This is a genomic window from Endozoicomonas sp. 4G, assembly GCF_023822025.1.
Lineage (GTDB): Bacteria > Pseudomonadota > Gammaproteobacteria > Pseudomonadales > Endozoicomonadaceae > Endozoicomonas_A.
Genome location: NZ_CP082909.1, coordinates 4,461,728 through 4,517,805, shown reverse-complemented (window position 1 = coordinate 4,517,805; position 56,078 = coordinate 4,461,728). Strand labels below are relative to the sequence as shown.

Annotated in this window: 63 protein-coding genes and 1 tRNA gene (2 of these 64 running past the window's edge); 47 read left to right on the top strand and 17 right to left on the bottom strand. The window is 49.4% G+C overall.

Going from position 1 to position 56,078, the window contains the following annotated elements; all coding sequences use genetic code 11:
* Positions 1-346, bottom strand: partial view of a DUF2924 domain-containing protein gene (locus tag K7B67_RS17825; RefSeq protein WP_252177225.1) — the 5' portion only. The gene continues 134 nt to the left of window position 1, outside the view; only the first 346 of its 480 coding nucleotides appear in the window; the start codon lies at positions 344-346; the stop codon falls past the left edge of the window.
* The gene (locus K7B67_RS17820) at positions 336-539 is read right to left on the bottom strand and encodes a hypothetical protein (RefSeq protein WP_252177224.1); all 204 of its coding nucleotides are present in this window, start codon (positions 537-539) and stop codon (positions 336-338) included. Before K7B67_RS17820 ends, K7B67_RS17825 begins: the two co-directional genes overlap by 11 nt.
* Positions 540-752: 213 nt before the next feature.
* Here K7B67_RS17820 and K7B67_RS17815 point away from each other — a divergent pair, with 213 nt between their 5' ends.
* The 15 genes from K7B67_RS17815 to K7B67_RS17745 all read left to right on the top strand — a co-directional run bounded on the left by K7B67_RS17815 (position 753) and on the right by K7B67_RS17745 (position 12,917).
* Positions 753-1,919, top strand: a complete 1,167-nt coding sequence (locus tag K7B67_RS17815; protein ID WP_252177223.1) for a hypothetical protein — start codon at positions 753-755, stop codon at positions 1,917-1,919.
* The gene (locus K7B67_RS17810) at positions 1,912-2,436 is read left to right on the top strand and encodes a hypothetical protein (RefSeq protein WP_252177222.1); all 525 of its coding nucleotides are present in this window, start codon (positions 1,912-1,914) and stop codon (positions 2,434-2,436) included. Before K7B67_RS17815 ends, K7B67_RS17810 begins: the two co-directional genes overlap by 8 nt.
* Positions 2,437-2,667: 231 nt before the next feature.
* The gene (locus K7B67_RS17805; protein WP_252177221.1) at positions 2,668-3,921 is read left to right on the top strand and encodes an ISL3 family transposase; all 1,254 of its coding nucleotides are present in this window, start codon (positions 2,668-2,670) and stop codon (positions 3,919-3,921) included.
* A gap of 216 nt (positions 3,922-4,137) precedes the next feature.
* The gene (locus tag K7B67_RS17800; RefSeq protein ID WP_252177220.1) at positions 4,138-4,437 is read left to right on the top strand and encodes a hypothetical protein; all 300 of its coding nucleotides are present in this window, start codon (positions 4,138-4,140) and stop codon (positions 4,435-4,437) included.
* A gap of 246 nt (positions 4,438-4,683) precedes the next feature.
* Positions 4,684-5,178 carry a hypothetical protein gene (locus tag K7B67_RS17795; RefSeq protein WP_252177219.1) on the top strand — a complete coding sequence of 165 codons (495 nt, stop codon included), beginning with the start codon at positions 4,684-4,686 and terminating at the stop codon, positions 5,176-5,178.
* A gap of 193 nt (positions 5,179-5,371) precedes the next feature.
* Positions 5,372-5,587 (top strand): helix-turn-helix domain-containing protein, encoded by a 216-nt coding sequence (locus K7B67_RS17790; RefSeq protein ID WP_252177218.1) that lies wholly within the window; start codon positions 5,372-5,374, stop codon positions 5,585-5,587.
* On the top strand, positions 5,584-6,051 hold the full coding sequence (locus K7B67_RS17785; protein ID WP_252177217.1) for a hypothetical protein: 468 nt from the start codon (positions 5,584-5,586) through the stop codon (positions 6,049-6,051). Before K7B67_RS17790 ends, K7B67_RS17785 begins: the two co-directional genes overlap by 4 nt.
* The gene (locus K7B67_RS17780; RefSeq protein WP_252177216.1) at positions 6,048-6,890 is read left to right on the top strand and encodes an ATP-binding protein; all 843 of its coding nucleotides are present in this window, start codon (positions 6,048-6,050) and stop codon (positions 6,888-6,890) included. The genes K7B67_RS17785 and K7B67_RS17780 overlap by 4 nt, the downstream gene beginning before the upstream one ends.
* Positions 6,891-6,892: 2 nt before the next feature.
* Positions 6,893-7,546: a hypothetical protein gene (locus K7B67_RS17775; protein ID WP_252177215.1), complete on the top strand. Its 654-nt coding sequence runs from the start codon at positions 6,893-6,895 to the stop codon at positions 7,544-7,546.
* Between the two features lie 50 nt (positions 7,547-7,596).
* Positions 7,597-9,705 carry an AAA family ATPase gene (locus K7B67_RS17770; protein WP_252177214.1) on the top strand — a complete coding sequence of 703 codons (2,109 nt, stop codon included), beginning with the start codon at positions 7,597-7,599 and terminating at the stop codon, positions 9,703-9,705.
* 302 nt (positions 9,706-10,007) lie between these two features.
* On the top strand, positions 10,008-10,388 hold the full coding sequence (locus tag K7B67_RS17765; RefSeq protein WP_252177213.1) for a DUF6362 family protein: 381 nt from the start codon (positions 10,008-10,010) through the stop codon (positions 10,386-10,388).
* A gap of 185 nt (positions 10,389-10,573) precedes the next feature.
* Positions 10,574-11,851, top strand: a complete 1,278-nt coding sequence (locus tag K7B67_RS17760) for a site-specific DNA-methyltransferase (RefSeq protein ID WP_252177212.1) — start codon at positions 10,574-10,576, stop codon at positions 11,849-11,851.
* Positions 11,817-12,092, top strand: coding sequence for a flagellin (locus K7B67_RS17755; protein ID WP_252177211.1), 276 nt, complete (start codon positions 11,817-11,819; stop codon positions 12,090-12,092). Before K7B67_RS17760 ends, K7B67_RS17755 begins: the two co-directional genes overlap by 35 nt.
* Positions 12,093-12,108: 16 nt before the next feature.
* Positions 12,109-12,552 (top strand): N-acetylmuramoyl-L-alanine amidase, encoded by a 444-nt coding sequence (locus K7B67_RS17750; protein ID WP_252177210.1) that lies wholly within the window; start codon positions 12,109-12,111, stop codon positions 12,550-12,552.
* Complete coding sequence (locus tag K7B67_RS17745) at positions 12,549-12,917, top strand: 3TM-type holin (protein WP_252177209.1); 369 nt, start codon at positions 12,549-12,551, stop codon at positions 12,915-12,917. The genes K7B67_RS17750 and K7B67_RS17745 overlap by 4 nt, the downstream gene beginning before the upstream one ends.
* 263 nt (positions 12,918-13,180) lie before the next feature.
* Here K7B67_RS17745 and K7B67_RS17740 read toward each other — a convergent pair whose 3' ends face one another.
* Genes K7B67_RS17740 through K7B67_RS17730 form a run of 3 tightly spaced genes read right to left on the bottom strand, consistent with a single transcriptional unit; the run spans position 13,181 to position 14,273 of the window.
* Positions 13,181-13,549, bottom strand: coding sequence for a hypothetical protein (locus tag K7B67_RS17740; protein ID WP_252177208.1), 369 nt, complete (start codon positions 13,547-13,549; stop codon positions 13,181-13,183).
* A 49-nt stretch (positions 13,550-13,598) separates the two neighbouring features.
* The gene (locus K7B67_RS17735; protein ID WP_252177207.1) at positions 13,599-14,078 is read right to left on the bottom strand and encodes a DUF3489 domain-containing protein; all 480 of its coding nucleotides are present in this window, start codon (positions 14,076-14,078) and stop codon (positions 13,599-13,601) included.
* Positions 14,079-14,099: 21 nt separating this feature from the next.
* Positions 14,100-14,273: a hypothetical protein gene (locus tag K7B67_RS17730; protein WP_252177206.1), complete on the bottom strand. Its 174-nt coding sequence runs from the start codon at positions 14,271-14,273 to the stop codon at positions 14,100-14,102.
* Between the two features lie 154 nt (positions 14,274-14,427).
* Here K7B67_RS17730 and K7B67_RS17725 point away from each other — a divergent pair, with 154 nt between their 5' ends.
* Positions 14,428-14,922 (top strand): hypothetical protein, encoded by a 495-nt coding sequence (locus tag K7B67_RS17725; RefSeq protein ID WP_252177205.1) that lies wholly within the window; start codon positions 14,428-14,430, stop codon positions 14,920-14,922.
* A 72-nt stretch (positions 14,923-14,994) separates the two neighbouring features.
* Positions 14,995-16,041 (top strand): PD-(D/E)XK nuclease family protein, encoded by a 1,047-nt coding sequence (locus K7B67_RS17720; RefSeq protein ID WP_252177204.1) that lies wholly within the window; start codon positions 14,995-14,997, stop codon positions 16,039-16,041.
* 88 nt (positions 16,042-16,129) lie between these two features.
* Here K7B67_RS17720 and K7B67_RS17715 read toward each other — a convergent pair whose 3' ends face one another.
* Complete coding sequence (locus K7B67_RS17715; protein WP_252177203.1) at positions 16,130-16,393, bottom strand: HNH endonuclease; 264 nt, start codon at positions 16,391-16,393, stop codon at positions 16,130-16,132.
* Between the two features lie 20 nt (positions 16,394-16,413).
* On the opposite strand from K7B67_RS17715, the gene K7B67_RS17710 reads away from it, so the two are divergent.
* From K7B67_RS17710 to K7B67_RS17625, 18 genes are all read left to right on the top strand, one after another.
* Entirely contained in the window at positions 16,414-18,261 is a 1,848-nt protein-coding gene (locus K7B67_RS17710) for a phage terminase large subunit family protein (protein WP_252177202.1), read from the top strand.
* A gap of 3 nt (positions 18,262-18,264) precedes the next feature.
* Positions 18,265-18,465, top strand: coding sequence for a hypothetical protein (locus tag K7B67_RS17705; RefSeq protein WP_252177201.1), 201 nt, complete (start codon positions 18,265-18,267; stop codon positions 18,463-18,465).
* Positions 18,466-19,959 carry a phage portal protein gene (locus K7B67_RS17700; protein WP_252177200.1) on the top strand — a complete coding sequence of 498 codons (1,494 nt, stop codon included), beginning with the start codon at positions 18,466-18,468 and terminating at the stop codon, positions 19,957-19,959.
* Positions 19,937-20,923 (top strand): head maturation protease, ClpP-related, encoded by a 987-nt coding sequence (locus tag K7B67_RS17695; protein ID WP_252177199.1) that lies wholly within the window; start codon positions 19,937-19,939, stop codon positions 20,921-20,923. Before K7B67_RS17700 ends, K7B67_RS17695 begins: the two co-directional genes overlap by 23 nt.
* 52 nt (positions 20,924-20,975) lie before the next feature.
* Positions 20,976-21,356, top strand: a complete 381-nt coding sequence (locus K7B67_RS17690) for a head decoration protein (protein ID WP_252177198.1) — start codon at positions 20,976-20,978, stop codon at positions 21,354-21,356.
* Positions 21,353-22,348 (top strand): major capsid protein, encoded by a 996-nt coding sequence (locus K7B67_RS17685; RefSeq protein ID WP_252177197.1) that lies wholly within the window; start codon positions 21,353-21,355, stop codon positions 22,346-22,348. The genes K7B67_RS17690 and K7B67_RS17685 overlap by 4 nt, the downstream gene beginning before the upstream one ends.
* Entirely contained in the window at positions 22,333-22,632 is a 300-nt protein-coding gene (locus K7B67_RS17680; protein WP_252177196.1) for a hypothetical protein, read from the top strand. Before K7B67_RS17685 ends, K7B67_RS17680 begins: the two co-directional genes overlap by 16 nt.
* On the top strand, positions 22,616-23,218 hold the full coding sequence (locus tag K7B67_RS17675; protein WP_252177195.1) for a hypothetical protein: 603 nt from the start codon (positions 22,616-22,618) through the stop codon (positions 23,216-23,218). Before K7B67_RS17680 ends, K7B67_RS17675 begins: the two co-directional genes overlap by 17 nt.
* Positions 23,211-23,612, top strand: coding sequence for a hypothetical protein (locus tag K7B67_RS17670; protein ID WP_252177194.1), 402 nt, complete (start codon positions 23,211-23,213; stop codon positions 23,610-23,612). Before K7B67_RS17675 ends, K7B67_RS17670 begins: the two co-directional genes overlap by 8 nt.
* Before the next feature lie 25 nt (positions 23,613-23,637).
* Complete coding sequence (locus tag K7B67_RS17665) at positions 23,638-24,381, top strand: hypothetical protein (protein WP_252177193.1); 744 nt, start codon at positions 23,638-23,640, stop codon at positions 24,379-24,381.
* A gap of 89 nt (positions 24,382-24,470) precedes the next feature.
* Positions 24,471-24,722, top strand: coding sequence for a type II toxin-antitoxin system ParD family antitoxin (locus K7B67_RS17660; RefSeq protein WP_252177192.1), 252 nt, complete (start codon positions 24,471-24,473; stop codon positions 24,720-24,722).
* Positions 24,709-25,002, top strand: coding sequence for a type II toxin-antitoxin system RelE/ParE family toxin (locus tag K7B67_RS17655; protein ID WP_252177191.1), 294 nt, complete (start codon positions 24,709-24,711; stop codon positions 25,000-25,002). The genes K7B67_RS17660 and K7B67_RS17655 overlap by 14 nt, the downstream gene beginning before the upstream one ends.
* Positions 25,003-25,095: 93 nt before the next feature.
* Entirely contained in the window at positions 25,096-28,083 is a 2,988-nt protein-coding gene (locus K7B67_RS17650) for a tape measure protein (protein WP_252177190.1), read from the top strand.
* A complete protein-coding gene (locus K7B67_RS17645; RefSeq protein ID WP_252177189.1) occupies positions 28,083-28,472 on the top strand; it encodes a hypothetical protein in 390 nt (129 codons plus the stop codon). The genes K7B67_RS17650 and K7B67_RS17645 overlap by 1 nt, the downstream gene beginning before the upstream one ends.
* Before the next feature lie 55 nt (positions 28,473-28,527).
* Positions 28,528-29,007, top strand: a complete 480-nt coding sequence (locus K7B67_RS17640; RefSeq protein WP_252177188.1) for a hypothetical protein — start codon at positions 28,528-28,530, stop codon at positions 29,005-29,007.
* 82 nt (positions 29,008-29,089) lie between these two features.
* Positions 29,090-32,641: a hypothetical protein gene (locus K7B67_RS17635; RefSeq protein ID WP_252177187.1), complete on the top strand. Its 3,552-nt coding sequence runs from the start codon at positions 29,090-29,092 to the stop codon at positions 32,639-32,641.
* The gene (locus K7B67_RS17630) at positions 32,641-33,855 is read left to right on the top strand and encodes a hypothetical protein (RefSeq protein ID WP_252177186.1); all 1,215 of its coding nucleotides are present in this window, start codon (positions 32,641-32,643) and stop codon (positions 33,853-33,855) included. Before K7B67_RS17635 ends, K7B67_RS17630 begins: the two co-directional genes overlap by 1 nt.
* The gene (locus tag K7B67_RS17625; protein ID WP_252177185.1) at positions 33,856-35,700 is read left to right on the top strand and encodes a hypothetical protein; all 1,845 of its coding nucleotides are present in this window, start codon (positions 33,856-33,858) and stop codon (positions 35,698-35,700) included.
* Between the two features lie 66 nt (positions 35,701-35,766).
* On the opposite strand, the gene K7B67_RS17620 is transcribed toward K7B67_RS17625, so the two are convergent.
* Positions 35,767-36,048 carry a hypothetical protein gene (locus K7B67_RS17620; protein WP_252177184.1) on the bottom strand — a complete coding sequence of 94 codons (282 nt, stop codon included), beginning with the start codon at positions 36,046-36,048 and terminating at the stop codon, positions 35,767-35,769.
* Between the two features lie 114 nt (positions 36,049-36,162).
* Here K7B67_RS17620 and K7B67_RS17615 point away from each other — a divergent pair, with 114 nt between their 5' ends.
* Entirely contained in the window at positions 36,163-36,396 is a 234-nt protein-coding gene (locus K7B67_RS17615) for a hypothetical protein (RefSeq protein ID WP_252177183.1), read from the top strand.
* Between the two features lie 46 nt (positions 36,397-36,442).
* Here the strand turns inward: K7B67_RS17615 and K7B67_RS17610 are convergent, their stop codons facing one another.
* The 5 genes from K7B67_RS17610 to K7B67_RS17590 all read right to left on the bottom strand — a co-directional run bounded on the left by K7B67_RS17610 (position 36,443) and on the right by K7B67_RS17590 (position 41,150).
* Positions 36,443-36,955, bottom strand: a complete 513-nt coding sequence (locus K7B67_RS17610; RefSeq protein ID WP_252177182.1) for a hypothetical protein — start codon at positions 36,953-36,955, stop codon at positions 36,443-36,445.
* Positions 36,956-36,968: 13 nt separating this feature from the next.
* Positions 36,969-37,871, bottom strand: a complete 903-nt coding sequence (locus K7B67_RS17605) for a nuclease-related domain-containing protein (protein WP_252177181.1) — start codon at positions 37,869-37,871, stop codon at positions 36,969-36,971.
* A 229-nt stretch (positions 37,872-38,100) separates the two neighbouring features.
* Entirely contained in the window at positions 38,101-39,000 is a 900-nt protein-coding gene (locus K7B67_RS17600; RefSeq protein WP_252177180.1) for a GIY-YIG nuclease family protein, read from the bottom strand.
* A 240-nt stretch (positions 39,001-39,240) separates the two neighbouring features.
* Complete coding sequence (locus K7B67_RS17595) at positions 39,241-40,563, bottom strand: adenylate/guanylate cyclase domain-containing protein (protein WP_252177179.1); 1,323 nt, start codon at positions 40,561-40,563, stop codon at positions 39,241-39,243.
* Between the two features lie 5 nt (positions 40,564-40,568).
* Entirely contained in the window at positions 40,569-41,150 is a 582-nt protein-coding gene (locus tag K7B67_RS17590) for a Pycsar system effector family protein (RefSeq protein WP_252177178.1), read from the bottom strand.
* Positions 41,151-41,338: 188 nt separating this feature from the next.
* Here K7B67_RS17590 and K7B67_RS17585 point away from each other — a divergent pair, with 188 nt between their 5' ends.
* The 11 genes from K7B67_RS17585 to K7B67_RS17535 all read left to right on the top strand — a co-directional run bounded on the left by K7B67_RS17585 (position 41,339) and on the right by K7B67_RS17535 (position 52,417).
* A complete protein-coding gene (locus tag K7B67_RS17585; RefSeq protein WP_252177177.1) occupies positions 41,339-41,866 on the top strand; it encodes a restriction endonuclease subunit S in 528 nt (175 codons plus the stop codon).
* Positions 41,859-43,424 carry a type I restriction-modification system subunit M gene (locus K7B67_RS17580; RefSeq protein WP_252177176.1) on the top strand — a complete coding sequence of 522 codons (1,566 nt, stop codon included), beginning with the start codon at positions 41,859-41,861 and terminating at the stop codon, positions 43,422-43,424. The genes K7B67_RS17585 and K7B67_RS17580 overlap by 8 nt, the downstream gene beginning before the upstream one ends.
* The gene (locus K7B67_RS17575) at positions 43,414-44,658 is read left to right on the top strand and encodes a restriction endonuclease subunit S (protein ID WP_252177175.1); all 1,245 of its coding nucleotides are present in this window, start codon (positions 43,414-43,416) and stop codon (positions 44,656-44,658) included. The genes K7B67_RS17580 and K7B67_RS17575 overlap by 11 nt, the downstream gene beginning before the upstream one ends.
* Before the next feature lie 114 nt (positions 44,659-44,772).
* Complete coding sequence (locus tag K7B67_RS17570) at positions 44,773-48,072, top strand: HsdR family type I site-specific deoxyribonuclease (RefSeq protein WP_252177174.1); 3,300 nt, start codon at positions 44,773-44,775, stop codon at positions 48,070-48,072.
* A complete protein-coding gene (locus tag K7B67_RS17565; RefSeq protein WP_252177173.1) occupies positions 48,062-48,790 on the top strand; it encodes a SprT family zinc-dependent metalloprotease in 729 nt (242 codons plus the stop codon). The genes K7B67_RS17570 and K7B67_RS17565 overlap by 11 nt, the downstream gene beginning before the upstream one ends.
* 363 nt (positions 48,791-49,153) lie before the next feature.
* Positions 49,154-50,518, top strand: coding sequence for an ATP/GTP-binding protein (locus K7B67_RS17560; RefSeq protein WP_256484545.1), 1,365 nt, complete (start codon positions 49,154-49,156; stop codon positions 50,516-50,518).
* Entirely contained in the window at positions 50,511-51,170 is a 660-nt protein-coding gene (locus tag K7B67_RS17555; RefSeq protein WP_252177172.1) for an RloB family protein, read from the top strand. Before K7B67_RS17560 ends, K7B67_RS17555 begins: the two co-directional genes overlap by 8 nt.
* Positions 51,171-51,270: 100 nt before the next feature.
* A tRNA-Arg gene (locus tag K7B67_RS17550) sits at positions 51,271-51,347 on the top strand.
* Positions 51,348-51,401: 54 nt separating this feature from the next.
* Positions 51,402-51,626 (top strand): hypothetical protein, encoded by a 225-nt coding sequence (locus K7B67_RS17545; RefSeq protein ID WP_252177171.1) that lies wholly within the window; start codon positions 51,402-51,404, stop codon positions 51,624-51,626.
* Positions 51,627-51,743: 117 nt separating this feature from the next.
* Positions 51,744-52,097: a type II toxin-antitoxin system RelE/ParE family toxin gene (locus K7B67_RS17540; RefSeq protein ID WP_252177170.1), complete on the top strand. Its 354-nt coding sequence runs from the start codon at positions 51,744-51,746 to the stop codon at positions 52,095-52,097.
* Positions 52,094-52,417, top strand: coding sequence for a helix-turn-helix transcriptional regulator (locus tag K7B67_RS17535; RefSeq protein ID WP_252177169.1), 324 nt, complete (start codon positions 52,094-52,096; stop codon positions 52,415-52,417). Before K7B67_RS17540 ends, K7B67_RS17535 begins: the two co-directional genes overlap by 4 nt.
* Before the next feature lie 271 nt (positions 52,418-52,688).
* Here the strand turns inward: K7B67_RS17535 and K7B67_RS17530 are convergent, their stop codons facing one another.
* The 5 genes from K7B67_RS17530 to K7B67_RS17510 form a co-directional block, all read right to left on the bottom strand.
* The gene (locus K7B67_RS17530) at positions 52,689-52,940 is read right to left on the bottom strand and encodes a type II toxin-antitoxin system Phd/YefM family antitoxin (RefSeq protein ID WP_252177168.1); all 252 of its coding nucleotides are present in this window, start codon (positions 52,938-52,940) and stop codon (positions 52,689-52,691) included.
* Between the two features lie 312 nt (positions 52,941-53,252).
* On the bottom strand, positions 53,253-53,822 hold the full coding sequence (locus K7B67_RS17525; protein ID WP_252177167.1) for a hypothetical protein: 570 nt from the start codon (positions 53,820-53,822) through the stop codon (positions 53,253-53,255).
* Positions 53,823-54,157: 335 nt separating this feature from the next.
* Entirely contained in the window at positions 54,158-54,652 is a 495-nt protein-coding gene (locus K7B67_RS17520) for a hypothetical protein (RefSeq protein WP_252177166.1), read from the bottom strand.
* A gap of 100 nt (positions 54,653-54,752) precedes the next feature.
* On the bottom strand, positions 54,753-55,208 hold the full coding sequence (locus K7B67_RS17515) for a DUF29 domain-containing protein (RefSeq protein WP_252177165.1): 456 nt from the start codon (positions 55,206-55,208) through the stop codon (positions 54,753-54,755).
* A gap of 300 nt (positions 55,209-55,508) precedes the next feature.
* A protein-coding gene (locus tag K7B67_RS17510) for a DUF4276 family protein (RefSeq protein ID WP_252177164.1) crosses the window boundary here: on the bottom strand, positions 55,509-56,078 show its 3' portion. Its footprint extends 45 nt past the window's final position; the window shows 570 of its 615 coding nt (coding positions 46-615); its start codon lies beyond the right edge, outside the window — the gene reads right to left on this strand; the stop codon is at positions 55,509-55,511.

Genomic DNA, 56,078 nt, shown 5'->3' with positions numbered 1-56,078 from the left:
CAAAGCCCTCCTTGGTGACAATTACCTCATGGGTCTCGCCTTCATATTCTTTAACAATCCGGGTGCCTGCGGGTGGCTTGTTGACTCTGGCCTTGGGCACAGCTTTGTCTTTAGCCGATGGCTTTTGCAGTCGCTGTAATTGTTTCTTGTGCTTCTCGGAAAGGCTCCCCAGTTCCAGCTCCTGAACCCGGAAGGCTAATCTCTGCCTAAGCAGTCGTTTGTTCAGCTTGGGCGCATCGGTGCCATAAAGCTTTGGCCAGAGTGCGAGTAGTGCTTTTGTGGACATCTTCTGAATGGCAGCCACTTTGGCCGCCAGACTTGACTGATCGGATAATTCATTCTTCATTGTTGGACTCCTGTCGTTGAACCCTATGAGACATACAGGCTCTGGTTCCGGCATTAGTCCAGTTATCTTTCTCTCTTTCGGTGTTTTCCTGTTCTTGCTGCTTTATATACCGACGTTCAATACCGGCAGCCAGGATCTGGCAGATAGCCAGGGTATTGGGGTGTGGCTGGTGGCTTGATGGGGGTTTGTTCATGGTGGGTCTCCCATCCCTGGGGGGTGCGGATTTATTTAAAAGTGTTGCTGTAAAAACGTCAGGAATCCATACCGAGGTAACCGGCTTAATCCGGTGTTTTCCAAGGGATTGACAGGCCATGCAATTGGGTACAATATGATGCTGTACAAAAAAACAGTAGTATAAAAAGACCGGGATGTAGCCATAGAAAAAATATAAAAACCGGAGGACCGGATGCCCTACTTAAAGCGAGCCTTGAAGCATGTTCGAGATGATTATTGTCGTGAGCTGTTAAAGCGTACCGGAGTGACGAAAGCACAAAGAGTGATTGCTTATGAACCGGAACTCAGTACCACCTTCGATCTGATGGATGCTATCGGTGCCTTGGATAAAAGACAACGACAGGCGTATAGAGACCTGCTTCGACGGATCGACCAGATGGCGGACGAAGTGGGTCAGGAGTTCCTGGCCAGGCTGGTCATGAATAAAAGTGAGTATCTCGCTCAGAATAATCCGCACACTCGAGCCGCCTGGGTTCTTCTCCATGAACAGTCGATCTTTGAACAGGCCGAAAGTGAGCGCTTTGCTGATGAAGCCAGGCTCACAGCCAAGTGGGACAGCTTCAAAGTATTGTCCACTGTGAGTCAGCTCCCTGATCTAGAGGAATTAAAAGAGTATCTCTCGCAGCACTTTGGCGGTGATGATGAAGTACTGGTGGACTTGTTTGAACGGGAGCGTCCGAGTATTGATGGCAAGATAGAAACTTTGCAGCAAGTTATGGTTTACTGGGAGGGTCTTCCCAGCCTGCTTAAGGAAGTTTCCAAAAAGAAGAAAGCACTTCGGGAAACTATGATCAGGCCAGCGAGGGAATATGCTTTCCTCTGGAACCCGAAGAAGTGCGAGCTGGAAGTGGTCACTCGGAAGAAGCAGGAGCGCGAGCAGCTGGCTCAGCTTTTCACCAGCAAGGCACTGGGAGTAGAAGAGGCTCCGGAAAAATTGAAGAGAAGACAACTTACGCTGGATGTCTTGAAGTCGAAGCCAGTCCTGCCATTCAACCGGCAAGAAGGCATTAAACAGGTCTCTGTCTCCTATCTGAAATTCAAGTCAACCCGAAGCGACGCTGTTTACACCGCTCAATCCCCTGCCTATAAAGCCCATGAGAAAGATGTCTATCAGATAATGAAAGAGGATGAGACTGAACACTTTCTGAATTGTGACCAGTACTCTGTTGTTGAAGCTTCTATTGCCGTGAAGTTCAGGAAAAGAGATGGGCAAAATCGTGCCAACAGTACCACCATCACTCTGAAAGATCCCTGCACTTCCAACTTGCAGGATTTGACCGAACGGGAACGTTATCTCAGCTGGAACAAACTCAAGGAGTGGGGACTGACTCATGACTGACAGACTGAAATTACCCGAGAAACAGCGCTCATTTCGTTACCTGGCCGGTCTGTATGAAACCGATTCTGAAACAGTTCTGAAAGCTTGTCTGGAAAAGGACAGACCCAACGAAGCCACTGACATTGTGAGCTCTGGAGCGTTGACTCCGGGAGGTCTGGCTTCCGTAATCCCCATTGATACCGACGACGGAGAGCTCTGGCTGGAGGTGGCTGAGAGAAATCCTGAGCGGGAGCCGGGTGTCTTCACTTGCTACTGTGTCTCCGAAGGTTTCGTTGAGGTTACGGAAGAGCAGCAACGGCAATACAAGTACGACAGGGACTGGCTAATCAAAGTGCTCAAGAGCCACCTTAAGTTGTCAGGCGAACAGGTCACCGTGATTCCTGAACTGCTCGAGTGTTTGGGAAATATTCAGGTCGATGGGCAGCCCTACCAGATACTGCTTGCCCGACACCTGACCAGTATGTTTAGTTTTAAGGCTCTTCAGGGATATCTGTGGGTAAAACCAGCCAGCCTGTGAGGATAAAGCTACAGAGTAACCTCTAAGTTGGAAACAAATAGTCGGCACATGAAGGATTGGAAACCGCTGACTCTGCAAACCAGTTTGCAACGCTATCAGCGCCCTGAGGTTAGCAAACCAGTTCTTAAGAGGTATCCGCGGGTAAGAATGATCAAACTTAAAGGTAGAAGCACCAGCGGCTGATTTCTGGTAGTTTTTTGTTAGCAGACAAAAAAACAGAAGAGACCGCTGATGCTAATAAAAACTATCCTAAATAAAGTGCATAAACTCAAGTCATTTGTTTATCAGGATGTCCAATTCGGCAATTATCAGGGTGAAGATGTGTTCAATGTCACCGTGGTTCCAAGGAAGAACAGTCGGGCTCTCTGCTCTGGCTGCCAAAAACCAGCACCAGGCTATGATCACCTTACTGAACGCCGTTTCGAGTTTGTTCCCCTCTGGGGAATCAGAGTTTTCTTGCTCTATAGAATGCGCCGAGTGGAATGTAAGACATGCGGCGTAAAGGTTGAGCAAGTTCCATGGGCTGAAGGTAAAAAGGAACTGACCAAAGTCTACATGCAATTCCTGGCAAACTGGGCCAGAAAACTTTCCTGGAAGGAGGTTGCCAGTACTTTCAATACTTCGTGGGAAAAAGTATTTCATGCTGTGGAGTACATGGTTGAGTGGGGCAAAGCAAATCGCTCACTCGACCATATCAAGGCTATTGGGGTTGATGAAGTGTCTTACCAGGTTGGGCACAAATACCTGACAGTGGTTTACCAGATTGATCGTGGTTGTACCCGGCTGTTGTGGGTTGGTAAGGACCGTACAGAAGCGACGATTCGTAGCTTTTTCTCTTTCTTTGGCCCCGAACGTAGTGAGCGATTGAAGTATGTCTGCTCTGACATGTGGAAGCCCTACGTAAAAGCAATCACTGAGTTTGCCAGTCAGGCGCTGCATATTCTGGATCGATTTCATATTGTCTCCATGCTGAACAAAGCTATCGATGAGGTCAGGGCATCAGAACAAAAACAGCTTCAGGCAGATGGTTATGAGCCTGTTTTGAAGAAGACTCGTTGGTGTCTCCTCAAACGGAAGGAGAACCTGACCGAGAAAGAGGAGATCAAGTTAAATAGGGTACTCCAGTATAACCTCAAAAGTGTCAGGGCTTATCTGCTCAAGGAAGAGTTTCAAGTGTTCTGGGACTACATATCACCACACTGGGCAGGGAAGTATCTGGATCGGTGGTGCACAAGAGTCATGAGGTCAAAGATAGAACCCATGAAGAAAGTAGCCAAAACTGTTCGACGACACAGGCCGTTGATTCTGAATTGGTTCAAGGCAAAAAAGGCATTTTCCAGCGGAATTGTTGAAGGTCTGAACACCAAGGTAAAACTCACTACGAGAAAATCGTACGGTTTTAGGACCTACAAATGTGCAGAAATTGCTTTATATCACACACTGGGCCATCTGCCTGAACCAGAAATGACCCACAGATTTTACTGACGAGGCAGTTTTAAAAACATTTATCAGAGCCTGGAAAGCTGGAAGGGTAAAGCGCCCGGTGTTGTTCTAACGGTATCCGAGCGGTTTGACCATCTGCTTCCTTTGCCAGGACCGTATCCGATTGTGTCGCTGCTGTCTTCTGAAGGCACTTGTGAAATACATGCTCAAAAGTTGAAAGATGTACTGCGAGAAAACTTTGAACCAGAAGCTGAGCCCTTGGAAGTCAGATGGGAACGTTATGGCAATCAAGGACGGTTTGAGGCCAATGACCGTGAGCCTTGGGATATTAGCGGTGGTCAACGCTGTGAGATAGCCAGCATGATTTATAAAGCCTGGCTAATGGGCAACCGGGGAGTCAGTACCAGTCAGCTTAGAGAGGAAGGCATAGGCTACACCCGGCCAAGCAACTGTTTTAATGACAATGATCAGTGGCAAGAGTACATCCAGTATGAAAATCGGTTGTGGAGCCTGAAGGCCGATCCTCGCCCCAGAAGAAAAGCGATTACTAAAGAGTAGTTTGATCTTCAGAAGAAAAAATACGCCCAAGTAAAGGCAGCCAGCAAGCCGCTGGCTCAGTGATTCGTTCAGGTCTGTCAGAGATTCTATAGGCTGGAAGGGTTAATACTTATCTATCGATATTATATCTTATTAATAATAAAAGAGTTTTTTCTTATTCTTGCTTGTTTTTTTGGTGGTTAAAGTAAGGGGCAAAGCAGATCTTGTGTCCTTATTTGTGTTACCAGCTATTTTCAGGTCTTCATCATGTTAAAACCAATCGTCAAAATAACCTTGTTGTCCTTATTATCAGTGCTGGTAGGGTGTTCGTCAGTAGGTTCGTCAGTAGGTGGCGTTCTTGGCAGCATTCAGGCAGGTTATGATGAGACCATCCGAAAAGCACAGGAGCGTCGCTTTGAAGAGCGCAGTGATGAAGCAATGGCGTTTGCAAAAAAGTTATGTGAAGTAAAAGGCGCTGACCTGACGGGCGATGACAGAAAAAATCACATGGACTGGTGTCTGGACTATGTATACACCAATGTCATGCTCAAAAAATACGGTGAAACAAGTGATGCACCGGCTGTAAAGTCAAACCCGGTACAGTCAAACCCAGTACAGTCAGGCCAGAAAGTTTACCGGCCTGATGAGTGCACTGGCCCGGTTATTAATGGTGAGTGCCACGGCGCTGTGATCCCTAAAGGGTATGTGCCAACTTGCTATGGCACCATGCTGAATGGCCAATGCACTGGCCCTATGTTTTGAAGAATTTCACTGTACGCACATGTGTACCTTGCTGACCCTTGTCAGAGAAAAAACCGGCTGTATGCTGGTTTTTTTGTGATTTTTTAACAAAAAATACGCCGTCTCCGCTCTGTCTCCGCCCCATCTCCGCTTTGTCTACTCCGACTGTCCCATGATTGATCCTGCCTTTGGAAAAAACAAGAAGGAGCATGAAATGGAAGTGCAACACCTGAGCCAGAAAGAACTGGCCGACCGCTGGCGGATCAGCCCCTATACCCTGGAGAAGTGGCGTATGCGTGGGCTGGGTCCTTGCTATATCAAGCTGGGCAATCGGGTTATTTACCGGTTGTCGGATATTGAAGCGCACGAGGCTTCGCACACTCATATGGGTACATCTCAGCCAGTCGCTTGTCGGGGAGGTGAAGTATGAGCAGTGAGTTGGAAAACATCAAGGGAATGGGCGTTGCTGAACTGGCCGCTCGTTCAAGTGAAGAGTTGGCGACGCTGGTCAGGGATACCGACGAAGCTCTGGCTCAACTCCAGCTGCAAAAAGAGTGGCTGAAGTCAGTGATCGCCTACAAGTACGTCTTCAAAGCTTCCCAGGTCCGGGCACAACTGCAGCAGGAATTTGGTGAAATCAGCTTTGAAGATGAAGGTGTGGGAGTGCTGGTGGATTTGCCCAGAGAGGTCAGCTGGGATCAGCAAAAACTGAAGGCCATCGCCCAGAGGATTCAGGAACAGGGCGAAGACCCCTCTGAGTTTCTGGATGTTCACTACTCAGTGCCTCAGGAGAAGTTTGATCGCTGGTCTCAGGAAGTTCGCCGAGCTTTTGAACCGGCTCTGCAGGTGAAGCCAGGTCGTTGCACTTACCAGCTGGTGGGGGGTGTGAAATGAGCCTCCCAATTCTCAATGCCAAGCAACGTGGTCAGGAGCATAAGGGCATCAAGTGCGTGCTGCTGGGCAACAGTGGGGTGGGTAAAACCACCCAGCTGCTGAGCCTCAACCCGGACACCACTTTATTTGTGGATCTGGAAGCAGGCGATCTGGCAGTGCAGGAATGGCCGGGCGATACCCTTCGTCCAGCCACCTGGCCGGAGTTCCGAAACTTTGCCGTCTATCTGGCAGGACCTAACCCAGCGCTTCGGGACGATCAGGTGTACTCGAAAGCACACTACGAAGCGGTGTGTCGCAAGTATGGTGATCCTGAGTCGTTGGAGAAGTACGACACCTACTTTATCGACTCCATCACAGTGTTGGGCCGACTCTGCTTCCAGTGGTGCAAAGGCCAGCCCCAGGCGTTCTCCGAGAAAACCGGTAAGCCGGATACTCGCGGCGCTTATGGCCTCCACGGTCAGGAGATGATAGCGGCACTGACCCACCTGCAACATGCCCGGGGCAAGAACGTAGTCTTTGTCGCCATCCTCGAGGAGCGGGTGGACGACTTTAACCGCAAGCTCCACCAGCCCCAGATCGAAGGTAGTAAAACCGGCCTGGAGCTCCCCGGCATTGTTGACCAGGTGATCACCCTGGCCAGCCTGCCCGATGAAGAAGGCAACCTGCGTCGTACTTTTGTTTGCCAAACCCTAAACCCCTATGGCTACCCGGCCAAGGATCGCAGCGGCCGACTGGATGTATACGAACCGCCTCACCTCGGACAGCTGTTTACCAAGATCCACAGTGGATCAAGGCAGCCTGTTCAGTTTGAAACCCAACCTCAAGGAACGGAGAAATAACCATGAGCCAACAAAGAGCCATGACACGCTGGAACGACTTTAACGATGCTACCGACCAGGGCAGCTACGATGTCATTCCTCCAGGCACCTTGGTCAAAGTGCGTATGACCCTCAAGCCCGGAGGCTACGATAATCCGGAAATGGGCTGGACCGGCGGTTACGCCACTTGCGGCGACACCGGAGCCATCTACCTTAATGCCGAGTTCACGGTGCTGGAAGGTCAGTACGCCAGGCGTAAGATCTGGTCTCTGATCGGGATGCACAGCCCCAAAGGCCCGGAGTGGGAAAACATGGGCAGGTCTTTTGTCAGAGGTGTCCTGCAATCCGCCCGTAATATCAAGGCCGAGGATAACAGCCCACCGGCTTATAAAGCCCGACAGTTGCAGTCTTTGTCAGAGCTGGACGGCATTGAGTTCGTCGCCAAGGTCAGTACTGAAAAGGATCAGTACGATGAACCGAAAAATGTCATCAAGCAGGCCATCACACCGGAGCACAAGCAATATGCTCAGCTGATGTTTGGTCAGGTTGCTCCTCAGGGGAGTTCACCCGCTAATCAGCAGGGTGACCATTCTCAGGCTCAGCTGCAATCGCAGCTCTACAGTCCTCCGGAGTCAGCACCTCACCCAGCTGAAAGCTACAACAACCAGTGGGATTAAGGCCCTAACGCCCACCTTCGGGTGGGCTTTTCCCTACAGGGACTGTGACAATGAAAAACAAATGGCTTGATTTTAACGATGCCCAAGAGCAGGGCACGACACAGAAACTGGATGCAGAAGACGTTAAGCGTCGTATTCAGGAACGAATGCCAGAGTATCTGGCCTGGCTATTTCCCAATGGCAAAAAGCGAGGCCAGAAGTTTGTACTGGGCAACGTCCAGGGCAAGAAAGGCAAGAGTCTGGAAGTGGAGTTGAGCAGTGGGCTTTGGCATGACTTTGAAAGCGGTGAAGGCGGTGACATTATCAGTCTGACCTCCGCACACCAGAATCTGGATCCTCAAAGGGACTTTCCCGAAATCATTCAGCTGATGGCGAACTGGCTGGGTATGCCGTCGTTCAGTCCACCAGCTCATACTAATCATCAGGAAGAGTATGAAGACTTGGGTCATCACACAGGCAAGTGGGACTACCACGATGCCGAAGGCAATTTGATCGCCTGTGTTTACCGTTATGAGACACCGGATGGAAAGGAGTTCAGACCCTGGGATGTAAAGACCCGCAAAACCAAAGCTCCCAACCCCAGACCACTCTACAACCAACCGGGTATCAAGGTAGCTGACGAAGTACTGCTGGTGGAGGGCGAGAAAGCGGCCCAAGCGTTGATTGACAGTGGTTATTGCGCCACCACCGCTATGAACGGTGCCAAGGCTCCCACGGATAAGACGGACTGGTCTCCTCTTAAAAACAAACGAGTACTGGTGTGGCCTGATCATGATGAGGCTGGGCTACTTTATGCTCAGCAAGCCGCACAGGCTATTTCTGATGCTGGTGCGGCCTCTGTCATCATCTTAAAACCACCTGAGCAGCAACCTGAGAAGTGGGACGCGGCAGATGCTGTGGCTGAGGCATTCGATATTCGTCATTGGATGATTACTACACGACGTAAGACAGTTAAAGAGTCGGTGCCCGTCTATCGTTTTGGTGAGTTGCTGGATGATGAATCCCCCATGCCAGAGGATTTGCTGTCTCCGAGAATACTGACCCCAGGTGGCATGCTGGTATTGGGCGGTGCTCCCAAGGTAGGTAAGAGTGACTTCCTGTTAAACCTCCTCGCCCATATGTCAGCAGGTTTGACCTTCCTGGATATGCGGCCCAGTCGTCCCCTGAAGGTGTTCTATCTACAGGCCGAGGTGCAATACCACTATCTGCGTGAGCGGGTGAAGCAATTACCACTCAAGGATTTCCAGCTTAGCCGGATTCGAGAAAATCTGGTGATGACTGCCCGGTTAAAATTGATTCTTAATGCGGTGGGTCTGCCCATCATCGCCAGAGCGATTCAGCAGGCTTTCCCTGAAGGGCCTGATGTCATTGTTATTGATCCCATCAGGAATGTGTTTGATCCGGGTCCGGATGGCAGTAGTGAAAATGATAACAACGCTATGCTGTTTTTTCTCAAGGAGCGAGTGGAGCAACTGCGGGATATCGTTAACCCGGATGCAGGCATAGTGCTCGTTCACCACACCCGAAAGATGAGTAAACGACAGCTCGAGGAAGATCCTTTTCAGGCACTTTCCGGGGCTGGCAGCCTTCGAGGTTACTACACCTCTGGGATGTTGCTGTTCAGGCCGGAAGAGCTGGAGCCCGAACGGATGCTCTATTACGAGCTGAGAAACGGTCCTTCACCCAAAGCTCAGAGGATCATCAAAAGAGATGGACAATGGCGGGAAGCACCTCCCAGCAGTATGCGTCTGGCGGGTGAAGAGTTGGGCAAGAAGCACGATGCAGAGCGCATCAGGAAGCGAGAAGTGATCGTCAACCTGATTTACCAGGAAGCTCTGAAAGGCAGGGTGTTCACCGTTAACCAGTTCTCTGAGCAGTTTGAAAACCAGCTGGGCCTGGGTGGCAAAACGACCATCTATGATCGAATTCAGGTGCTGGCCACCAAGGGCTATATTAAGTTTTTCCGGGATTATGACGAGTATAATTTGCCTGCTCCAAAGCGCAGTAAACTGGGGTATTTATGTGTTGATGGCATGACCTATGGCGTGGATGGCGAGGCATTGTGCAGCATCAGGCCAACAGATTTCAAATGTCCCAATACCGGTACATTACTGCCTGTCGAAAACCCGGATGTGTGGGTTTACCAGGACACCCTGTAGAAGTCAGAAACCGTCTGAAAATGGCCTTTCAGAATTCGGCCAGATTTCAGAATTCGCAGAATTCAAAAAAATTGAAATCTGGCTGAGAACTTATTTTTAAAAGGATTTCAAATGGTTATGCGGGCTTTTTAGAATTCAACTCAGTTTTTCCGAATTCTGGTATCCGAAGTCTATAACTGATTGTTTATTAAGCACTATTTTCTAGTTTTCAGAATTCAACAACACCGTATATATAAATATATACAGGCGAGCCTCCTTGAGGTCGGCCTCGCCTGTATAACAAAACCACAGGAGCTGAAGTCATGGAGTGCAAGGATGAACTGGCCAATCGCTATCGGGAAGCCTGGCTGGTGGCACGACGAGTGTCGTCAGGTATCAATCTCCGGTACTCCGCTTTCTGGCCGGAGATCAATCCCAACCGCTGGGAGGTCTACCAGGGAGAAAACAAAATCCTGAGGCTGCCCGATCCTTCGGAAGACGAAGTGGATCGAATGGTGCAGTGCATGCGATGGTTGCGATGGGTGGACGAAGAGGAGCGAAGGCTGATCTGGCTACGTGCTTCAGGACTGCCCTGGCGATTGATTGCGGACGACTTGGGCGTGAATCGAAAAACAGCCTATGGGCACTGGTGTAAGGCCATAAATCGGATTTCCATCCACATTTTGCAAAATAAATCAGGGTAATTTGACCAATGTAGAGCGTTTATAGCGGTGCTTGTCTGCCAATGTCGCTTAAAGTCCGTATTGGGAGTATTGGACACTTTCGCCAAATTTGACAAGAATTAACGCTAAGCTCGAAGCGAACTGCACCTGAACCTCACACCTCCCCGGTCTGAGGTTTTTTTACGTCTGGAAATCACGGAAGAACCATGTCCAGAATCCTTGTCGAAGCCATCGAACATCGCCCCGTCGCCACCCTGGTGCCCTACGCCAACAATGCCCGGACTCACTCCGATGAGCAGGTGAGCCAGATTGCCCGGTCCATCGAGGAGTTCGGGTTTGTTAATCCGGTGCTGGTGGGCAGTGACGATGTGATCGTAGCCGGTCATGGTCGTCTTATGGCGGCGAAGCAGCTGGGCATGGAAACTGTCCCTGTGATTGTGTTGGGACACCTGTCCGAAACCCAGCGTCGGGCGCTGATCATTGCCGACAACCAGATCACGGCCAACTCGGGCTGGGACGAAGAGCTGCTCAAGCAAGAACTGGCAGAGCTTGATGCCCTGGACTTCGATCTGGACCTGATGGGCTTTTCCGACGAAGAACTGGAAGGTCTGCTGCTGGTGGACGAGCCTGAAGGGCAGACCGACGATGATGAAATTCCTGAGCCGGAAGAGCATCCCGTCAGCCAGCTGGGTGATCTTTGGGTTCTGGGAAATCACCGGGTGCTGTGCGGCAGTGCCACCGAACAGGCCGATGTGGAAACCCTGATGGCAGGCCAGCTGGCGGATATGGTGTTCACCGATCCGCCTTACAACGTCGACTACGCCAACCCCGGGAAAAACACCAAAGCGAAAAAAGATCGCCGAATCAAGAACGATAATCTCGGCTCTGAGTTTCACGCTTTCCTGCTGGCCGCCATGACCAACCTGCTTGGAGTCTGTAAGGGAGCGATTTATATCTGCATGTCGTCGTCTGAACTGGACACGCTCCAGAACGCTTTTCGGGAAGCCGGTGGCAAGTGGTCTACGTTTATCATCTGGGCCAAGAATACCTTCACATTGGGTCGTTCCGATTACCAACGACAATACGAACCGATCCTCTACGGTTGGAAGGAAGGCAACGAACATTTCTGGTGTGGTGCCCGGGATCAGGGCGATGTCTGGTTCTACAGCAAGCCTGCCAGAAACGACCTGCATCCCACCATGAAACCCGTGGAGCTGGTAGAACGTGCTGTTCGCAACTCTTCCAAGACACACGACATCGTGTTGGATCTGTTTGGCGGCTCCGGCTCCACATTGATCGCCTGCGAGAAGTCACACCGCAGTGCCCGGCTCACTGAGCTGGATCCCAAATACGTGGACGTGATCGTGCGTCGATGGGAGGAGTACACAGGCAAGGAAGCCTACCTTGAATCCAACAATCTGACCTTTGCCCAGGTCAAGGAAGACCGTGATGGACGAACTCTCAAGGCGACTGGATCAGATTGATTCAAAGCTCGACAAACTGAGTGATGCCGTTTCTCGTCTGTCCATGATCGAGGAACGAATCACTCACCAGACTAACAACCTTTCCCGTCAGGATGAACGCCTGGATGAGCAGGAGAAGCGCATCCGGAAGCTGGAGTTCCAGGCCAGTCGCCGGGGCGTAATGCTGGGCTATATCGAACGCTTCGGCTGGATTGTGCTGACCGCTGCTATTGGGCTGCTGGCTTACTTTCTTAAAACATAAACTCAGGGGATGAAACATGGGCAAGCGTAAGGAAACTAATTACATCGTCGTTCATTGCTCGGACACCCGGGCTAACCAACACGTTACTTTTGAAGACATCAAACGCTGGCACACCATGGAGCGGGCCTTTCTGGATATTGGTTATCACTGGGTGATTGAGCGAGACGGTTCCGTAAAGCAGGGTCGTCCCATTGAAAACTGGGGTGCTCATGTCAAATACCACAACCATGAGAGTGTGGGTATCTGTCTGGTGGGTGGCCTGAATGAGCACAACGAGCCGGAAGATAACTTCACTCCGCAACAGAAACGAATGCTGAAGCTTCTGGTGGCTGGCCATCAAGCTATTTATCCAAACGCTGTCGTTCATGGTCATCATCACTTCAGCAAGGTGAAGACCTGTCCTAACTTTGATGTGCACCAGTGGCTGAGACAGGAAGAAATGCTGGGAGGCAAACGGTGAGTCTGGTGGCTGCCATTCCGGTGATCGGGAAGGTTATCGACAAGCTTTTTCCTGATGCGAACAAAGCCAAAGAAGCCAAGGTTGAGCTCACCAGGATGCTGCTCAACGGTGAGCTGAACGAACTGGAGCAAAAGGCTTCTGTCGTTAAAGCCGAGGCTCAGGGTGAAAGCTGGCTACAAAGAAACTGGCGTCCCATGGTAATGCTGGTCTTTACGTCTTTGGTCGTGTGTCGATGGATGGGCTGGTCAGCACCGAATCTTACCGAAGCGGTGGAGCTGAAACTGTTCAGCATCATACAGCTGGGCATCGGTGGATACATTGCCAGCCGTGGGCTGGAAAAGGTAACAAGAACATGGAAAAGCTGAGGCTTAATTTAAGCCGATCTGAGCGATTCTTTTTTAATGCAGGGAGCGTCTCAAGATCAAAAAGAACGTTTGAAAGGCGTCTTCTGACGACTGCCCCGGGGTCCCTGGGAGGCGTCTTCTAGTGCGGGTATGCATCAGCGCGGAAAAGCGCCAGCGACAGAGTGAAAATCGGGGTTGACACTCAGGTTGACAAATTGGGCTTCAGCCCAGTAATGACGGGGTTTCCCGGTGTCAACCAGTCAGGGATTTTGTTAACCAAACTGTCAACCTTTGCGGTCAGGATTGTCAACCTGGTTGACAGATTTAAGACTCAATTCAAACCATTGTTGATTCTGGTGACAGAGCAGGGTGTTGATCTTCAAACTGCGAGCCAATGCCTTCAGATGATTGAGGGTGGGACTGATACGAGGCTGATGATCTGGCCAGTTTTCTCCCCAGTCTCGATGTAATGCAGAAGCCTGTTTTCCTTTCAGGTAGTGCAGGTCTCCCAACTGGATCAGGAAGATGGCTTCAGGCAAGGTTCGGTACCAGCGTTTGAGGCTTGGGAGAGTGTGACGATCAGGATGGCGCAGGCGGCAGGAGAGGAAGGATCCACTACTGAGTTCAACGGCCAGCAGGATAGGGGCTCTCATGATTGAGGTCCCCTATCTGCCAGCCGCCTTGCAATGTGCGAGCGGTTGCTCATGCAGTCTCTCCCTCAAAGAGCGCTTCCAGCCCGGCGGTGATCCGGTAAATGCGATCCTTGCCTTCAGGCTTCTCCGATTCAATGGTCAGCCCCAGTCGTTTTTTCAGGGCTCCGGCCAGGGTGCCGCGAACGGTGTGCTGCTGCCAGCCGGTCTCGCGCATGATTTCGTGGATCTCCGCGCCCTCGGGTCGGCTCAGTAGCTCAATCACCTTGTGGAGTTTGGTGCCGGTGCGGATCTTGCCTTTCCGGGCAGGTTGGTCGTCTATCGGAAGGCCGATGGCTGCCTTGCCCTGAGGACTGATGTCGTAGGTGTCAGCCTTTTTCATCCGGATCAGAAAGCCCTTACTGGTCAGACTGTCCAGTACTTTCTTCCGGGCACCTCCTTTCAGGGTGAGTTCGGAAGTGTGAAGGGTTCCTGTCTTAGCGGCTTGCTTGAGAACAGCCTTCTGGCTGGCAGTGAGTTTTGTTGTTTTCATGGTGCTTCTCCTTTTGGGGGGTTATTGTTTTTGGCCGTGTTTCAGGCCCAGTTGATAAGCCTGTTCCAAAGCTTTTTTGACTTGCCAGACGGCCACCTCTTCGAAATCTCGCGAGGTGTTTCGGGTTTTGAGGGTTTCCATCAGCAGGGTCTTTTGGGCGATTTCTTCAAAGGCTTGTTCGGTCTTCTTGTTCATGGCTTGTTTCCTTTTTGATGTCTGTTTTTGTTATGTACAGTAAGGCTCTATAACCAAGGGTTATCAAGAAAAAAAGTATTAATAATCAATAAGTTGTCGGACACAGGAGGGCATATCCGGCCACAGCGGGACAGGGGAGGTTATACAGGCCGCTATGACACTCATCTCGCAATCGGAATTCGCCAAACGCCAGGGCTGGAGCCGTCAATATGTGGCCAAGCTGGTCAAGTCCGGCAAGATTCGCCTGCACAAGGGCAAGATCAACCCGGATGAGGCTCTGAAGGCGATTCAGGCTCAGGCTGAGCCCTCAACCGTATTGAGAAAGCCACCTGTTTCGGCAGACTCTCTGCCAGTCGCTCCCACCGATTCAAGGCAGGCGGTGGATTTCGTCACGGCTCGCACCATGCGAGAAGCTTTCAGGGCCAAGATGGCGAAAATGGAGTATGAGGAAAAAGCCGGAAAGCTCACTGAAGCCAGCAAAGTTCGAGAAGATGCCTACCGGGCGGGAAGAATGCTGAGGGATGCTTTGCTGGGTATTCCGGATCGTCTGGCCGATGTTCTGGCTGCTGAAGAAGATTCAATGGCTGTTCGTCAGTTATTAGAAAATGAAATTGAACAGGCTCTGGAAAAATTGGCGAACATTGACTGAGAATTATTTTTTTAGTGGATGCTTTAGCTGAACCTTAATTTAGTTGTCTGTGGGGTAAAGTTGTGATGGCATATGTCAGGTAAAAATGCAGCACCATTAGAGATAAAAAATATGACTATTCCGAATATTTTCCGTTTTGCTACCAGTGAGCTTTCCCAAGATGCCTTTATCTGTTGGCTACTCTGCTGGGCTGACCCAGCGCTTAAAAATGAAAATGCAGAACTGCACAACTGTGGTTTGAGCCTTTTAGATGCACTTTTCCATAAGCAGGGGAAAACTCTGCCTGAAACCATCAATTCAGTTCAAGTCCGGAAACAGGACAGTAATATCGATGTCCTCTGTATTATCAACGGTGAATATGCTGTTCTTATTGAGGACAAGGTTGGGACTAAACAGCACTCCAACCAACTTGAACGCTATAAATATGAAATAGCTAATAGGCATTATGATAGTAACAATATAATACTGATTTATCTGCAAACCCGCGATCAGGGATCTTATAAAGTGGTCAAAGACAATGGCTATACCCCTTTTCTCCGACAGGATTTTCTGACTATTTTGAATAGTTATCTGGGAAGTAATCAGATTCTGCTGGACTACCGTGGTCATTTGCAGGGTATTGAAAATCGAGTTAAGGGCTTCCTTAACATCGACGTAGCTCAATGGACTGGCGACCAGTGGATCGGTTTTTATATCCGATTGCAGGAAGAGCTGGGTACGGGAGACTGGGGGTATGTTGCCAATCCTTCCGGTGGTTTCTTTGGTTATTGGTGGTCCGCTTTTTGCGATGAGCATTCTGAGCAATACCTCCAGCTAGAACAAAACAAGCTGTGTTTTAAAATAGCAGTTAACAATAAGGAGGAACGTCGTCAGCTGAGAAGTCAGTGGCATAAGCAGATTCTTTCGGTGTCAAAAAATGATTCCTTCCGTTTGACAGTCACTCGACCATCCCGCTTTGGGAACGGCCAATACATGACTGTATGCATCTGCGAAGATTGGCGTATAACAAACTCTAGTGGTTTGCTTGATTTTAATCAGACGATTGAGCGTTTACGGGAAGCAATGAAGATTCTAAAGAATGCAATAATGGTTGCCAAAGGATCCATACAAATACCATAGATATCAGTGGGGTAGTTGGTTCTAGCTTACTGAGTATTTGGAGTACTCATGACTTTATAGCAAGCTGGTATACGGGGCGCTCTGACGCTTACTTAGCTTGAGTTGCTTTGGGGCAGGGTATCTGCCCCTTCCACTGAATAATGCAGCGCAACTTTTCTTTCAGTGGCATGTCGGCAAATACGTGGTTAATGGTTTTGCAGCAGACCACCTTGTTATCGACGATATCCTGGCCTCCCAGGCTTTTAGGTATGACATGATCAATGCTGGCATCACAGGGTTGAAGCACTCTCTTACAGTAGAAACACTGGTTTCCCTGCAACCAGAGCAATCTTTGGAGTTGTGACTTAGCCACGGATAGAGTCCTCTTTTCTTATGTCCAGTCCTTATATAGACGGTTTCTTTGCTGGCCTGAAACCCGATACACGACTGACGGTTTCAGAATGGGCTGATGAATACCGCATTCTGCCCATGAAGGCGGCCAAAGAAGCCGGACGCTGGCGAACCGCCCGGACGCCTTACCTCAAAGAAATTATGGATTGCCTGTCCCCCTCTTCGGATGTGGAGCGTGTCGTTTTTATGAAAGGTGCGCAGGTCGGAGGGACGGAGTGTGGCAATAATTGGCTGGGCTATGTGATTCATCATACGCCCGGTCCCATGATGTATGTGCTGCCCACCCTGGATATGGCCAAGCGTACCTCCAAGCAGCGCATAGCGCCGATGATTGAAGAGATGCCGATCCTGCGGGAGCGGGTGAAAGACCCTCGTTCCCGGGATTCTGGTAATACTCAGATGGTGAAGGAATTCCCTAACGGGGTACTGATTATCACCGGAGCCAACTCCGCCACAGGGTTGCGCTCAATGCCTGCCCGGTTTCTGTTTCTGGATGAAATAGATGCTTATGAAGATGATGTGGATGGGGAAGGCAGTCCTATCAATCTGGCCATTAAACGAACGGCGACGTTTTCCCGTAATCGTAAAATCCTGATGGTCTCCACACCGAATATTGCCGGAGCCAGTAAAGTTGAAACGGCTTATCAGGCCAGCGACCAGCGACAATACTATGTGCCTTGTGTGAATTGTGGGCACAGGCAGCCCATTGAGTGGCAGCAGATAAAATTTGAAAACCAGGACCCGGAGACGGCCTGTTTTGAATGCATCCAGTGTCAACATCGGATGCAGGAACATGATAAACCGAGATTACTGGAGAATGGGCGATGGGAGCCTCTGAACACGGAAACTGACGGCAAAATCCGTGGCTACCATCTGAATTCACTTTACAGCCCTAATGGCTGGTACAGCTGGAAAGATGCAGTGGCGGATTTTCTGGCGGCCAAAGACGATCCGGTTCTGTTAAAAGACTGGACCAATACCGTGTTGGGCCAGACCTGGCAGGAAGCCGGAGAAACCGTCGATTACGAATTACTTTACCAGCGTCGTGAACACTATGTTGCTGAAGTACCTTGGCCAGTAGAAGTGCTGACCTGTGGTATCGATGTTCAGGATGACCGGGTGGAGTATGAAGTAGTGGGTTGGGGTGCTGGTGAGGAGAGCTGGTCTATTGATTACGTCCGGCTCTATGGTGATCTGAGCCGACCGGAAATCTGGAAGATTCTGGCAGACAAACTGAGAACGTCTTACCGGCGACAAGATATGGTGTTAATGAATCTTGCCCAGATTTGTATGGACTCAGGCGGTCATTTTACCGATGAGGTCTATGCCTTCTCCCGCAAGCAAGGTGCTGACTGGCTGATCCCGATCAAGGGTGCATCCCAGTCTGGCAAACCCATCGCCACTTTCCCGAAAACCCGAAACAAGAAAGGCGTCTACCTGACTCTGGTGGGTACCGATACGGCCAAAGAACTGATCTATCAGCGTTACCGAATTCTTGAACCCGGCACTGGCTATTGCCACTGGCCGGTGAAGGATTGTTTTGATGAAGATTACTTCAAGCAGGCCACGGCAGAAGAGAAAGTTCGCAAGTATAAGCATGGGGTCGCTTATTTTGAGTGGGATGCCCGCAAGAAGCGCAATGAAGCACTGGATTGCCGGGTTTATGCCCTGACGGCAGTGCGTATTTTGCAGCAGCACCGTGGGTTGGATCTGGAGCAGTTGGCCGCTCAACGTCCGGAGCCAGAAATTAAGGTAGAGGCCTCTGATCCCGAGGCTTTGACTCAAACCCGATCCCGACGATTTTCTCGCAGCAGCTATTTGAATGGATAACACATGATTACAGAAGCTGAATACCAGGCTTTGAAACGAGCTGTGTTACTGAGAGAAACCCGCACTGTGGAATTTGAAGGACGCAAAGTGGAGTACGCCAGTTTCTCTGAAATGGAAAAGCGACTGCAAGCCATCGAGCGAGAGCTGATCAAGCAGCAGAAGCGACCCCGGCAGTACGGTATCTATTCCAGCAAAGGCATTTGAATGAAGCTTCGACACCGTATTGCAGGCTGGCTGCTGCCAGAGCTGAAGAACCTGGCGTATACATCGGCTGGTCAGGGGCGGAGAAGCCAGAGTTGGTCAGCCCCTTCCTCAGGCCCCAATAACTCACTGACTGGCAATCTTGGCACCCTGATCAACCGCTCCCGTGCAGCGATTCGCAATGATCCTTGGGCCGCTTCCGGACTGGAAAAGCTAGTTGCCAATATTGTCGGCACCGGCATCAAGCCGAAGTCAGAAGCCCGTGATGATGTGTTTCGTAAAGAACTTCAGGCCCTGTTTCTGGGCTGGACCGATGAATCCGATGCTGATGGCCAGCTCGATTTTTACGGCCAGCAGGCTCTGGCCATGCGTTCGGTACTGGAGGCCGGAGAGTGCTTTGTTCGCTTCCGTCCCCGCAAGCCTGGTGATGGTTTGAGTGTGCCGTTACAGCTGCAATTGCTGGAAGCGGAGTTTGTCCCCTGGGATTACCACGACGATCTGAAAAAAGGTCACAAGATTCGTGCAGGCATTGAGTTTAATGCCATCGGGCAGCGGGTGGCCTACTGGATGCACAAGCAACATCCTTCGGATTACACCACTTTGGATACTGCTGGCTTACGACGGGTGCCAGCTAATCAGGTGATGCATCTTTATGAACCGCTGCGGCCCGGTCAGCTGCGAGGTCAGCCTTTTTTGAGCCAGGTACTACTTCGAATGTATCACCTGGACAAGTTTGATGATGCCACCCTGCTCAGACAGGAAATCGCCAATCTGTTCACCGGCTTTATCACCAAACCGGCTCCGGAAACGGAAAAGGTCGATCCTCTAACTGGTCGGCCTATTATCTATGACTTGCAGGGTGTCCCTATGGTGGCGATGGAGCCGGGCACTATGCAGGAGCTATCACCCGGTGAGGAGATCACCTTTAACACACCACCAGGTGCAGCCAGCAACTACTCGGACTTTATTCGCCAACAGCTGATGGCGGTATCTGCGGGTATTGGTCTGCCCTATGAGATCCTGTCCGGCGATATGAAAGGCGTCAGTGACCGGGCTTTGCGGGTGGTACTTAATGAATTCCGTCGTCGTATTCAACAGATCCAGCATAACCTGCTGGTGTTCCAACTTTGTCGCCCGGTCTGGAAACGGTGGCTGGAGTTGGCCGTCCTCAGTGGTGCGATTTCAGCCTCGGACTTTCATCGAAACCCCGCTCACTATCGCAAGGTGAAATGGATTCCCCAGGGCTGGGCTTATATCCATCCGGTCCAGGATGTGCAGTCCCAGAACCTGGCTGTGCGTAGCGGCTTCAAATCTCGCTCGGAAGTGGTCTCGGAACAAGGCTACGACAGCGAACAGATTGACGATGAAATCGCAGCAGACAATCAACGGGCTGATGAGCTGGAGCTGCAATACGACAGTGATGCCAGAGCTCAGGCAACCAACAACCCCAGCATGGAAGAGGAACCTGAAAACGATGAACAAAAAGCCGCTCAATAAGAACCGGGCCTGGTTCACCTTAAAAAATCAGTCCGGCCAACCAGCGGAGTTGCTGATTTATGACGTGATTGGCGACTGGGCGGGACTCTCTGCCCGGCAACTGGTCAGCAACCTGAAAGATCTGGATGCGGATGAAATTACGGTTCGGATCAACAGCCCAGGTGGCTCAGTGTTTGACGGTGTGGCCATTTACAATGCCTTGCGTTACCACAAGGCTAATATCCATGTCCGGATTGAAGGGCTGGCGGCCAGTATTGCCAGTGTGATTGCCATGGCAGGCGACACCGTACATATGGCTGAGAATGCTTTGCTGATGATCCATAATCCTTTCGGTTGGGTTGGTGGTGATGCCAGTGAGTTGCGCAAAATGGCCGATATGCTCGACAAAACCACCGAGGTGATTGCCCAAACCTACTCCAATCGGTGTGGGCTGGATCTGCAAGCCATGCTGAAACTGATGAACGAAGAGACCTGGTTCACCGCCACCGAAGCTAAAGACCATGGTCTGATTGATGGGGTGGAAGCACCAGTGAAAATGGCAGCTCATTTTGACCTTTCCAGTTTTATGCACCCGCCTCAGCCTGCAAACTCTGAATCTGAAGAAGAGGATAAAGGTGCTCATGCCTTGGCAGTAATGACCTTGTGTAATCAGGCCGGTTATCCGGAAATGGCCGAAACCTTTGTCCGACAGCAACAGGGCATTGATGATGTCAAAGCGCGTCTGGCAGAATGCGAGACCATCAAGTCCCTGTGCGCAGCGGCACACTGTGAAGATCGGGCAAGCCCGTTTATTCAGTCCGGCAAGACCGAAGCCCAGGTACGCACCGAGCTGTTCGATCTGCTTTTGCAAGATGATGACAGCATCAATAACCAGCTGACACCGGATCAGCAGAATAAAAAGATCCAGCCACTGGTGGATACTCAGGCCGTTTACCGCAAGCGTAACGGTCAATCGGCTGCCTGAATCCAGTCCCTCATTTCTTAACTTTCCCTTTCTTAATCAAAGGAACTGAACCATGCCTGTGATGACAGAGCCGGTGCATACTGGCGAATTTATCGTGTCCGAAGGAAACAACAGCATCAGCCGGGAACGGGTTGAACTGGCTCCGGATCTGACACTGCTGCCAGGCACGATCCTCGGCAAAAATACCTCCACAGGTGTTTATGGGCCATTAGACCCTGCTGCAAACACTGGCCTGCAAATGGCGGCGGGAGTGCTCTGGGGTCATGTCACTACCGATACCACCGGCGGCGAAGCGGTGATCATCGCCCGGCTGGCCGAAGTGGATGAGACGCTACTGGTCTGGCCCAAAGGCATCACCGACGAAAAAAAGACGACGGCTGTCAGTGATCTGGCGTCGCTGGATATCATTCTCAGGAAAGGAGAACAGGGATGAACCTGCTGGATATTTTTAACAATGATGCTTTCAGTCTTACCAGTCTGACTGCAACTCTGAACGATATGCCCTATAAGCCAGGGCGCATCGGTGAACTGGGCCTGTTTACTGAAAGCGGCATTAATACCACCACCGCCATTGTGGAGTCCCGGAACGGCGAGCTGATCCTGCTGCCGACTTCTGAGCGGGGTGCACCCGCTGCTCAAGCAAGAGGTGGCAAGCGCAAGGTACGCAGTTTTGTGATTCCCCATATTCCCTACGACTCCACCATCATTGCCGATGAGGTGCGCAATGTCCGGGCCTTTGGTTCTGAGAGTGCTTTGGAAGGCGTGAAAACGGTGGTCAATGACCGACTGGCGTCCATGAACGCTAACCATGAAGTGACTCTGGAGCACCTGCGACTGGGAGCCATCAAGGGACAGATTCTGGATGCCGACGGTACCAGTGTCATTTACGACCTGTTCCAGGAGTTCGGTGTCACCCAGCAAACTCATACCTTTAAATTCAGTGTGGCTGAAACCGATGTCCGGTTGGGGTGTGTGGCGCTTCGCAGGAAGGTCGATCAGGCGCTGGGCGCTCAGCCCTACACCGGATTACGAGGTTTCTGTGGCGCTGACTTCTATGACGGTCTGGTTGGTCACGACTACGTCAAAGATGCTTACCACCGTTACCAGGACAGTGCCCTGCTGCGTAACGATCCCAAGACCGGATTCCGGTTCGGTGATATCGACTGGGAAGAGTATCGGGGTCAGGTAGGCGATATTCCTTTCATCAAACCGGATGAAGCTTATGTCATCCCTGAAGGGACAGGGATCTTCCGCACCTGGTTCGCTCCGGCGGATTTTATCGAAACCGTCAATACCATCGGCCTGCCCCGGTACGCTAAGCAGAAGATTCTCGACTTCGATAAAGGCGTTCAGGTCCACACCCAGTCCAACCCGCTGCCCATCTGCCTGAAGCCACGAGCCGTGATCAAATGCAAGATGAGTTAAGTGATCTGAACCGGCAGGTGCTGGCTACTTTTGGAGAGACTTTCACTCTGAAAAAGTCAGATGGCAGTTCGCTGGAAGTCACTGGCATCATCACCCGTGAGCTCGTGCCTACCGGTCCTTATGAACAGGTATTGCAAGAGATCACCACATTAGCATTGGCGCAGGATGTAAAGGTCAGCCGGGGTGACGAGGTGATCTCAGGCGAACAACGGTGGACCATTGACCGGAAACTGAAAGGCGATGGTCAGATGAACGGGTGGTCACTCCATGAAGCTGGAACTTGAGCTGGATGACAGTATTGATGAAATGGTTCGCTACTTCCAGAACACTCCGGAAACTCTCCAGCTCGCTATCAGAAGGTCACTAAGGAAGCTATCCCGTTTTGCCGAGCGACGAACCCTGAGAGAACTGGCGCGGGAGCAAGGTATGACCCAGAAAAAGCTGAAGGAGCTGGGCCGGGTCAAGGTGAATCTATTGCAATCGGGAGAGCGGGGCAGTGAAGGCTACAGTCTGGTGGTCTGGATCGGTGCCTGGGAGATACCGGCTCATTATCTGGGTAAACCCAGACAAACGAAACAAGGCGTCAGAGTTGGTAAGCATTTCTGGCAAGGTGCTTTCTTAATGCAACCGGTCAACGCTACCCACTCCATGGTCTTCAAGCGAAAAGCCAACTGGCGGCATAAATACCAGCGTTCCAAAAAATCCGGTCGTATGATGTGGATGGGCCTGCCTCTGGAAAAACAGACCTTACCGATTCTGAACAGTGCCATTCAGGTGCTGGAAAAGCTTCAGCCCATTTTACTGGAGCGGTTTGCCACCTTAATGCAGCAGGAACTGAATTTCATTATTCATGGAGGGAGCCGTGTCTAATCTGGAACAGCAACTGGTCAGTACCCTGATGAAAGTTCTGGAGTCTGTTTGTGACCAGGTATTGCTGGGCTACGCAGCCACTGGCATTGAGCAAGAGTTGAAGCCGCCAGCCATTCTGGTGCAATTGGAATCAATCAGTGAGTTGCAACAACAGGGCAGTCGTCGTAAAGATCAGTGGCTTTTTAATCTCAGTGCCGTGGTGCCCACCAATGACCAAACGACTTATGCCTTGCTGGAGTTTTCCAGAACGATTCGCAAAGCCCTGAGCAGTGATAAAACCTTGGCAGAATACTACCGCAAGCTGACCTTCTCAGAAACCCAGTTCGATATTGCTCCCAGCCAAGGGCAATTGTCGTTCGCAGATATCACCCTGACCCTCGAAACCGTCTTTTAAACCCCGTTCAAGGAAGGAAAATCCTATGTCCACTATCGACCGCAGCTTTATCGGCGCAGGCAGTATCCATATTCAGCCTTATGACAAGACTGCACCGCTATTGCCCATCGGCAATGTCAGCGAGTTCAACTTCAGCTTTGAAGAAGACCGGAAGGAGCTGAAAAACCACCTGGGCGGTGGCGGCAATCGCAATGTTATCAGTCGGGTGTCGGGCATTACCGCCAACCTGGTGGCCCACGACTTTACCGCCAGCAATATCTCCCTGGCCTTACGGGGCAGTGTCACCGAAGCTTCAACCACAGCCGTGACCGATGAAGAGTTGGCAACCTATGGTGTAGCCGGAGAACTGATTCCCTTTCAGCGACTGCCCGATTTGAAAAAGACCATTACCGTCAAAAACAGCCAGGACGCAGCCCTGATTCAAGGCGACGACTACCAACTGATGAAGTCTGGTATTCAGGTGATTGAAGGGGGAAGCATTGACAACAAGGGGGTCAAAGTCAGTTACACCCCATTGAAGTCCAACATGGTGCAGGCACTGGTGGAATCCGGGCGGGAATTTACCCTGTTTATGGAAGGGTTGAACGATGCTCAGGAAGGATTGCCCTTCAATATCCGGGTGCATCGGGTGAAGTTTTCACCGGTGCAGAATCTGGGCTTTATTTCGGATGACTTCGCCAGCATTCCCTTGCAGGTGGATGTGCTGGCGGATACGTCGATTTCAGGGGGTGGGCTGAGTGCGTTTATGCAGTTGGAGTTGGCGGGTTAATCGCTGATATTTATAGATGGCAATAACAGAGGTGCACTTTTCTCTTTTGGTGCTAATATGGTGCATATATGAACCAAGGAGAGAGTCTCATGCCCAGACAAAGTATTACGTTTACCGAGCCTAATGATGAGTGGCTCAAGGCTCAGGTTGACAGTAAAGAGTACGGCAGTAAAAGCGACGTGATTAATGACCTGATCAGGCAGGCCCGATCCAGGAAAAGTGAGCTCGAAGCCATTCGTGAAGCTCTGATTAAAGGCGAAAACAGTGGTATCAGCGAATTAACTCCGAAAGAAATAGCAGCCCGGGTCGTGGAGCGGAAACGTAAAAATGGCGAGTTATAAGCTATCTAATGAAGCCGCTTTGGATATCGAAACCATCCTTGAGTTTGGCATTGACACCTTTGGTCTGGATCAGGCGCTTCACTACCACAACAGCTTGCAGGCCCGTTTGTCTGAATTAGCGAATTTTCCACTGCACTACCCGGCAGTGGAACATATACGTAAGGGGTACCGTATGAGTGTGTACGGTGCTCACTCTATTTATTACCAAATTCAGGATGATTATGTCCTGATTGTCCGGGTTATAGGGCGACAGGATATTTCTGAAACTTTTCAGGCGTAACAACTACCTCACTAGCCAGTCAGTCAGCTCCACTCCCACCCTCTTTTCATAACCCTTTTATCGCGCTTCAACTCTTGTTCCATGGAGGGAACCATGTCATCTATCAAAGAGTCCGCCCTTCGGCTAGTCCTCAAAGCTAAAGACACCCTATCCAAAACTGTCCTCCAGTCAGCCTCTTCCCTCGAGTCTCTCCGAAAAGAAGCCCAAACCCTCAAACAAAAGCTAACTGATTTACAAAATCAAGATCGTCTACTGTCGTCTTTTCAGAAACAAACGACAGCCGTTCGGGATGCAGGCAAAGCCTATCGGGAAGCAGAAATCAGGGTAGAGAAATTGGCCAGAGAGTTTAATCAGGCCGAGAAACCTTCCCGATCCCTCCAGCGCTCTCTGGAATCAGCTCGTAAATCCGTAGTCTCGGCCAGCCGGGCTTATCACGCTCAGCGTCAGAAGTTATCTGAGCTGCGGGGTAGTTTGGAGCAGGCGGGACTTTCCAATAAGAACCTGTCTGCCCAGCAGCAGCGTCTGCAAAAGGAGCTGAAAGAGACCGCTTCTGCTTTGCAGAAAGTTGATGCAAAGGCCAAGAACTCTGCCCGCACCTTTAAACGTTCCGGTTTCCGGCGGTTGGCTCGAGACGCCGATCGGGCATCAGGCAGTATGGGGCGTTTGTCTCAAAGACTGGGTGCTCTGGTGGCGACCAGTGTCGGTTTGTATACCGTCAAAAGGGCGATTCAGGGACTGCTGAGCACGGGTGACCAGTTTGAACGGTTGCGAATTCAGCTCAATGCCGTAATGGGCTCGGTGGCTGAAGGCGAGCGGGCCATTCAATGGATCAAGCAGTTTACCCGTGAGACCCCTTATCAACTGGAGCAGGTGGCAGAGGCGTTTGTACGACTGAAGGCGTTCGGTCTTGATCCCATGGATGGCAGTATGCAGGCCATGGTGGATCAGGCTTCCAAGCTGGGTGGCGGCATGGAACGTCTGAATGGAATTTCACTGGCACTGGGTCAGGCCTGGGCCAAGCAGAAATTACAAGGCGAAGAGATCCTACAACTGGTCGAGCGGGGTGTTCCGGTTTGGGAGCTGCTGGAAAAAGCCACCGGCAAAAATGTTCAGGAACTGCAGAAGCTGTCCACCGCTGGCAAACTGGGTCGGGAGACCATTGCCCTGCTGATCGAGGAAATTGGCAAGAGCTCTGCCGGGGCTGCCGCTGAGAATATGTCACTGTTGTCTGGCTATGTCAGCAACCTGAAAGACAGCTGGCAGAACTTCCTGGATGAAGTGGCCCAGAGTGGTGCACTGTCTTACGCCAAGGATCAGCTTAAAAGTCTTTCTGACCAGATCAGTATTATGTCTGAAGATGGTCGTCTGTCTCGACTGGCACAGTCCATCAGCGATGCGTTTGTGCAGATGGGTGAGGCCATCAAGGCCAACTTTACCGGGCTGACGTTTGACGGTGTGGTGGCCAGCCTTCAGTCTGCCAGTCAGCGTATTGCTTCTACTCTGGCCAGTCTCAATAACACCTTTACTCTGACCGGTAATTCAATCCAACTGTTCTTTAATGGTTTTACCCTGGCGGTGAAAGCTTTTGGTCTGGTGTTCAGCGAAGTGATCTCATCCGTTTCCCAAGGGCTGGGCAGTCTGCTGAACGCTTTGGGTGCGACAGAACCGGCCCAGAAACTCCAGTCCTTTGCTGAGTCGTTTAAAGCCGTGTCGGCAGGTTTTAAAGAAGCCGTGAAAGAAGATGTGCAGGACATTAACCACAGCTGGCAGGCACTGGCTGAAGCAATGGTTCAATCCAGCCAAGCGACCCAACAAGCCATCCGTAACGAAAACCAAAAAACGACAAAGTCCGTCAAACAAGACGTCACCAAACTCAACTCGGTTTACGTCCAGTCCGCTCAGACCGCCAAGAAAGCTTTCACCGATGCCGCCGATGCCCTGAAGCAAATCAACGCTGCCGAAACCCGCACTGAGCTGGCAGAGCTGGCCGTGCAACTGTCCCAGGCCTTCGCTGAGGGCACCCTGACGCAGGAGCAATACAACGAAGCATTAGCAGCCAGCCGACAGAAACTGACTGAGCTGGAAGAGGGTGCTCAGTCTGCGGCAGAGGCTGCCCAGTCACTGGGTAATGCTGTGGATGAGGCCGGAGATAAACAGGCCCAGGGGGCAGAACGTGCAGCCAGCTCGCTTGGCGGTTTAGTTGGCTTTTACAACAACATCACTTCCGAGCTTTATGGCCTGAGCGCCCAGGCAGAGGATATGTTTCTCTCCATGCAGGGAGCCACGCAGATCGACACCACGGACAGCCTCGGGGAACTGGGACAGCTGAAATCAGCTTTGGCTGAAACCAAAGAGGAAGTGCAGGAGCTGGCCACGGCCAATGTCGGAATGGACGTCACCGGTCTTGGCAGCTGGATGAAAGATACAGCGACGAATGCTGCTTCAGTAAAAGCTGAATTCTATGAACAGAAGATCGCCTTGGAAGAACTGGTGCAGGGCTATGAGGACGGCTCAGCAACAGCCCAACAGATGGCCAGCGAGGGAGAGCATCTGGCTGACAGTCTTAATCTGCTCAACCAGCAAGACCTGGATCGTTTAAACCAGTCCATCGAGCAAGCCAACGCCAGCATGGAGCGTCTCTCGGACAGCACCCAGGGCACACTGAACAGCCTTCAGGATGAACTGGATCGTCTCCAGGGTAAGCAAGGTGATATCGAGCAACGCCGCTACGAAGCCCGGAAGAAAGGTCTCGAACTGGAGCTGGCCATCGCCAAGCAAGAAGGTGATTCACAAGCAGTGAGTAACCTGGAGAAAGCACTTTCGCTCAATCAATCGATCCTGGCCGAGAAGCAGCGTCAGTACCAGCTTCAGGAGCAAGAGAAAGCCCAGAAGCAAAGGGAGCAGCAAGCTCAACAGGAAAAAACACGTATTCAAAGTCAGCGTCCTCCGGCACAAAGCAGAACGCCTGAGAAAGTCATTCGTCTCGAGTACCCAGGTGGTCAAGTGGATGTAGGCGTAAAGCCCGGTGACGAAAGCCGACTGTTGGAAGCATTAAAAAATGCAGGGATGAGGTCAACCTGATGACACTGGATAGCATCACACTGCCCGATGATTTGTTATGGATCAATGAGTTTGACTGGAACCCGGTGGCGCAAAGCCAGGACCGTACCCTGACCGGTGGCTTGCTGATCCAGGAGCAATCAAAAAAATTGGGCAGACCCATAGAGTTATCAGGAGGTTTGGATGCTGGTTGGGTCAATCGTTCAACCGTAGTTGAACTGCAGTCTCTCAGTGAATTAGCCAATAAAAGAATGATTCTGAAACTTCCTGACGGGCGTCAATTTACTGTCATTTTTGACCGGACTCACGGTAGCCCAATTGAAGCAAAGCAGGTTCTACCTTTTGCATATCCTGATGACAATCATTTTTATCAACTCACTCTTCGATTATTGGTAGTACAGGGCACATAAAGTGGTCATTGTGACAACTATACTGATATGACTATTAGGTCAAGGAAGCCAGCTGATGGATATAGGGAAAACAGCAGGAAAGTCGGTTACATTTTCTGAACCCGAGAAGTCTGAAGTGCCTGAAAATGACGCTTCCTGGGAATCTCGAAAGGTTGAAAACGCCTGCAAAAGAAAGCCTGATGAAAGTACACAAGAAGCTCCAGAGTCTAAAAAAAGTAAATTGGAGTCCACTGCAACACCCGTTTCAGATAAATCGTTGCAGGAAAGAGATCTGGAGGAAAGGAACGCTGCTTTAGTAGAGGCAAGGCTGTATCCAGGCTGGAAGTCGAGGGAAAGCAAGGCTAACAATGATATGGATTGGTACGAATCAATTGTTTATTGGATGAGAGATAAAGGACTTTCTCTGGAATCTTTATCCAATAAAAATTCAGAAGAGGTGATGGCATTTTTGCTTGAAAATGAAGTTATCACGCAGAGTATGTCCATGAGTATGAGAATGAACAGAGTAGACCTGGAAGGTTCTCCGTACTGGTAATTGAATTTTGACTTAATCCTTCTCCAGCATAAAAGCCACTCTTAAGGGTGGTTTTTTTTCGTCTTAAAGAAAAGGAATCTCCATGGCCATCAACAACGACGATGTAAAACTCTTCGAAAGCCAGCGACTCACTGATGAGCAAGACGGCGGTGGTCGTGCCACCGGCACGGTCGTGATCGACGGCAATGTCAATAACCTGTTCCAGGACATCTCCAGGATTGATCGCACCATCGGTGATGTCGCCCTGCGTAAAGCCTACATAGGCATCAGCACCGATAACAACGACGCCTATCTCGGCAGCCATATCATCCTCACCGACGCACCAGATGACGACAATGTCAGTGTGCTTTTGTTCAATACCGGCAGCCAGACCGATGAGCGCAATGCTGCCCGGGATCGCATCGAGGCTTATGTGGTGCCCGGCACTTCGGCCAGCTTTGAACTGCTGGGGGATCAGCTGGTGGGGCAGCGCAGCATTGTCGGTATTCAGCGAGCAGAAAAGGCTCTGCCGGAGATTGGTGAAGTCTATCGGCTCTATAACACCGACAGTAAAAAGGAGCAGTACGTCCGCATCACCAAAGTAGAGCACCGTATCGAAACCTTCACCCATGCCTACAGCGCAGGCAGTTATGTCGATTTTGAACGTCGGCGGCTGGATATGGAAATCAGTGTCGCCCTGGTGGATCGTTTTCCCGGCGGTACGGCGACTCCCTCAGGCACAGAAATGTCGGTGAGTTCAGAAGGGGCCAGTGAAGCGAAAACCACCGTACAGTCGACCCAGATTGCAGACACCTCTCGCTACTACGGCATCCAACCCATAAAAGGGGCGATCAAAAAGGGCGACCTGACCCTCAAGGTCAACAGTGTTTATTCACCGCTGGTCCCCAGTGCCCGGGTCGAAAGCCCAGTGGTCGATCAGTACGGCGGCTACACCGCCAAACGGATGGTGGCCACGTCTTCCAGCCAACGTAATATCAGCCTTTCTTTTGTGCATCTGTCCGGCAACCAGAGCAGGGCCTTTCTGCAAACCGGTGCCTTGCCGGGTACCCTGACCCTATCGTTAGAAGGCGGCACCTTTGAAGACGACAAAACCGGCCAGCTGGTACACAAAAGCGGGGTCAATAACTACAGCAAACTGACTATTGACTATGAAAGTGGTGAGCTGAACATCTGGCGCAACAGCAGTTACTTTACCAGTTCGGCCACGGCACTGTACCAGCCTGCCACTGGTATTACCGGTGCCGCCATCAGTGGCACCCTGGGCATTACCACCCAGAACCGGGGCTTTAACTACACTTTCAACTTTGCCAAGGCCAAGCCCAGGCCGGGGACGCTGGTGATCAGTTATATCTCCCTGGGCAAGTGGCAGGATATCAGCGATAAGGGCAATGGCCTGCTGGCCGGTTCAGGCTCGGGCACCATGGATTTCAGCACCGGCAGTGTGGCGGTCACCCTCGATGGACTGCCTGATCCTGACAGCAAGCTGGTGTTCAGTTACATCACCCAGGCCGATGATGAAATCGCCCTGCGAACCGGCCCGGTGGCTGTGGATAAGTTTTCCTTCCGGCACACCACTGCCAAGCCGGGCATCAAGCCGGGCAGTATCGTCATCACTTATCTGGCCAGCGGACAAACCAAAACTCTTACCGACCAGGGCAACGGCCTGTTGACCGGTGACGGCTCCGGCAGTGCCCACTACGCTCCGGGAGAACTGGGCTTTGTATTGAATGCCTTGCCAGACCAGGACACAGAGATCGAGATCCGGTATGAAGAAGGGGAAGTGGCCGGAGGTATTGTTGATGTGCAAGTCGATGGCTCCGGCCTAATGACCGGCACCATTCCGGGGGCTCCGCTACTGCCCGGTTCGGTACAGGTTCAGTTTGCGGTATCACGTCAAAGCAATGTGCCACAACATGCCAACGACAGGACGAATGATTTCACCACTTACCAGACCACCTACCAGCGATTCAAAAGCTACAGTGACGACGGTGGAGGCAGCTGGCGTGGTATTGCAGGAACGGTAGACTACCAGACCGGTGACTTCAGCCTGCAGGCGACAGAGAACTACCCGTATCCTGAATACACCGTCTTTAAAGAGACTTCTTACCGATACGAGCTGACCCATGCCTACACCACCAAGACAGAAGTCTTCTCCGGGAACACAGTGACCAGCAAGGCTCAGGGCAACAGCCTCAGCCACAAGGCGAATACCGATACTCTGAGTGCGCCGGAGCTGACCATCGACCTGCTGCCACTGATTGAAGATCCCCTGCTGCCCGGCAGTGTGATTCTGGAATGGAACGGTGAACTCTACTTTGACCGGGATGGCGTGCTCTATAAAAACGTCAGCAGCCAGACCAATGCCGGGGCCTCGGTGGGCACGATAGATTACACCGGTGGCCTGGCGACACTGGCTGTCTATCCCACCGGAACCGTCAAGACCGCAACCGTGCAAGCGGCTGCTACTATCTCCGGAGGCTTTAAGGTGGATGCATTAGCCTTCAGAACACCGGGCGCACCCATCCGGCCCGGTAGTCTGCAACTCACTGCGGTGCGTGTGGATAATGCCGAGATCATCACCGCCACAGCCGACTTCAATGGTGAGATCAAGACGCCAGAGGTTCAGGGCGTCATGGATGCCACCACCGGCTGGTGTGAGCTGACCTTTACCGACGGCACCGATCCTATTTTTGTGATCCCTCAAAGCGTCCGTTACAACTGCATCGTGGAAACCAGCCTGCCGCTGGATGCTGAACTGATTGGTCTGGATCCGGTTCGGCTGCCCCCTGATGGTCAGGTACCGATTTATCGCCCGGGGGATATTGTGGTCATCAGTCACACTCAAACGACCGATGCTGCAACGCTTACCGCCGGGCAGGTCATCACCCTGAACCGGGATCATCAGGCCGGGGTCACCGTGGAAGACAGCCAGGGTAAAACCCTCGATCCAGCCCAGTACACCGCCGACCGTGAAAAAGGCACGGTCACCTTTGCCGACCCACTGCTACTCCAGAATATAGAAGGCAGCAGTCTGACAGCGCCGTTTGCGATCAAAGATCGGGTCGAACATATGAGCGTGGCCAGCGACGTGCAGATCAATGGTGAGGTGACCATCATCGCCCCGGTGCCCTGGGACTTACCGGCCAACGACACCCAAGTCAGCAGTGCCGTGGTTTACGGTGACCTGCAGGCCCGGGTTCACCATTTCTTCAGTCAGAAAGTCTGGAACGCAGGCAACCCCAACTGGACCGATGAGCGCATCGGCGACAACACCACGGCCCAGTACAACACCATCAACTACCCGTTGGTGGTGGCCAACAAGGGAGCCATCTTCGGCAAGTGGGCGATTATTTTCACGTCCGGCACCGCCTTTCAGATTGTGGAAGAGAAGCTGGGGATTATTGATACGGCTAACACGGCTGCCGATGCAGCGCCAATCAATCCAGAAACCGGAACCCCTTACTTCACCCTCAAGGCCCAGGGCTGGGGAACCGGCTGGGCGGTAGGCAATGCGATCCGGTTTAATACTGATGGCTGTCTGGCACCGGTCTGGATCTGCCGAACCGTGTTGGCCGGGCAGGGCACCGAAACCAGTGACCAGTTCACACTGCAGATTCGGGGGGATGCTGACTGATGGCGGGCCTATGGTTTTCTACAGAGAACAGCGAGGGAAAGCTCAAATCTTCTTTCATCCTCAATAATGCAGACGAGGGATTCTCCAACAGCTCTGGAGCCATCTACGGTCGACAGCTGCATTTTTATGCACTGATGCAGCTGGACGACACTGTTCTATCAAACAGTATGCCACTGCTTACTATCTACGGTGGGCCAAATGAAACCACCATACAACGTCGGACAGATATCGTTCTGAATCAGGGCATCATTGAGTTTAAACACTACTACACCTGGGGCGGTGAATTTCTCAAAATTGATTATGTTGCTCAAACTCCGCTGCCAACGGGAAAGCTCATCGAGCTGTCAATAGGACTGTCCAGCAGCCTGAATGTCTGGGTAAACGGTGACTCTATTGGCGTGACCAAAAACACGCACATAAGTAATCAAACGCAGATTTTTTCAAACGGGGCAAAACTCATTCTGGGGGGTACAGAGCAGTTCGAAGGGCAGGCCGCAGGCGTATGGATTCGCAGTGCAATAATAACCAATCAGCACAGTGGCGCTAACGTCCCGCAGCCTACGTCATCCTCAAGCAATATCACGGTCTGGAATGTTGACTTTGAAGACAGCAGCAACCCGCTGAAAATCATCACCAGCAGGAATAAGGTCAGCTCAGAGTTGCAGTGGACCAATACCGATGAGGCCACCGTCGTCTGGAGCGACTCCGACAGCCCACCTTCTTCCTCAGGCAGCAGTGGCGGCATCATCATCCCCGGCAATGGCAAAACAACTCGCATCCAGGGCACCGTTATGGAAGACGACCAGCCGGTAGCTCGCCGGGTCTTTGCCATTACTCAGGCGCTACTGGAAATCGATGGCAGCCAGGCAACCCAACATGCCGTCCTGAACAGTGTGCTCAGCGATAGCAGCAACGGCAGTTACTCCCTGGACACCAGCCCCTATGAAGGCGCTGTGTTTGTTATGGCTGTGGACGACTATGGACAGGTTTGGCAGGCCAGCACCACCTATGAAGTGGGCCATGTCATCCGTCCGGCCAACTTCCAGGGCTACGTTTACCACTGCACCGTCGCCGGTACCGGAGACAGCACCGAACCCACCTGGTGGTTCGATGACAGTGTGAAGGCCATCGGCACCGCCCAGTTCAAAGCCAAGCCTTACACCCGGCCTCTGGCCCATGGCCCGGTAATACCCGAGATCGTACCGGAGAGTTAAGTGGCTTACTTTCCAAACAAGACAAAAGACTTCAACTTTATCAGGGAGATTTATCAACCGGCCTCCCATTTTAAGTTTTACCCACAGCCCAGCTATGCCTTTATTCCTACGCCTACTGTCGTAAGAAACTGCCAGAGCCAATGGCAGACAGGCAACGCCTACCAGCACGCTGCCTGTAGTCCGTTTCAGCAGTCGATGACGATTCAGGCCAGTATTCAGCAAAGCAGTCATCAGGCCAGCCTTCTGGAAGCGCCACAGATCGGGCTGTTCTGGGGCAAGGTGCCCGAATTGGAAGAGTCTGTCAGGATCAGTCACCAGTTAGCCAATGGTCGCCAGAGTCAGCAACAAGGTCTTTGGCAGCAACCGCCTGCCAAAGAATCCAGCATCAATGAGTTGCGGGATCAGAGTATTCAGGCAAGAGAACAGCAGAGTGCTGAACACTGGCAACAGGCGACATATAAAGACCGACAGAACATCGAACGTTTCAATCGCAGCGATGAGTACAGTGCTGCTCATCAGGTCATAGCCAGGGGTTATCGGGTACCAGAACCCACGCTGCTGAACTTCAGCTTTCAGGCCCGACGCTACTCACCAGCAACCACCTCGGCTGTGTATTTCAACCTGGGGGAACCTTCTGCCAACCGAACCATCCAGCCCAGGGACTCACGACAACGCTCTGCCTTCAGCAGCAACCGCACCCAGGATGAGCCGGTCATTATCCCCTGGGGACCCGGCAGAAAAGCCAAAGACGATGACATCGACAGTCAGTTTGATAGCGAGTCTGATGGCATTGAAGAAAAACCAGAACCCGAAGTGCCAGAGATCAGGGAGACCTATCTGCTTATGAACACCATCAGCGTGGTGACCTTGCCCGACAGGACACCTATCGAGATGAGCAACATGGACATCAGCCTCGACATTGACAGCTTCAGCTGGAGCCTCAGCGGGGAGCTTTGGGGAGCCAGCAGCCTGAAACTCGTGGAACCCGATCAGAGCGGCCCCAAGCAGATCGAAGTCAACATCAACGGCTGGAAGTGGGTCTTTATTGTCGAACGCTACACCGGCTCAAAAGCATTCGGACAAGAGCGCTACACCATCTACGGAACCAGTCGTACACAATTGCTGGCGTCACCCTACGCACCCAAGCGCAGCAAGTCCAACAGCAGCAACCTCAATGCCAAACAGGCGATCACGGAAGAGCTGGCCAACACCGGCTTCTCGGCAATCTATCCGGAGTTGGATGACTTCAGCACACCCGACTGGATTATCCCCGGCGGCAGCTTCAGTTATCAGAGTGAAACCGCCATGACCGTCATCGCTCGACTGGCCAGCACTGCCGGTGCTGTGATCATTCCTTCCCGAGATGCGGATCAGCTGAACATTAAACCCCGTTATCCGGCCAGTCCCTGGAGTTGGAGTAGTGCCACGATGGATAAGATCGTACCCGCCAGTATGGTCATCAACCTGAGTGCCAGCTGGCGACCGGAACCGGAATACAATGCCGTGTATGTTTCTGGTACCCATGCGGGTGTGGCGGTCAATGTTAAACGGAAAGGCACTGCAGGTGATAAACCGGCACCGGATATTCTGGAGGACTGGTTGACGGAGACGCAGGTGAATACAGAGAGAGGCAGGAACGAACTGGCTAAGGGTGGGCATCAAAGTATCACCACATTAGAGATACCTCTGACGGATTTGAATATAGCTCCCGGGCTGATTGAACCGGGGCAGTTGGTTGAGGTGCAGGATGTTTCTGGTAATTGGAGGGCTTTGTGTCTGTCCAGCAATGTGAGAACTGTGATAGGTAAAGTGATCCAGTCAATTGAGCTCGAGAGGCATTATTAAGTCAAAAAGAAACAGCTCAACACTTCCACTGCGCTGAGCTGGCTGATGAAACCCTTGCCTGAAGGACTAATGGCTGCGCTTGGCCCACACTGAAGTGGAAGTTTCATGCCCGTTATCATCCGGGACAGCCTTATTACTCTCGATCTCATTAATGCCTAAGCGGTCTTCGTTACTTTTTAAGATTTTTCCAAATTGAGCATTAAAGGAGAAAGAGGCTGGTGTTTCTTTGTTAGAAAAGAAGCCTCCACTATAACGCCTGATCACATCAGTAGTGTTAAATTGAGCATCGTCAAAAGAGTCAATGATTGACTTCACACGATCCAGGTTGATGTTTATTTTATCTTTCATTGGTAACAGCCTCCTGCTTAGGTTTGTATCTGAAAATATTAGCAGTGTGGCTAATCTGTGTAGGGTGTCTGATCATAAGAAAAGCACCGCATATCCAAAATCGTGGAGAAGGCCATGGCCACCACTAACATCTGGCAGCAGTTCAAGTCACTGATCCCGGAGGGAAGCAAGGTAATAGCTACTATCACTGCACTCAATGGCAATGGAACCAGTCAGGCCCAGCTCAGGGATGGTTCAGTCGTGACGGTGAAAGGTGAATTTGTGGGAGTAGGGCAGAAGGCTTTTATTCAGGGAGGAGAGGTGAAGGGGGCTGCGCCGGATTTGGTGGAGTACGAGGTGGAGGTTTGAGAGCTTTAGGCATCAAATCACAATTCAGGTTTTCGTAAATTTATTATTACCAGTCATTGTTTATTCCCCCTCCTGAACTGAAACTGTCATCGTATGAAGAACCAAATGAGTCATCAAATGATGAACTAAAAGAGTCATGCATATCGGAACCCAAGGAGTCATTCATATTTGTACCATAGGGGCTTCCGCCTACATCAATGCCGCCAATGCTGTCATCCATCATCGGTAAACCCGTGGCAGGATTTATGGGAGGGCTGCTGGAAAAAACGTCATCATTAAAGCTATGCATGGATGAGTAGTCAACGGCGTTATCGTCTTCAAACAAAGAAGACGACGATGGATCTAAGCTGTTATGAGTGAACGAGTCATCGTCAAAACCACTGTCTCTGCCTGAATGGTCAAAGCCAGTGTTACTACCTGAAAAATCAGCTCCCTCTGTAGGTGAGTCGCCCAGTTTATAGAGCAGTACACTGGCAATGCTGCCCAGAAAAAGTGCTATAGGCCCGCCAAGGATCAATAATGCTACATTCATCAAAATCAGGAATTTCTTGTTTTTCATTTTTATCTTCCCTCTATGCCGCTTCGTATTCACGGTGATGCCTTTCTATAAGTACCTCTACTTGTTTATGTTCTTCTCTGGTCATGCTGATCAGATCGTTTCTTGGCAGACTTTTGATCCACGACTCCAGGTTTTCTAGCTTAACCACGTCGGTTTGCGGGTTGTCCGGACTCATTGCTGGATAGATCACCGCATTTTTATGGGCGTAGATTACCACCGTTTTTATTGGCCATTTGTTCATATCATGATCGGTCAGCAATCTCTTGAATAACCCACGGGTTCTAATGACCTGCTTTGAAGCATTTTTATAATCGTAGGTTGAACCGTTGGTTTTGATCTGCCTCCACATCGGCGTGTTGTCACAAAAAATCTGGCCAGAGTGATATTTCACCTCTGTCATAATAAAACCAACTCCAGGCACACTTATAACAAAATCAATCTCAAAGTTCTTACCAGCATAAAAAATATTCTGGCTGCCAATAAAGCCATAGATCACTTTTCCCTTTAACTCCGAGAGCACTGCTCTTACTTTGGCCTCGCCAAAGTTTCCGGCGTCTTTGTGATCGTTAAACGGCGTTTTAATCTCTTCAAACTCAGAGTCTACTGTGTTTTGTGAAGCTGGTGAGTCTGAGCTACGTCTATCGTAACCATGCTTACGATGATAATTTCTGGCATCATAATTTTGCTGACTGCTTTGCTTTTGATCAATCTCATCAGGTGCAATTTTCTTGTCCATCTGTGAAAAAAATGCCCTGAAGGTAGACACGATGGCTTTTGCTGCAGCAACAATAAGAAATAGCAGCATGAATGTGGCAGTGTACAGGTAAAGCATCGAGTAGCTTGGTGGGTCTGCAATCACAGTTACAAATAAAACAAACAGAAAGCCGAACAGGCCAAATTTTAACAGTCCTTTCATATGCTACCTCGTCAGGCTCCCTATAAGAATTGGTTGATTGCAGAGCCTCCTTAACCATAATCAATCAAGTCAGGTTGTTTTATCAAGCAGAGTTTCAAACCGCTGGATTCAAGCAATAAGTGCAACAGAGCCCCTCAATGTAGTCTTCAAGCGGGGCCAGCCTGTTGTGAATCTTTTTGCATTTATTCAGTATGGTGAGATACAAGGTACCGCGCCGAGTCCGGTGCATTTAGAGAGACTTGTTTGCAGGCTCCCTTTCCAAGTCTTTCAACGTGCGATTATCATCTGTTCTCCAGGCAGTTAAACCATTAGTGCTTCGACCTCTGATTATGACGGCAGCTGCACTGGGGCTGGTGAATTCATAGTCTTCAGTAAAAATATAACAGCCGTCATCAAGGGCCAGTATGCCCTTTTCAATGAGCTTTGATCTAAACTTGACTATTCTTTCTGGGCAGGACTCAACCGCTTGCTCTACCGCTTGAGACCCCTGGAAAATAGTGAACCCGCCTTCTGATCGCTTCCCTGTTGCTGTGAGCTTTCCTTTCACTTTGCATAAGAGTATCTGGTTAGAAGCGGCAGCAGGTTTGTCGGGGTTGAGAAGCTTAGGTTTTTCAGGAGAAAGGCTGGTGGATGTCAAGTGGTGAATGCCCAGTACGGGTAATAATTGCAGCATCCTCTCTATATAAACATCCATCTCGGCTCGATCAGCTTCAGGCAGTGAAGAACCACTGGATGCACTGTTCATCACAACCACTCGCTTGCTGTTGTAAGCCTGTTGAATCAGCTTTCCTTCAATGTAACGAATATGAGCTTTGGTCAGGTTGTCGTCTTTGCTGACGAAGGCTGAGGTATGAACCCAGTAGTCCTTGTTTTCATTTTTGGCGTGCTGCTTAAGACGAGTGGATACGTCCTCTGCTTCACCAATGTAGATCACAGGCTCGTTTGAATCTGCATCAATGCCGGAAAGTAGGTAGACACCAGGACTTTTAAGTTCCGGGCGGCTCAGAAAGTCAACAAGATCACTGCGGGGGCCAGCAATGGCCTTGCCGGTCCAGTTTGAGATCTCTGCGGTGCGAAGGCCTGTTGGGCTCCCTTTGACGAGGAAGAGTTTGATTGTGGCTGGTTGCATTTTATGATTTCAAACAGAAAAAAGTTGCTTGACAATGTATTCGAAATACCAGATCAGAAACAGAGGGGTTTCGGTAAATACTTAACCTTAAAGGAGGCCGGAATCATGGTGATTATTACTGCTGGAAATGGTGACAGAACCATTGAAGAGGCTCATCGCAGTGGGAAGTGCTGCACCATAATGCGTGCAGCATAAAGCAGAAATACAGTCACCGGTTCATCAGCTTTTCCGCATTAAAAGCTACACAATGTAAACCCCAATCCAATCCTCAAATAGTAACCGATTGTGCTTTCTGCTTAAGACCTTCACATTCATTGTATGGAGTCCCCGGTACAAGGTTCCCTCATACTTCTCAACAGAGCGATACGGAGGATGTTCATTACGACTACTCGATGAATAGTTAAGGGGTTTTTGGGTAATAACCGGCTCTATATGCTCTCCAGCCTCTATTCCATGATTCTGCTTGGTAAACTTGACATCAAGTCCACCGTTTCGCTCAACCACCCAGTTAGCAACTTTGACAGTAAATCGTAAGCTTAATTCTTTATCCAAGAAACGGGAGACAGATGGATAACGTTGCCATACTTCCTCCTCTTCCACGTCACAAAAATATTGAATATCACTGTACGAAGTAACTCTTGTAATTCCTGAAAAGTTTGCCTTATCTTCTGTTGGAAGCGGGAGCAAGCGCTGATATTCATCAGTCTTCAGCAGCCTCATCCCATAGTTGATCTTGCGACCATCGGCGTATGAGATATTTGGAGTTAGCAATGTATTTGGACCTTTACTGGTTTCTTTAACCTGCAGATACTGCTCCGGAAAATCCACGAACTCATATAAGCTTTGTCCCAACATGGCATTATTGGCTCCCGCATGACTCTGTAGTTTTGAGGCAAAATCTACATTCAGCCCCTGTGCCGTCACTTCACTGGCGTCACCAAAGCCATAAGTACCCCACAGTACTTTTGTATCATCACCAAAATCAAATCCAATTCGCACTGCCATTTCTGATTTGCCTGGTAAATATCCATCAAGATCAGGGAATACGTACTCTTTCATGATGGTGCGTAGCATAGTGGCTGCATTAATTGCATTGGCTATTGCGTCTTCTTTAGATATTCTATCCCCTCCAAAAAATGCCATCAGCGCGTCGCCCATCAAACGATGAGGATGGCCATCCAGTGATCGAACCACTTCAATTGCTGTTTGTAATACTCTGTTCTTTACCTGAAATGCTTTTTGAATATCCAGCAAAAGGTTTAGCCGGGTACTGCCTTTTATATCGATAAACAGAGTCACTATATGATGATGTATTGTGTCCCCGGTATCTTTAAGATGAGCAAAGTCAGGGTGTGCTCCCATCGCTTGTGTATTAATACCTTGTTTTGCAAAATAAGGCCTTAGGGCATTCTGGTAAACGTACTCTTCCGCAGGAACGTCAGCCAGGCCTTCGGTCGAAACAGATTCCGTTTTGGGGGCCGACTGCCCTGTAAAGATTTTTGGCTTCCCCTGGCTGAAATTTTCAAAATCACAAAATTCACGGGTTGCTGTTTTCAGCTTCATTTTACTCATGCTTCTTTACCATGCTCTGTTTGAACTGAAGTAGTTTTATTTGAGTTTTCAATGGAAAAGTGGCTGTGCAGTTGCGAGGTAGCAGTCATCGCTAGCAGCAAGAGCCCAGCTAATATACCTGCTTTTAATGCTTTCACTGACTTCTTGATTGATTTGAACTTTTCAGTGGTAATCACTCCTAAAATGTGTGATTGATAGCAAAGATCCTTTAACCGGTCATTGTCGTTTTCATCAGCAACTGCATTGAAGTAAGCCTCAGCACCGCCCTCATAACTGGATATATGAACAAAAGAAATCAGTGATCTCGTGCTGCCGGGTGTAGTGTTTGGGAAAATTGTATGAAACGAATGCCATATTGAGAGCAGCATACATAGAATAACCATACTTCCCACCAGCCATCTCAAAATGGAAACCCAGTCATTGCTATTATCTTCATAAAGCGACGTATAAGACGCCAGCGTAATAGTCGCAGCAGCGGTGCTCACCGACAAGATCAAACCTGCTTTGGTGTTTGCAGACCCTATGTAGGCATCCAGCCTCTTAAGCACCTCCCACTGTTGGGAAATTCTGTCGTTCATGCTTTATCTCGCTGAGCATCATTCGTAATGATGCATTAATTTATATTGACTATCGTACTAATAGCAAGCTATATTTGCATCATTGTTTATGATGCGGTGAAAACATGAGGTCTCATTTAATACAACTCGTTCAAATAAAACCAGGTTATCCGTTTCGGGGAAGTATCCCGGAAGTCGGTTATGGAAACGTGTCTGTTATACAGATTCGTAATCTGTTGCCAGACACTGGTGGCATCAACTGGCCAGCACTTGCACACACTGAGCTGACGGGGCGCAAAAAACCCGATTGGCTGACAGAGGGTGATATTTTGTTTGTCATGCGCGGGCAGAACAACATCGCAGTCTGTTTGCACAATACGCCAGAGCAAACCGTTTGTTCGCCCCACTTTTTTCACCTGCGGGTGAAAAAAACTGACCAGCTATTGCCTGAGTTTCTGGCATGGCAGATCAATCAGCAACCCTGCCAGAGATACTTGCAAAAAGGTCGTGAAGGCAGCGTTCAGTCAAGTGTTCGCCGTGGTGTGCTTGAGGCGATGGAAATCAGCGTCCCCCCAATGGCATTACAGAAGAAGGTAATGGCTATGGTTGAGGCGGCGCATCAGGAGCGACAGGTACTCAAACGTATGATTGATAATCGGGAACGGCAGTTAAACCAAATTGCCAATAACATTTTAAACACTCAATACGATATCCGGGGAGAAGACAATAATGACTGATCAAGTAAACCAGGACGCAATCAATAAAGCCTTGTGGGGCGCCTGTGATACCTTCCGCGGTACTGTCAGTGCCGACACCTATAAGGACTTTATCCTTACCATGCTGTTTCTGAAATACATCTCTGATGTCTGGCAGGATCACTACGATGGCTATGAAAAAGAGTACGGTGACGAGCCTGAGCTGATTACGGAAATGATGAAAAGCGAGCGCTTCATTATTCCAGAAGTCATCCTTCGCAAAGAAGATGGCTCCATAAGAGATCGTTTCATGGGTAACTTCTCCAGCCTGTGGGAACGCCGACACCAGCCGGGTAATGGTGAACGCATCGATCGCTGTCTGCATGAAATTGAAGAAGCCAATGGCACCAAACTGCGCGATTCTGCCAAAAGTGTCTTTCAGGATATCTCCTTTAACACCGACAAGCTCGGTGAAGAAAAGCAAAAAAATGAGATTCTTCGCCATCTGCTGGAAGATTTTGCCAAACCCGCACTGAACCTTCGCCCTTCCCGTGTTGGTAACCTTGATGTGATTGGCAACGCCTATGAATATCTGATTAAAAACTTTGCTGCCGGTGGTGGCCAGAAGGCAGGAGAATTTTATACCCCCCCGGAAGTATCTGACCTGATGGCCGAATTGATGGACCCGCAAGAAGGTGATGAAGGGTGTGACCCGGCTGCGGGTTCTGCCTCACTGTTGATGAAGTTGGGGCAGAAAATCCGTAACAAAACAGGCAGCAAAAAGTACGCACTCTTCGGGCAGGAAGCCATTGGCTCCACCTGGTCGCTGGCCATTATGAATATGTTCCTGCACGGAGAGGATAATCACCGCATTGAATGGGGTGACACCATTCGTAACCCCAAACTGCTTGATAAACAAGGTGATTTAAAGCTCTTTGATATTGTTGTTGCCAATCCACCGTTCTCATTAGATAAGTGGGGTCAGGATGGTGCAGCTGACGATAAGTTCAGTCGTTTTCGTCGTGGAATACCGCCAAAGACCAAAGGTGATTATGCTTTTATTCTGCATATGATTGAGACCCTGAAACCAGGCACGGGTCGCATGGCTGTCGTCGTACCCCACGGCGTTTTATTCCGGGGTTCCACTGAAGGCAAAATTCGTCAGAAGCTGATTGAAGAAAATCTTCTGGATGCGGTCATCGGTCTACCGGAAAAGCTGTTCTATGGCACAGGTATTCCTGCTGCAATTCTGATCTTCAAAAAACAGCGCAATGACAACAATGTGTTGTTTATTGATGCCAGCCGCGAATTCAAGTCAGGTAAAAATCAGAACCTGCTGACCAAAGATAATCTGAAGAAGATTATCAAAACCTACCGGGCTCAGGCGGATGTGGATAAATACTCTTATGTGGCCAGTTTTGAGGAGATCAAAGAGAACGATTTTAACCTGAACATTCCCCGCTATGTGGATACTTTTGAGGAAGAAGAGGAGGTTGATCTGGAGGCTGTTCGGGCTGAACGGCTGCAACTGAAAGATGAGCTGGCTGCGCTGGAAGTGAAGATGGAAGGTTATTTGAAGGAGTTGGGTTATGGTGCCTGAGGGGTGGAGGAAAGGAGTTTTAGAAGATATTGCTATTGTAACTTCGGGAGGCACTCCAAGCCGGGGCGTAGCTGAATACTGGTGTGGAAGTATCCCATGGGTCACTACGAGTGAAGTTAACTTTTGTGAGATATACGACTCATCGCAAAAAATCACTGATGAGGGGCTGAATAACTCTTCAGCTAAGATGTTTCCGGTTGGCACAATCTTAATGGCGATGTATGGGCAGGGTAAAACCCGTGGGCAAGTTGCAAAACTTGCTGTTGAAGCAGCAACGAATCAAGCTTGTGCAGCAATTCTTCTCAAACTTGGCTATGACTCGGATTTTTATTTTCAGTATTTGCAAAGCCAGTACAGCAATATTAGGCAACTAAGCAATGGTGGCGGACAAGATAATTTAAGCGGAACTATTGTCAAATCTATCCCCGTTCCGATCGCTCCGCAGCCAGAGCAACGCAAAATCGCCAAAATCCTTGGCACATGGGACAAAGCCATCACCACCACAGAACAACTGCTCACCAACAGCCAACAGCAGAAAAAAGCACTGATGCAGCAGTTGTTGACGGGGAAGAGGCGATTGCTTGGTTTTCAGGAAAGCTCTGGGTTCCATAAAACACGTTATGGATTGGTTCCTGATGACTGGGGCTTCGTAGGTATTGAAGATGTTGCCATACAGATTGTGAAGAAAAACTCTGACGGTTTGGAGCTGCCAGTGCTGTCTTGCTCGAAATATGATGGTTTTGTTGATTCGTTAAAATACTTTAAGAAAAAGGTCTATAGCGATGATACCAGCACGTACAAAGTGGTTGAACGCAACAGCTTCGGTTTTCCTTCTAACCATATTGAAGAAGGTTCCATTGGATATCAGGACTTGTATGATTCTGGAGTCGTTAGCCCGATATACACAGTCTTTAAAACCAATGAGATGGTTCACGATGGTTATCTATACAAACTTTTGAAAACCGATCATTACCGGCAAATCTTTGCAGCTTCAACCAATGCTTCTGTTGATCGTAGAGGCAGTCTGCGCTGGAAGGAGTTCAGTAAAATCAAAATACCTTTACCTTCCTTTGATGAGCAAAGTGCAATTTCTGAGGTCATCCAGTCTGCAGAAGATGAATGTCAGATTCTTAAGAAAAGGGTTAAAGCTCTCAAACAAGAGAAAAAAGCCCTGATGCAGCAGCTACTCACCGGCAAGCGCCGGGTCACCATTGAGGAAAACACACCAGACTAACCGGTTTAAATGGCTCTGCCCCCACCGCAGCAGAGCCATTTATTTTTCATAAATACCGACAGAAACGAGTTTCAAAGTAGAACCATCGGCCTTGAGCCAGGGAGTAGATAAGCCATGATGAACACCACCCAAGAACCTCTTCCCCAATTTCAGGAAGAGCGCTCCGCAAAAATTCCTGCCCTGTCACTGTTGTGTAACCTGGGCTGGACTTTCCTTTCGCCAGAGCAGGCACTGGCTGCCAGAGGCGATAGAACCTCTGAGGTGGTTTTGAAAGAGATTCTGCGCTCAGAACTGCGCAAACGGCGCTTTAATTTTGCCGGAAAAGAGCACCCTCTGTCAGAACGCACCATCGACGGTATTGTCGCAGAAATGTCGACTCCGGCACTCAATGAAGGGCTGGCGGTCGCTAATGAAAAACTCTACAACCATATGTTGCTGGGTATTTCGGTCACCGAGTTTATGGAAAATGGCAAAAAAGCCACACCGACTATTCAGCTGATAGACTGGGTGAATCCTGCCAATAACAGCTTCTGTTTTACAGAAGAGTTCTCAGTTCAACGCACCAACAGGTCCGATCACAGACGACCCGATATTGTCTGCTTTGTGAATGGCCTGCCACTGGTGGTCATTGAAGCAAAAAGGCCAGACAGCAAAACCTCCGGAGGGCCAATCATTGAGGAAGGTATCTCTCAAAACATTCGTAATCAGAGACAGGATGAGATACCCCGTCTGTTTGCCTACAGTCAATTACTGCTTTCTATCAATGGCAGTGAAGGTCAGTACGCCACCCAGGGAACACCGGCTAAATTCTGGTCAGTCTGGCGAGAGGAAGTGTTCACCGAAGCTGAGATGTTTGCCCAAAAGAACAAGAAGCTGACCCATCAGCAAAAAGATCCGCTGTTTGGACACCGCTCAAAACAGGATCGTGAGTGGTATGACAGCCTGATTGCCGGTGGTGAGCTTGCTGTTACGGATCAGGACCGCCTGCTTATCAGCTTGTTAACGCCTGAACGACTTCTGGAAATGACCCGGTTGTTTATTCTGTTTGATAAAAAAACCGGCAAGTTGGTAGCCCGTTATCAACAGGTGTTTGGCATTAAGCGCTTGCTTGAGCGCATCAAAACCCGAAGGCCTGATGGCAGTCGGAAAGGTGGGATTACCTGGCATACCACAGGGTCTGGTAAATCGTTGACAATGGTCTTCCTCTCTCGGGCACTGGTGTTACTGCAGGATCTGGCCATGTGCCGGATAGTCTTGGTGACTGACAGAAAGGATCTGGAAAATCAGCTCAGTAACACTTTTTCATCAACCGGAGAGCTTTCGGGTAAAAAAGGGAAAAGTAAAGCCAAAATGACCACCGGACGGCAGTTGGCTGCAGAGATTAGCCATGGCACAGAACGGATACTTTTCTCTCTGATCGATAAGTTCCGCACAGCCACCAAACTGCCAGAATGCCGAAACGAAAGTTCAGACTTGATTGTACTGGTGGATGAAGGCCACCGGAGTCATGGTGGCGAAAACCATATTCGTATGAAACAGGCTATGCCAAATGCGGCCTTTATTGCGTTTACGGGAACACCGCTTCTTAAAGAGAGCAAAAAAACCAATAAATTCGGGCCTATTATCCATGCCTACACCATGCAACGTGCGGTCGAGGATGGAACCATTACTCCGCTTCTTTATGAAGAGCGCATTCCCGATCTGGATGTCAATGAGCGTGCTATTGATCGCTGGTTTGAGCGGGTCACGGATGGACTCACTACTCAACAAAAAGCGGACCTCAAACGAAAATACGCACGCAAAAAAGAGGTGTATCAGGCAGAAGACCGATTGCGATTGATTGCCCTGGATATCGCCTTTCACTTTTCAAAGAATATAGATGAAGGGCTTAAAGGTCAGCTGGCCTGTGGTAGTAAACTCGATGCCATTCGCTATAAAAAATTTCTGGATGAGCTGGGAGAGTTTGAATCTGCCGTTGTGATTTCAGCCCCGGACTCAAGGGAAGGTAACAAAGAGGTCGATGAGTCGAACATTCCTGAGGTAACAAAATGGTGGCAAGATAATGTCGGCAATCAGAAAGATGACGATTATGCCAATGAGGTGATTGAACGTTTTGATAAAGACGACAAGCTCAAGCTATTGATTGTTGTCGATAAGTTGCTGACCGGGTTTGATGAACCGAAAAACACTGTACTCTACATCGATAAGCCTCTGAAGCAGCACAACCTTATCCAGGCTATTGCCCGGGTAAACCGCCTACATCCGCTGAAAGAGTTTGGTTTGCTGATTGATTACCGGGGGATTCTGGGCGAACTGGACACCACTCTGAAGGACTATCAGGACCTTGCCTCTCGTACTCAGGCAGGGTTTGATGTTGATGACCTTGAAGGCCTTTACAGTCAGATGAGCACCGAATACAAGCGCCTTCCAAGACTCTACGATGAATTGAGAACTATCTTTGCTGATGTAAAGAATAAGGCTGATATCGAAGCCATGCGTCAGGTGCTCGTACCAAAAATGGAAGAGCGAAATGGGGAGCTGGTGGATGTACATCTCAAAGTCAGGGAAGATTTTTATTCAGCACTTTCGGCTTTTACCCGTTGTTTGAAAGTGGCTTTGCAGTCATCCACATTTTTCGAAGACAAAAGCTTCACTGAAGCAGATCGGGATCACTACAAAGATACGGTAAAACAGTTCAGCAGTCTTAGAAAGCTTGCCATGCAGGATGCTGGAGAATCTGTCAATTACGACGAGTATGCTGAGAAAATCAAAAAACTGATGGACAAGCATGTGGTTGGCGTTGAAGTGCGGGAACCCGCCGGTGTTTACGAAGTGGCCAGAATGGGAGCACGCCAGAAACCGGAGGAGTGGTCCGAAGATAAAATCCGTAATGAAACCGACATTATTAAAACCCGGATTGCTCGAAAAATTGAACAGGATTTGGATGATGATCCCTATGCTAAAGCAGCTTTCTCTAAGTTGTTGAAGGATGCCATTCGTGAGGCAGAGGCACTGTTTGATCATCCGCTGAAACAGTATTTGCTGTTTAAAGAATTTAATGAAGACCTGGAAGAGAGAAAGTTGGATGAAATACCTGATCAGTTTGAGGAAAATCGCCATGCTCAGGCTCTGTTCGGGATTTTTAAAATAGTGCTTCCTGAGGTGATTGACCCGGCAGAGAATGATGATCTTCAGGTTTGGATTGATCTTGCCTTTACGGTGGATTCGCTGGTCAATACTTCTGTGGCAGAAAACTCGATTAATCCCCAAAATATTGAGGCCAGCATTCGTAAGACTTTGCTGCCATTGTTATTCAAAAAATGTAAAGAAGTGGGGGCTGGAATGGATCAGGCGAAATTGATGGTGGAATATATCGTTCGGATGACTCGTAAAGGTGTATCCAGTGTCGGCTGAACTGCTTGTTACTTATGGGGATGAACAGATCCGGGTTCAGCGTGAAGTCAGCTCCGGTCATGCCGGGAAAGTGCTGATTACTGTTCACCCCGACGGTCGAGTGGTCGCTCGTGCTCCCATATCTGCCACTGATGCTGATGTCAGGGCAGCGGTAAAAAAGCGACTTCGATGGATTTATTCGCAGCTTCGCCAGTTCGGTGAGCAGGCGCAATATGTGATGCCAAGAAACTATGTCAGTGGCGAAACGCATTTATATCTTGGCAGACAACACCTTTTGAAAGTGTTTGTCTCTCCTGAGGAAAAACCTCAGGTCAAGATGTTGCGCAGTCGGCTGGAAGTGACCGTCAGGGAAAAATCCCCGGATAAAGTGAAAACCCTACTGGCTGGTTGGTACAAGGTGCGTGCCGAGGAAGTCTTTGAGCGACGGTTGCATATTCTACTTCCTCAATTACTTTGGATTTCGGCTCCACCAAAACTGCGTTTACAATCAATGCAAACTCAGTGGGGGAGCTGTTCTGCCAAAGGAACCATTACATTAAATCCACTGTTGGTGAAGGCTCCGAGAGAGTGTATTGATTACGTTCTCATTCACGAATGCTGTCACCTTGCAGAGCATAATCACAGTGAACGATTTTACCGGTTGATGGGGGAGGTCATGCCTGACTGGCAGGCTGTTAAGGCAAGACTGGATCAGTTGGCTGGGGTTATATTCAGCTGATTTTATAAACGGTACTCGCTCTTTTGAGCACTTGCTGGTGAGATGCTTATTGAGGCTTACTACCGGTAAGCAAGGCTATCGGTAATAGTGGTGAAGCTGTGCCAATTTTTGAGGAGTCTGCAGGCTCCTCAAATCAAAAGACTTTATGGAGCCTATATCGATTCTGTGCTCCACAAGCTGTTTTGTGGCTTGCATGCGACACAGCTCCTCGCTGTTAACCAGGACGTATCAGAGAGATGTTCCAATTTCTGATGGTTTGTTTGGTATGTTTTTGTGCGAAAATAAGCCTGATAAAGCTCAAAAACTATTTTTTTATGATAATTGTGCTAATCTTAGGAGAAAATATCACCTAAAGAACTTATTATGCTCTTGCGATTCTCTGTTGAAAACTATCGATCCTTCAGGGATAGGGTGGAACTATCCATGGTTCCAAGCCGGGTACGCACCCATCCTGGTCATGTTATCCCTCCTGGCAGCTCAAAAGATATCGGTGCTCTCAAAGCCGCTGTTATCTATGGGGCCAATGCGTCAGGCAAATCCAATCTGATTAAGGCGATGCATTTTGCCCGGCTAATGATTACCCAGGGCAGCCCACAGGGAAAAAATCTACACTATGACCCATTCCTGCTGGATAAGGCGTGCTCTCAACAGCCATCGCGCTTTGAGTTTGAGATCAAATGTGGCAAGAATAATTATGCCTATGGTTTTATGGCAGATAGCAAATCCATTCAGGAGGAATGGCTGTACAAAATCGATAAAAAGGGTGAGTCCCCTGTATTTGTTCGAACGAATGAACAGCGGATTTCATTTCCTGCCCTTAAGTTCGAGAGTAAGGAAGATAAGCAGTTTTTATCATTTACTGCCAAAGCAACTCCGGAGCATCGCCTGTTTCTGTTTGAATGCCAGGATCGTAATGTAACCAAGTCATTAGATTATATCAGGCCATTGACGGAGGTTAATGATTGGTTTCATCAAAGGCTTAATATTGTGTTTCCTAATTCAAAGTATCATGGTCTGGAAATGGCGGTTCATTCTGATGATACCGTTAGCAACCTTCTGGCCAGTATACTTAGAAGCTTCGATACAGGTATCAATGATCTGTCGTTAAAACAGGTCGATTTGATGAAAGATGTTTATGATGTTCCTGACCACATTAAACAGGATATTGTGTCAACCATAGAAGCAGGTGAGGCTTCTTTGGTGTCAACGCCTGATAGTACCCGTTACCAGATTTTGAAAAATCAAGAAGGTGAAATCAGTACTTTTAAACTGATGACATCTCATAAAAATCACCAGGGTGACTCCGTCGATTTTGATATCAATCAGGAGTCCGATGGCAGCCAACGTATTTTGGATATTGCTCCCGGATTATTAGAGCTTTTTTCGCAAGACAAGGTTTATGTAATCGATGAAATAGATAGAAGTTTACACTCAGAAATAACAATGGCGATTCTGAGCCACTTTCTATCGTTAACTACCGGAAAACATAGCCAGCTAATTGTCACAACTCATGAGTCCAACCTTCTGGATGTGAACCTTATACGGCGGGATGAGATATGGTTCGCGCAAAAAAATGCAGAAGGCGTATCCAGTTTGTACTCGCTGGAAGAGTACCAGTCCAGACCGGATAAAGACATTCGAAAAGATTACCTGATAGGGCGTTTTGGTGGTGTCCCTGTGATTAAAGATGGCTTGAATAATCTGGTTAAAGGGTTAAGCAATGGCTAGAGAATCCCGCTCTTTTACACGCATTAGCGGTGTTCGTGATCCCTCTTTAATTGTCATCGCCTGCGAAGGTGCAGCAACTGAGCCGGTCTATTTCCGGGGAGTTGCGGATAAGTCTGATGCCTTGGGTTCGCGTCTTAAACTGAAGGTTTTACCCCCTCGGGAGGCTAATCTCAGTGCTCCTAAATACGTCTTGCAACAGATGAATACCTACAAGAAGGAATTCGGTATTGGTAAGCGTGACGAACTTTGTCTGGTGATTGACCGGGATCAACAGTCTTGGGAGGAGAAGGCCATTTCTGAAATTGCAAAAGTCTGTGATCAGAAGCAGTACCTCTTGGCATTAAGTAATCCGGCATTTGATCTTTGGCTTCTTCTGCACCATTTGGATGTCTCCGAATTACCGCAAGGGGAGCAGAAAGCACTCTATTACAACAAAAAAAGTGCTCTTAAACGCAAGATCAAGGAGTTCGTTGCCTCCTATCAGTCCTCAGCGCCCGATATTGATGATTTTTGGGTTTTGACAGAGCAGGCGATTGATCACGCGAAAAAGCTGGATAAAGACCCAGCATCTCGCTGGCCTAACGAACTGGGTACGCGAGTTTATTTGATTCTAGAGAAGATCCTGTCGGCCAAGGAAAATGATATAGCATGATGGTTTTGAGATAGTGGATAGGGTGGTAAGTTATCAGAAAATTGTGCCACCGGCTCCCCACCCACCGCCAGAATTGAAGAGTTGCTCTTCAATAGAAAGTGCGCTCGTAGCTCAGCTGGATAGAGTACCTGGCTACGAACCAGGCGGTCGTAGGTTCGAATCCTACCGAGCGCGCCATCTTCAGAAAGCCCTATTTTTATAGGGCTTTTTGTCGTTTTGGGGGGTGGGTTTTTGTCCTGCCTATCTCGCCTTTTGTTGTTTTGTGGTCGTTTAATTTCTGCACTGGCAAAAACCTTAAAAATGCCCATTTTTGACCATTTTGGGGCCTTTTTCTCTTTCTCTTCTCTTAAATCTGCACTTTTCAAAATCCCTGTGCGTACTTTTATTTCCCCTTTAAAAACAGTTGGTTATCAGTGGTTTCAAGTTGTTTGGACGGGCGTTTGGTTTGCACTTTAATGGCGATATGTGCTGAGGACAGTCCGCGAACGTTTTGATTATTTTTTAATGATTTTTCTCCACAGAGGAACTATTTTATTCTAAATTGTACAAAATTTTATACGGAGTGCTAAGCTGTTGGATAATGAAAAACCGATTTTCTGGATGGGTAGCTCCCTGGAAGACCTGCTTGAATTCCCAGATATGGCCAAGCGAGAAGCGGGTTATCAGTTAAGCCGGGTACAGCGTGACCTTGACCCTGAACGCTGGAAGGATTTCAAGACAGTGGGAACGGGTGTCAGAGAAATTATCATTTCGGAAGAAGGTGATGCTTTTCGTGTGATGTATGTAGCCAAGTTTGAGGAAGCTGTATACGTGCTACACAGTTTTCAAAAGAAAACCCAGCAAACCAGTAAGCACGACAAGCAGATAGCAACCCGCCGTTACAAGCAGGTTCTTGCGGAACAGAGCAAAAGGAGGAAGGACGGATGAGTATCAGTAACATCGGTCATACGACACCAACAGGTGGCAACGTTTTTTCTGATCTGGGTTTTTCCCCTGAAGAAGCAAAACAACTGAAAGAAGACGCAGAAGGGAAGATTAAAGCTGATCTGAAGATTCAGTTAATGGCAGAAATTACCAGTACCATCAAGAATCGTCAGCTTAAGCAGGAAGAAGCTGCACGGCTGTTGAACGTGAGCAGACCCAGAGTTTCTGATGTGATGACAGGAAAGGCCAGTAAGTTCACTATTGATGCATTGGTGGACATGCTACAAAAACTAGGTCGTTCGGTAACACTCAAAGTCGCTTGAGACAGGGAGGGAATACATCAATCCTCCAGTATCTCCAAAGCTTTCTTCTGCTCCGACCAGAGCAGAGGGAAGGGTTGAACGATGCCCTGGAAGGATTGCCCTTCAATATACGGGTGCACTGGGTGGAGTTTTCACCGGTGCAGAATCTGGGCTTTATTTAGGATGACTTCGCCAGCATTCCCTTGCAGGTGGATGTGCTGGCGGATACGTCGATTTCAGGCAATGGGCTGAGTTCATTTATGTAGTTAGATCTGCCGGAAGAAACTTGAGCTTATAAGTCATCCAGATTTACTTCCACAGCCTGAGCCCTGTCTTTCCGTCGCTCCTCTACCAACTGTGACAGCTCATGGTCATCCAGCGCATCCATTAGCCACTCGTAGGTCTCTGCCGGGATCAGATAAGCCGTTGGCTTATTGTGGTTGAGGATTGCTATGGGTGAACCATCTGACTGAGCCAGCAGTGCTGTCGGGTTTTTCTTGAACTCTGAAATACTGGCTGAACAGTCCGCTAATACCCGTCTCATAATAAATGCTTCTTATTTGACTCTAAAAACAGGTCATATTTTAGGCCATTTTTCTTTTGGCTGTGAGTTCTATTTTATCGATAGGCAATCCATGGTCTGCGAGATAACAAAGGTGCACTTTTCTCTTTTGGAAAGGAAAAATAGGAAAATAGGAAAAAGGACACCCTTATATTTGACATGAAGGAATGATGAGCCTGATAGGCTTCAGGTTTGTAGTCTGTATTTTATATGGATGTCCTTTTTATTTTTATAAAGTAGTCGATGGCGGTTTTCTAAAGTCGCAGGTTTCTTCCAGGCGGGTTGGGAGGTGGATCACTTTTTATCACCCTTCTTTCTTTTCTTGTTGGATGGCAGTTGGTCATTCGCTTTTCTCTTGGGTCTCTGATCGGCAGGCAGGTGGGTCTGTTTGTGCCTTTTCAGACCGCTCGCCTGGTTGCTGCTGTGGTTACAGCCCTCATGGTCACAGTGGTGCACTTTAGGTTTCTTGGGTCTCTGTTCGGTAGGTAAATGGCTCTGTTTGTGCCTTTTCAGACCGCTCGCCTGGTTGCTGCTGTGGTTACAGCCCTCATGGTCACAGTGGTGCACTTTAGGTTTCTTGGGTCTCTGTTCGGTAGGTAAATGGCTCTGTTTGTGCCTTTTCAAATGGCTCGTCTGGTCAGTGCTGTAGTTACAGCCCTCATGGTCACACTGGTAGCCACTAGGCCTCTGGTCAGCAGATAGGTGGGTCTGTTTGTGCCTTTTCAGATCGCTCGCCCGGTTGCTGCTATAGTTGCAGCCCTCATGGTCACAGTGGTGCACCTTGAGTTTTTTGATTCTCTGGTCAGCAGGCAGGTGGGTCTGTTTGTGTTTTTTCAGATGGTTAACAGAGCTCGGTTCTGTCACGTCTACCTCTGACTCAGAAAGTATTTCAATGTCTGAAACAGGCTCCTGCTTAATTTGTTCCAGAGTCGCACAAAACTGACTGATTTCAGGTACCCGAAAAGGATTAAGTGTCGTATTTACATACTGAACATCAGATTCGGCATTAGCTTCGTCTTCGCATTTGTCTTGGTTGGCAAAGAGGTGGATCTGTTCGTGCCTTTCCAGTTGGGTCGTGTAGCCGGTGCTGTAAGCAGGTGAAGTGATTTCCGGATGGTTAGCAGAGTCCGCTTCTGTCTCGTTTATCTTTGACTCAGTGGATGTTTCATCGTCTGAACCGGGCTCCTGCTTAATCTTTTTCAGTATCTTAGTCCTAAAATACTGACTGATTTCATTGCATCCTCGAAAAGGATTAAGTGTCGTATTTGCATACTGAACATCAGAGTCGGGATTGGCTTCCTCTTCATCTCGTCTGAATGGTTGTCACCGTTTTTATCAGCTGTGCTGCTGTCTTCACTGTCAGAACCCTCATCAGAGGAGGCTCTACTGTAGGCCTTAGCCTCAACGCCAGAGTCAGGAGAAAAGCAATAGCGAGTGTCTGGCATTAAGAAAACCTCGATAAAGGGCTTCGGGGTAAGGATAAGCGTCTTGCCGACAGCCAGAGCGAAGAGCAAAGACACATTGCTTTCCTGAGCATGGTTTTCCTGAGCATGATTTTCCTGAGCATGATTTTCCTGAGCATGATTTTCCTGAGCATGATTTTCCTGAGCATGATTTTCCTGAGCGTGGCCATGAGAGCCGTGCACAGAAAAGGTAATGACCAGGGTCAAAATCAATGGTTTTTTGGATAGCAAGACTTGGGTTCCCAGTCGTTGAAAGGTTTATTTAGAAATCAGAATACAGTCTACAAACCGGGAGCCTGCCTGACCCAGTGGCCAGCTCCATGACCGAGCTTTAGGGAAGCCAGTCCTCCTGCATAATCTGGTCAAAGATCCATGGACAATTCTCTGGGAAATCCTTTTTTGACATGTCAGTGTCGAGGACTGCATATCCAATGGCAGCTTCGTAAACAGCGTCTTTGTATGCAGCATCAAACAGTGCCTGCTGGCGATGAACCAAGCCAGGCATGTATTCAAGCATGTCACGGATATGGTCCCGTTGTGTTTCGACACGGCACTTCTGCGGATAAGATCGAAAGTCGTAATGGTACTGCCAGATCAGCAGGTCACTGAGTAATGCCTGGAAACGTCGTTGTAACTGGTGTTCTTCCTCCGTGGCCAGTGCCTTCAGATTATGAGCCAGCCAATGGGCATCAATCTGGTCAAAGCGACGTTCTTTTAGCAGTGCAAGCTGCTGCTCAATCCAGAGACAATAATCACTTTCGTACAGGGCCTTATTTGTTGTTCCCATTATTGAGTTGCCTTTATCTACTTCAAATTATTTCATTGCTGATCTTAGGATACCTATGACCAAATTTCCTGCACTGCCTTATGCCTACCCGGGTGATGATTATCAATACAGCCTGATTGTCCGACTGCTGACTGTCGAATAAACAAGCGATAAATAAAGAGGAGCAAGGGATGGCCATCAACAACGATGATGTAAAACTCTTTGAAGGCCATAGAGGAATTAAAAGGTTCTGCCATCAAACCAGAAGTGGGTGCAGCACCACCCAGTCATTCAAACTGGCATTACCATCTATGGTCATCATTAATTCCAGGCTAATGCGGTGTTAATGGCAGTGACAAAGGCATTAAAACTGGGGGAGTTATTGACCGCCGGGTCCATGTGCTGGCCAATCTTCCGGGCACATTCGAGCTTATTGATGCCGGTTGAAAAGTAACCCGCTTTTTTCATCTCACGTTCCAGGGCTTCCCAGGTGCCACCGGTAATTTCATCCGGGTTTCGATATTTGGTTCGACGGGGAATATTTTCCCGAACCCTGGGATAAGCCTGGCGAACGGCAGGCCAGTCGCCAAAGAACCAGGACTCCAGTTCTTCTATCACCACACGGTTAACCACCTGAAATCGCTCAGCACCTTGAGTTTTGGTAACCAGACCGGCTTCAATAGCAATCTGCTCAAGCTGCTGTTTCAGTTGGCGGCAGTCATCCCGGTCACGATCCACCAATACGATAATCGCGTGTTCTGCAGGCAGCCAGCTACTATAGCCCCTTAAACGACTGGGTAATTGTTTCAGCAGGTCATCCTTGCACTGAAATTGAATGATCTGAAACGCCACATCACCCAATATTTTTGGTAGCAACTTATCCAGGGCTGC

Excerpts from the sequence above, each read along its gene's own strand:
- K7B67_RS17530 (WP_252177168.1), bottom strand. The coding sequence starts at position 52,940 with ATGAGACGGGTATTAGCGGACTGTTCAGCCAGTATTTCAGAGTTCAAG.
- K7B67_RS17600 (WP_252177180.1), bottom strand. The coding sequence starts at position 39,000 with ATGCAACCAGCCACAATCAAACTCTTCCTCGTCAAAGGGAGCCCAACA.
- K7B67_RS17815 (WP_252177223.1), top strand. The coding sequence starts at position 753 with ATGCCCTACTTAAAGCGAGCCTTGAAGCATGTTCGAGATGATTATTGT.
- K7B67_RS17720 (WP_252177204.1), top strand. The coding sequence starts at position 14,995 with ATGTCAGGTAAAAATGCAGCACCATTAGAGATAAAAAATATGACTATT.
- K7B67_RS17620 (WP_252177184.1), bottom strand. The coding sequence starts at position 36,048 with ATGAAAGATAAAATAAACATCAACCTGGATCGTGTGAAGTCAATCATT.
- K7B67_RS17515 (WP_252177165.1), bottom strand. The coding sequence starts at position 55,208 with ATGGGAACAACAAATAAGGCCCTGTACGAAAGTGATTATTGTCTCTGG.
- K7B67_RS17630 (WP_252177186.1), top strand. The coding sequence starts at position 32,641 with ATGGCGGGCCTATGGTTTTCTACAGAGAACAGCGAGGGAAAGCTCAAA.
- K7B67_RS17735 (WP_252177207.1), bottom strand. The coding sequence starts at position 14,078 with ATGAAAACAACAAAACTCACTGCCAGCCAGAAGGCTGTTCTCAAGCAA.
- K7B67_RS17705 (WP_252177201.1), top strand. The coding sequence starts at position 18,265 with ATGATTACAGAAGCTGAATACCAGGCTTTGAAACGAGCTGTGTTACTG.
- K7B67_RS17700 (WP_252177200.1), top strand. The coding sequence starts at position 18,466 with ATGAAGCTTCGACACCGTATTGCAGGCTGGCTGCTGCCAGAGCTGAAG.
- K7B67_RS17665 (WP_252177193.1), top strand. The coding sequence starts at position 23,638 with ATGTCCACTATCGACCGCAGCTTTATCGGCGCAGGCAGTATCCATATT.
- K7B67_RS17820 (WP_252177224.1), bottom strand. The coding sequence starts at position 539 with ATGAACAAACCCCCATCAAGCCACCAGCCACACCCCAATACCCTGGCT.
- K7B67_RS17635 (WP_252177187.1), top strand. The coding sequence starts at position 29,090 with ATGGCCATCAACAACGACGATGTAAAACTCTTCGAAAGCCAGCGACTC.
- K7B67_RS17590 (WP_252177178.1), bottom strand. The coding sequence starts at position 41,150 with ATGAACGACAGAATTTCCCAACAGTGGGAGGTGCTTAAGAGGCTGGAT.
- K7B67_RS17615 (WP_252177183.1), top strand. The coding sequence starts at position 36,163 with ATGGCCACCACTAACATCTGGCAGCAGTTCAAGTCACTGATCCCGGAG.
- K7B67_RS17610 (WP_252177182.1), bottom strand. The coding sequence starts at position 36,955 with ATGAAAAACAAGAAATTCCTGATTTTGATGAATGTAGCATTATTGATC.
- K7B67_RS17595 (WP_252177179.1), bottom strand. The coding sequence starts at position 40,563 with ATGAAGCTGAAAACAGCAACCCGTGAATTTTGTGATTTTGAAAATTTC.
- K7B67_RS17535 (WP_252177169.1), top strand. The coding sequence starts at position 52,094 with ATGAGTATCAGTAACATCGGTCATACGACACCAACAGGTGGCAACGTT.
- K7B67_RS17660 (WP_252177192.1), top strand. The coding sequence starts at position 24,471 with ATGCCCAGACAAAGTATTACGTTTACCGAGCCTAATGATGAGTGGCTC.
- K7B67_RS17765 (WP_252177213.1), top strand. The coding sequence starts at position 10,008 with ATGGAGTGCAAGGATGAACTGGCCAATCGCTATCGGGAAGCCTGGCTG.
- K7B67_RS17775 (WP_252177215.1), top strand. The coding sequence starts at position 6,893 with ATGAGCCAACAAAGAGCCATGACACGCTGGAACGACTTTAACGATGCT.
- K7B67_RS17755 (WP_252177211.1), top strand. The coding sequence starts at position 11,817 with ATGGACGAACTCTCAAGGCGACTGGATCAGATTGATTCAAAGCTCGAC.
- K7B67_RS17645 (WP_252177189.1), top strand. The coding sequence starts at position 28,083 with ATGACACTGGATAGCATCACACTGCCCGATGATTTGTTATGGATCAAT.
- K7B67_RS17725 (WP_252177205.1), top strand. The coding sequence starts at position 14,428 with ATGACACTCATCTCGCAATCGGAATTCGCCAAACGCCAGGGCTGGAGC.
- K7B67_RS17695 (WP_252177199.1), top strand. The coding sequence starts at position 19,937 with ATGAACAAAAAGCCGCTCAATAAGAACCGGGCCTGGTTCACCTTAAAA.
- K7B67_RS17760 (WP_252177212.1), top strand. The coding sequence starts at position 10,574 with ATGTCCAGAATCCTTGTCGAAGCCATCGAACATCGCCCCGTCGCCACC.
- K7B67_RS17580 (WP_252177176.1), top strand. The coding sequence starts at position 41,859 with ATGACTGATCAAGTAAACCAGGACGCAATCAATAAAGCCTTGTGGGGC.
- K7B67_RS17770 (WP_252177214.1), top strand. The coding sequence starts at position 7,597 with ATGAAAAACAAATGGCTTGATTTTAACGATGCCCAAGAGCAGGGCACG.
- K7B67_RS17740 (WP_252177208.1), bottom strand. The coding sequence starts at position 13,549 with ATGAGAGCCCCTATCCTGCTGGCCGTTGAACTCAGTAGTGGATCCTTC.
- K7B67_RS17560 (WP_256484545.1), top strand. The coding sequence starts at position 49,154 with ATGCTCTTGCGATTCTCTGTTGAAAACTATCGATCCTTCAGGGATAGG.
- K7B67_RS17750 (WP_252177210.1), top strand. The coding sequence starts at position 12,109 with ATGGGCAAGCGTAAGGAAACTAATTACATCGTCGTTCATTGCTCGGAC.
- K7B67_RS17810 (WP_252177222.1), top strand. The coding sequence starts at position 1,912 with ATGACTGACAGACTGAAATTACCCGAGAAACAGCGCTCATTTCGTTAC.
- K7B67_RS17780 (WP_252177216.1), top strand. The coding sequence starts at position 6,048 with ATGAGCCTCCCAATTCTCAATGCCAAGCAACGTGGTCAGGAGCATAAG.
- K7B67_RS17575 (WP_252177175.1), top strand. The coding sequence starts at position 43,414 with ATGGTGCCTGAGGGGTGGAGGAAAGGAGTTTTAGAAGATATTGCTATT.
- K7B67_RS17680 (WP_252177196.1), top strand. The coding sequence starts at position 22,333 with ATGCAAGATGAGTTAAGTGATCTGAACCGGCAGGTGCTGGCTACTTTT.
- K7B67_RS17685 (WP_252177197.1), top strand. The coding sequence starts at position 21,353 with ATGAACCTGCTGGATATTTTTAACAATGATGCTTTCAGTCTTACCAGT.
- K7B67_RS17655 (WP_252177191.1), top strand. The coding sequence starts at position 24,709 with ATGGCGAGTTATAAGCTATCTAATGAAGCCGCTTTGGATATCGAAACC.
- K7B67_RS17675 (WP_252177195.1), top strand. The coding sequence starts at position 22,616 with ATGAAGCTGGAACTTGAGCTGGATGACAGTATTGATGAAATGGTTCGC.
- K7B67_RS17805 (WP_252177221.1), top strand. The coding sequence starts at position 2,668 with ATGCTAATAAAAACTATCCTAAATAAAGTGCATAAACTCAAGTCATTT.
- K7B67_RS17640 (WP_252177188.1), top strand. The coding sequence starts at position 28,528 with ATGGATATAGGGAAAACAGCAGGAAAGTCGGTTACATTTTCTGAACCC.
- K7B67_RS17605 (WP_252177181.1), bottom strand. The coding sequence starts at position 37,871 with ATGAAAGGACTGTTAAAATTTGGCCTGTTCGGCTTTCTGTTTGTTTTA.
- K7B67_RS17785 (WP_252177217.1), top strand. The coding sequence starts at position 5,584 with ATGAGCAGTGAGTTGGAAAACATCAAGGGAATGGGCGTTGCTGAACTG.
- K7B67_RS17795 (WP_252177219.1), top strand. The coding sequence starts at position 4,684 with ATGTTAAAACCAATCGTCAAAATAACCTTGTTGTCCTTATTATCAGTG.
- K7B67_RS17570 (WP_252177174.1), top strand. The coding sequence starts at position 44,773 with ATGATGAACACCACCCAAGAACCTCTTCCCCAATTTCAGGAAGAGCGC.
- K7B67_RS17730 (WP_252177206.1), bottom strand. The coding sequence starts at position 14,273 with ATGAACAAGAAGACCGAACAAGCCTTTGAAGAAATCGCCCAAAAGACC.
- K7B67_RS17555 (WP_252177172.1), top strand. The coding sequence starts at position 50,511 with ATGGCTAGAGAATCCCGCTCTTTTACACGCATTAGCGGTGTTCGTGAT.
- K7B67_RS17650 (WP_252177190.1), top strand. The coding sequence starts at position 25,096 with ATGTCATCTATCAAAGAGTCCGCCCTTCGGCTAGTCCTCAAAGCTAAA.
- K7B67_RS17690 (WP_252177198.1), top strand. The coding sequence starts at position 20,976 with ATGCCTGTGATGACAGAGCCGGTGCATACTGGCGAATTTATCGTGTCC.
- K7B67_RS17710 (WP_252177202.1), top strand. The coding sequence starts at position 16,414 with ATGTCCAGTCCTTATATAGACGGTTTCTTTGCTGGCCTGAAACCCGAT.
- K7B67_RS17790 (WP_252177218.1), top strand. The coding sequence starts at position 5,372 with ATGGAAGTGCAACACCTGAGCCAGAAAGAACTGGCCGACCGCTGGCGG.